The sequence below is a fragment of the Vibrio sp. 14G-20 genome (assembly GCF_026241515.1).
Classification (GTDB): Bacteria; Pseudomonadota; Gammaproteobacteria; order Enterobacterales; family Vibrionaceae; genus Vibrio.
In genome coordinates, this window is record NZ_JAPHPW010000014.1 from 57,672 (window position 1) to 115,342 (window position 57,671).

The window sequence follows — 57,671 nt, forward strand, 5'->3', positions numbered from 1 at the left end:
AGGGTCACCTAGTCGACCTGCTGGTACATTCGCCAAAGTTGCTGCACGTTGGTCATCATTTAGCGCTTTAGTCATGTCAGTTTCGATGAAACCAGGCGCTACAGTGTTGACTGTAATGCCACGAGACGCAACTTCACGTGCCATTGATTTAGTAAAACCAATTACACCTGCTTTTGCAGCTGCGTAGTTAGCTTGACCAGCGTTACCCATAGTACCTACTACAGAACCAACGTTTACGATACGACCTTGACGCTTCTTCATCATGCCACGCAATACAGCTTTAGACATGCGGAAGATAGGCGTTAGGTTAGTATCGATGATGTCATTCCATTCGTCATCTTTCATACGCATAAGTAGGTTGTCACGAGTGATACCGGCGTTGTTAACTAGAATGTCAATCGCACCGAATTCATCGTTGATGGTTTTCAGTGTAGCAGCAATTGAGTCAGTATCAGTTACATTAAGAGCAAGACCTTTACCGTTCTCACCTAGGTACTCGCTGATTGCAGCTGCGCCGCCTTCAGATGTAGCAGTACCGATAACTTTAGCACCACGCTCAACTAAAAGTTCAGCGATTGCACGACCTATGCCACGGCTTGCGCCTGTAACGAGTGCAACTTTGCCTTCTAAATTCATCATAACTTCTCTATTAAGTGGTTATTTACTTAGCTGCTTCTAGTGATGCAGTGTCATTAACTGCAGCAGCTGTCATAGTTTTTACGATTCGTTTTGTTAGACCAGTAAGAACCTGACCAGGGCCTAATTCAAGTAGCTTCTCAACGCCTTGCTCATTCATCGCTTGTACACCCTCAGTCCAACGAACTGGGCTGTATAGCTGACGAACAAGTGCGTTTTTAATTTTTGCAGGGTCTGTTTCAGCAATAACATCAACGTTATTGATAACAGGCAATGCTGGCGTGTTGAACTCTAAAGCTTCTAGAGCCACTGCTAGCTTGTCTGCTGCTGGCTTCATCAGTGCACAGTGAGACGGCACAGAAACAGGTAACGGAAGTGCACGCTTAGCGCCCGCTTCTTTACAAAGTGCACCAGCACGCTCTACTGCCGCTTTGTTACCCGCGATAACAACTTGGCCAGGAGAGTTAAAGTTAACTGGAGACACAACTTCGTCTTGCGCCGCTTCTTCACACGCTTTAGCAATCGCTTCATCGTCTAGACCGATGATTGCGTACATTGCGCCAACGCCTGCAGGAACCGCTTCTTGCATCAATTGACCACGCAATTCAACCAGCTTGATCGCTTCTTTAAAGTCGATAACGCCAGCACATACAAGTGCAGAGTACTCACCTAGGCTGTGACCTGCTAGATTTGCAGGTTGCTCTAGGCCAAGCTCTTGCCATACACGCCAAATTGCAACAGACGCTGTTAGTAGAGCCGGTTGAGTGCGAAAAGTTTCATTTAGATTTTCTACTGGACCATCTTGAACCAATGCCCATAGATCGTAACCAAGTGCTTCTGAAGCTTCAGCAAATGTCTGTTTTACAACATCATACTGTTCGCCTAGGTCAGCAAGCATACCGATAGCTTGAGAGCCTTGGCCTGGGAATACGATAGCAAACTTGCTCATTGTAATTTTCCTTTAAGCAAAGCAAAAAATTGAATAAGGCACATAAGTATGTGCCTTGTTTATTGATTATCGCTTGGGGTTAGAATTTAACTAATGCAGAACCCCAAGTGAAGCCGCCGCCAAATGCTTCAAGTAGAAGCGTTTGACCACGTTTAATTCGCCCGTCGCGAACAGCCTCATCTAGGGCCGTTGGTACAGTAGCTGCTGAAGTGTTGCCGTGCTTATCAAGAGTAATCACTACTTGATCAAGCGACATTGTCAGCTTTTTAGCCGTTGCCGAGATAATACGGTAGTTCGCTTGGTGTGGAACTAACCAATCCAGCTCTGACTTATCCATATTGTTCGCAGCTAATGTGTCTTTAACTAGCTTAGAAAGCTGAGTTACCGCCACTTTAAATACTTCGTTGCCCGCCATGTGCAGCCATTTGTCTGCATCACCACCACGCTCTGGTACTTCTAGGCTTAGAAGCTCACCGTATTTACCGTCAGAGTAAATATGAGTAGACAAAATACCTGGCTCTTCGCTTGCGCCTACAACCACCGCGCCTGCTGCATCACCAAATAGGATGATAGTAGAGCGGTCAGTCGGATCACAGGTTTTTGACAGTGCATCAGCACCAATTACCAAAACGTTCTTACACATGCCAGTCTTGATGTGTTGATCAGCAACAGACAGTGCGTAGACAAAACCAGAACACGCTGCAGCCAAATCAAACGCAGGACAGCCTTTGATGCCAAGCTTGCCTTGTACCTGACATGCCGAAGACGGGAATGTGTGGCTACTGCTGGTTGTCGCAACGATGATTAAATCAATCTCTTCTTTGTCGATACCTGCCATTTCAATGGCATTTTCAGCAGCGTAAAACGCCATATCCGCAACGGTTTCATTTTCCGCTGAAATACGACGCTCTTTAATACCAGTTCTAGCAACGATCCACTCGTCGCTAGTCTCTACCATTTTCTCTAAGTCTGCGTTAGTACGCACCTGAGATGGCAAGTAGCTGCCAGTACCTAAAATTTTGCTATACATGAAGACTAATAATGCCTCTCGAGTAAAACCGCTTCCAAACGATCGCTAATGCGGCTGGGGACTTGTCGTTTGACCTCGTGTACTGCTTCACCAATCGCGTTGACGACTGCAGACACATCAGCACTTCCATGACTTTTAATGACAATGCCGCGCAATCCTAACAAACTTGCGCCGTTATACTGGTCGGGGTTCAAGGTTTTTAATTCAGTAAATAGCTCAGAAAACAGCATTCTGGCTATCCAACCCTTTATTGTTGAAGCCATCATGCGCGTTTTTAGCTTATCAATAAAGAGCTGAGCTGTACCTTCGCACGTTTTTAAGCAGACATTGCCCACAAAACCATCACATACGACGACATCAGCAGCATCTTGAAGTAATTGATTACCTTCAATATAGCCTATGAAGTTCACAGACTGAGTATTAGACAACATTTCAGCGCATCGTTTTACAAGGTCATTGCCTTTAATTTCTTCTGCGCCGATATTCAAGATAGCGACACGTGGTGCGCGACCTAAATGTTGTTCGGCTAATGCACTGCCCATGACAGCAAACTGAAAGAGTGAATCTGCGTCACTAGAAACGTTGGCCCCTAAATCAAGCATCCATGTGCGATTTCCGGATGCAGTAGGCAAGGCTGAAACTAATGCAGGCCTATCAATACCGGGAAGAAGCTTGAGTCTGAAACGGGATAAAGCCATCAGTGCGCCAGTGTTACCACCACTCACACAAGCATCAGCCTGTGATTCTGCAACCAGATCGATAGCGGCACGCATAGAGCTACCCTGACTATTACGTAAGGCTAGTGAAGGTTTTTCAGAATTGGAAATGACTCGATCACAATGCTGGATACTCAAACGAGAATCAGGCATTCGACCTAATGAAGATAATTGAGATGTGATCGCGTTTCGATCACCTATGAGAATGACTTTTAGCTCTGGGAAATACGACAGTGCCTGCACGGCGGCAGGCACTGTTACACGAGGACCGAAGTCCCCGCCCATTGCATCAAGCGCAACGGTTAGATTTTGCAAAGGTCAACCTTACTTGTTGATAACCTTTTTGCCGCGGTAGAAACCTTCGGCAGTCACGTTGTGACGTAGGTGAGTTTCACCTGAAGTTGCGTCTACAGAAAGTGCAGCTGTAGTTAGCGCATCGTGTGAACGACGCATGCCACGCATTGAACGTGATTTCTTGCTCTTTTGTACGGCCATTGACCCTACTCCTATGTAAATTCTTAAAGAAGCAATTACTTCTTTAAGCTTTTTAAAACATCAAATGGATTCGGCTTTTTGTCTTCCTCAATTTCTTCAGGAAGTTCACCAAACACCAAGTTATTTGAGTTAACGCTACATTTCGCATCGTCGTGCATTGCTATTTGAGGCAATCCAAGGATGAACTCGTCTTCAACTAATTGAATCAGGTCTAACTCACCGTACTCGTTCAGATCTACCAAATCGTACTCTTCCGGTGCTTCCTCTTCACTTTTCTCGCTGTAAACAGGAGTATAAGTAAATTGGACATCGCACTCATGTGCGAAAACCTCATTACAACGTTGACACTCTAAATCGACTTCGACGTTAGCTTTACCAGAGATAACGACTAATCGTTGTTCATCAAGCCCAAATGACATTGAGACTTGCGCGTCACGTTTTACGCCTTCAGTTGCTTCGGTTAAACGCTTTAAAAGACTGACCTGAATGATGCCATTCATATCGAGTCGTTTTTGAGCCGTTCTTGCCGGATCAACTGTACGCGGTATTTTTTCCTTTTGCATAGGGCGCGAATCTTATCTTCCAAATCGTGTTTAGTCAAAGGAAATGGCAAAAAAAATGTACTTTCCTGCCTTTCCTATTCAGAGCATTATGAATAGCAGGACAAGTTACGTTATCCTGAGATAAATGCTTCCTTGAATTGTAAATTAAAATGAGAAATTACCAACTAGTTTTAGCCTCTACATCACCATTTAGGCAAGAGATCCTCAAAAAACTACAGTTAAGCTTCATTACAGCCAAGCCAGACTGCGATGAAACGCCGCTTCCAGAAGAGACACCGCAACAGTTGGTGATGCGCCTTGCTGAAACCAAAGCTAAGTCTTGTGCTGTCGAGCAACCTAGCTTAGTCATTGGTTCTGATCAGGTTTGTGTCATTGACGGAGAGATCATTGGTAAGCCTCATACTCGAGAAAAAGCGATCGAACAATTATCTCGTCAAAGCGGCAAGAGCATTACTTTTTATACTGGCCTTTCGGTTTGGAACAGCGAAACCAATAAAGCTGACACGCGTCTCGACACCTTTGTTGTGCATTTCCGTGATTTAACCGAACAGCAGATCATCTCTTATGTTGAGAAAGAACAGCCTTATTACTGCGCGGGCAGCTTTATGTGTGAAGGGTTAGGCATCGCGTTGTTTAAACAGATGGAAGGCAAAGATCCGAACACCTTAATCGGTCTACCACTGATCGACTTAGTCGATATGTTAGATACCCAAGGGATGAGCGTGCTTTAACTAGCGCTTACCACATTGACAGAGACTCCCTACTCCTTCCTTCGTCAGTCTCGGGAATACAGGAATAGCCACCAAACAAAAAAGGTTGACGATATTCGTCAACCTTTCTTATTTGTAGATACTTGATAACTAATTCAGAAAGCCTTCTTTCTTTTCGTATCTCGTATCTCGTATCTCGTATCTCGTATCTCGTATCTCGTATCTTTAGAAATTAAAGCTTACGCAAACCTGTGAGTGCTCTCTCTAGCCTTTTTTCCATTGGCGCCGAGATATCCATCTTCTCTTCACTACCCGGATGGGTAAACTTGATATTGGCTGCATGTAAGAACAGACGATTCAGTCCTACTTTACCCGTATAAGCATCGAAACGACGATCACCGTAGCGATCATCCCAAGCAATAGGGTGACCAGTATATTGAGCGTGCACACGAATTTGGTGTGTACGACCTGTAATTGGGCTAGCTTGAATCAACGTCGCCTCTTGGAATTTCTCCAAAACCTTAAAGCGGGTTTCAGAGGCTTTACCATTTGGGTTAACTCGTACAATGCTATTCACTTCATTTTTTAACAAAGGCGCGTTGACGACTTTACAGCTGTTCTTCCATTCGCCCATGACTAAAGCAAAGTAGTATTTTTGAACCGTTTTCTCACGGAACTGTGCTTGAAGGTGTCTTAGCGCCGAGCGCTTCTTAGCAACAAGCAAAATGCCTGACGTGTCTCTATCGATACGGTGCACTAACTCTAGAAAACGAGCATCAGGTCGAAGAGCACGCAATGCTTCGATTGCGCCAAACTTCAGCCCACTACCACCATGAACCGCAGTGCCCGACGGCTTGTTCAAAATCAGCATATGATCATCTTCATAAATGATGCACTGTTCTAATTCTGAAACCTTGTTGAGTTTAGTGCTTGGTACGTTCTCTTCTGTTTTCTCTTCGATAGTAACCGGAGGGATACGAACTAAATCGCCAGCTTTTAGTTTGTACTCAGCCTTGATGCGCTTTTTGTTTACGCGGACTTCGCCTTTACGCACGATTCTGTAAATCATGCTTTTCGGGATGTTTTTTAATTGGTTGCGTAAGAAGTTATCAATACGCTGACCAGCCATATCTTCGTCAATGTCGACGAATTGGACTTGGGTTCTAATTTCGCTCATTACACTATTGTATCACTGTCACTTTTGATAATTGATATTTTCTTAGCCCTATTCCGAACTTATTTATCCCTAATCCTTACCGATTTAGCCCAAAATGGTCATTGAAGTTCTATATTTCTTTGATTCTTCGAACAAAAAAGCACCAAGATTCCTGCAAATTAAAATATCAATTGATAAATTATTTATAGACAGTGAGTTAGAGCTATCAAAACCCAAACAAAAACTGTTTTTTTTACAGCATTCCGACAAAGCAGATTGCTGTGTTTACCGACCGCTGCTATAGTTCACAGCTGCTATTAGTGGTTTGACTATTATTTAAACAGCTAACCATTCATAAGCAAGTAAATGAGTAGATAACTCAGATTAGACAGTGCTGCAATCGGCGTAAGACACGGTCAACTGAGTTCCTTATCGCTCTACTCACGTACGCTCATGTTGAGTATTCACCGCCACATCGCGGATCATAGGCTAACTCCCTATGATGACTGACGTGCCCCAGAGCATCCCTCTCCAGCCGGGAGGCTGCACCGATAAAGCCATGGGATCTGGCACCATGAGAAACGAATAAAGCGATAAGAACAATGATGAAAATAAGAAAAGACAATGAGAATTTCTAAATGAAAAGAATGTTAATTAACGCAACTCAAAAAGAAGAGTTGCGTGTCGCTTTGGTTGATGGCCAGCGACTGTTCGATCTAGATATCGAAAGTCCAGGTCACGAGTCAAAGAAAGCGAATATCTACAAAGGACGTATTACCCGTATTGAACCAAGCCTAGAAGCGGCATTTGTTGATTACGGCGCAGAACGTCACGGTTTCCTCCCTCTTAAAGAAATTGCCCGCGAATACTTCCCTGAAGGTTATACATACCAAGGCCGCCCTAGCATTAAAGAAGTGCTAAGAGAAGGACAAGAAGTAATCGTACAAGTTGAGAAAGAAGAACGTGGTAGCAAAGGCGCTGCACTGACAACTTTCATCTCTTTGGCGGGTAGTTACTTAGTTCTTATGCCTAATAACCCTCGTGCTGGCGGTATTTCTCGTCGTATCGAAGGTGATGAACGCACTCAACTGAAAGCAGCATTAAGCACTCTTGAGCTACCTCAAGGCATGGGCTTAATCGTGCGTACAGCAGGTGTTGGCAAAAGTGCAGAAGAGCTAGAGTGGGACTTAAACGTTCTATTGAATCACTGGGGCGCTATCAAGCAAGCTTCTGATTCAAATGCAGCTCCTTTCCTTATTCACCAAGAAAGTAACGTTATCGTTCGCGCGATTCGTGACTATTTACGTCGTGATATTGGCGAGATTCTGATCGACAGCAACACTATTTTTGAACGTGCACAAGCGCACATTCAATTAATACGCCCAGATTTCATGAATCGCGTTAAGAAATACGATGGTGAAGTGCCACTATTCAGCCATTACCAGATTGAAAGCCAGATTGAATCTGCTTTCCAACGTGAAGTTCGTCTTCCATCTGGTGGCTCTATCGTAATCGACCCAACAGAAGCTCTGACTTCTATCGATATCAACTCTGCTCGTGCAACAAAGGGCGGTGATATTGAAGAGACAGCACTTAACACTAACTTAGAAGCAGCCGATGAAATTGCACGTCAATTACGTCTACGTGATCTAGGTGGTCTTGTTGTTATCGACTTTATCGATATGACTCCAGTTCGCCACCAACGCGAAGTAGAAAGCCGTCTACGTGATGCTGTTCGTTTAGATCGTGCACGTGTTCAGATTGGTCGTATTTCTCGCTTTGGTCTTCTAGAGATGTCTCGTCAACGTTTGAGCCCATCACTAGCAGAAGCAAGCCACCACATTTGTCCTCGTTGTACAGGTACTGGTGTTGTTCGTGATAACGAATCGCTAGCACTATCTGTTCTACGTCTGATCGAAGAAGAAGCACTAAAAGACAACACAGCGCAAGTTCTTGCTGTAGTGCCTGTTCCTATCGCTTCTTACCTATTGAACGAGAAACGTCGCTCAGTAAACCACATCGAGAAGAACCAAGAAGTGAAGATCACTGTTGTTCCTAACTCTGACATGGAAACGCCGCATTTTGAGGTTATCCGTGTACGTGAAGGTGAAGAGTTCGATCTACTGTCTTACCTACTGCCTAGCAAGCTAGAAGCTCTAAAAGAAGCTGAAAGCAAAGAACCAGCAGAACAGACTATTCGTCCTAAGAAGATCGAAGAGCCGGCTCTGAAAGGTTTCGCGGCTCCAGCTCAATCAGCACCGACTCCTGCTCCAGCCCCTAAAGCTGTTGAAGAGAAGAAAGTTGAACCAGCTGCTGCAACGCAAGAACCAGGTTTAATTGGTCGTTTCTTCAAAGCTATCGGTAGCTTCTTATTCGGATCTTCAACTCAAAAAGAGAAGAAAGAAGAAGAGAAGAAAGAAGAAGAGAAGCCTAAGAACAACCGCAACAACGGCAACCGTCAACGCCGTGATCGTAACGACAACCGCCGTCGTAACCAACGTGGTGAGCGCGGTGAACGTAATGAGCGCAGCGAGCGTGGTGACAATCGTAACGAAAACCGTGACAACAAACGCCGTCGTAAGCCTGTACGTGATGAGAAGCCTGAAGAGCAAAAAGAAGCAGCTCCACAGCAAACTCGTCAGCCTCGCAAGCCTAAGCAAGATCGTCGCAACAAGCCACGTGAAGAGCAGAAGCAACAAGACGACCAAGCTCCATCTAAATTAGCAGAAGAAGGCCTACAGCTAGCGGCAGAAGCACAAGCTGGTAAACCGGAAGCGCCTAAGGCTAAGCCTGAAGCGAAAGCGGCTAAGATTAAAGAGCGTCGCCAGCGTCGTAAGCTAAACAAGCAAGTTCGTGTTAAAGACCAACAAGCTCAAGCTGAAGACAACGCTTCGAAAGAACTATCTGTTTCAAAAGAACAGTCAGTAGCTCAAGAGCAGAAAGTTGCGGAACAAGTAGAAGCAACTCAAGCGAATACAGAGCAAACTGAACAGGAAGAGCCGAAACAACGTCGTAACCGTCGTTCTCCACGTCACCTACGTGCAAGTGGGCAACGTCGTCGTCGCGGTCGTGATCGTCGCCCTAACCCATTCCGCCTTCGTAAAGGTGGAGTAGCTTCTCCTGAGATGGCTATGGGTAAAGTGATGCCTCGCTTCATTCCAAAACCTCACCACAAGCAGACAAAACCTGAAGTGGCTGAAGTTCAAGTAGCAGCTAAAACTCAAACACCTGTTCAAGAACAGAATGTTACTTTAGAGACGGCACCACAAAGCAACGTAGCTATGGCTGGCGGATTTGCATGTCCAGAGCTTGCTATGGGTAAAGTTATCATTCGTCGTGAAGATGCTGTTATTGCTGAAGAAGTGGCTACTGAAGCTCCTGCAATCGTTGAAGAAGCACCAGTGGTCGTTGAGGCTGCGAAAGTTGAAGCTCCAGTGATTATAGAAGCGACGAAAGTTGAAGCGCCTGTTGTAACAAAAGCTGTGCAAGCAGAAACAACACCAGTTGTTGAAGCTGAAGCGCCTAAAGCTGAAAGTGCAAAAGTTGAAGAAGCCCCTGTTGTAAAAGCAGAAGCTCCTAAAGCGGCACCAAAGGCAGCTGTTGCTAAGAAGCAAGCCGGTTCACCAATGACTAAAGCTCCTGGTCCTCAAGAGATCAAGGAGATTGAAGTGATTGCAGCTCCGTTCCGCACTGAACGCTTTGTATCGAAAGGTGCAGGCAGTCAGGCAGCGTCGAACAAAGCTGGCGCGGCGATGACTAAGCCAAACTACTAGTGATTACTGATAGATAATCGCAAGTAAATAGAATCAAAGGCTGCTTATTAAAGCAGCCTTTTTCATATCTACTAATCGAATAAAAATTAACAGATATATTACTCAAAGTTAGGTTCAACCTTGAACTTAATCACATTTTTGGGTAGCATTCGCGCACTTATCTTTTCGACACTTCGCTATTGCCGCTCTTTTCCATCACTGTTTGGCTACGCAATACACCTGTGTCGGTAAATCCATCTTAAGCATAGCTGAGCAAACATGTTCGAATTCCCAAAATTTTCAAAGCACTCTGTAAAGAATGACGTGCTTTCAGGTCTTACAGTAGCCCTAGCTCTGGTACCTGAAGCCGTAGCATTCGCCTTTGTTGCAGGCGTTGACCCAATGGTTGGTCTTTACGCAGCATTCATCGTAGGTTTAATCACTTCTGTCTTTGGCGGCCGTCCAGGTATGATTTCTGGCGCAACTGGCGCAATGGCCGTTGTAATGGTGAGCCTAGTGGCAACTCATGGCGTTCAATACCTATTCGCAGCCGTTATGCTGGCTGGCCTTCTTCAAATTGCAGCAGGTGTATTTAAACTAGGTAAATTTATCCGTATCGTTCCACACCCAGTAATGATTGGTTTCGTGAACGGTTTAGCAATTGTTATCTTCCTAGCTCAGCTTGGTCAATTTAAAGCGCCAGACGTAACAGGTGCGTTAACTTGGTTACCAAGCGGTCAAATGACACTAATGCTGGGTCTAGTAGCCCTTACAATGGCTATCATCCACTTTCTACCTAAGCTAACAACAGCAGTACCATCTTCATTGGTTGCTATTGTTACAGTAACGGCTTTGGTTGTGGGTCTTGACCTTGAAACTCGCACTGTTGTCGACTTCCTACGTACCATGTCTGGTGACGAAGCTGCTACGCTAGCAGGCTCTCTACCAACCTTCTCTATTCCTGCTGTTCCGTTTTCTTTCGAAACACTACAAATCATCCTGCCATACGCAATTATCCTTGCAGCTATCGGCCTGATTGAGTCTCTGCTGACACTGACAGTACTAGACGAAATGACAAACACTCGTGGTCAATCTAACCGCGAATGTGTTGGTCAAGGTATGGCTAACGTAACGTGTTCTGTATTCGGTGCGATGGGTGGTTGTGCGATGATCGGTCAATCGATGATCAACGTAAACTCAGGTGGTCGTGGCCGTCTTTCAGGTATCGTAGCCGCAGTTGCACTACTGATGTTCATCCTGTTCGGTTCTGCACTGATTGAAATGATTCCTCTAGCAGCACTTGTGGGCGTAATGTTCATGGTTGTTATCGGCACATTTGAATGGGCAACCTTCAAGCTTGCGCGTCGCGTTCCTAAGCAAGACTTCTTCGTTATCGTTCTTGTTACCGTAGTAACCGTACTGACTGACCTTGCTGTAGCTGTAGGTGTTGGTGTTGTAGCTTCAGCGCTAATGTTCGCTTGGCAACATGCTAAACACATCTACGCAGATACATCAGTAAACGCTGAAGGCTCTAAAGAATACAAAGTTAACGGCCCAATCTTCTTTGGTTCAACCGCTAACTTCCTAGAGTTGTTTGACGCATACAACGATCCACAAGATGTAATCGTTGATTTCGCAAACTCACGCGTGACTGACCACTCTGCAATTGAAGCGATCGACACGATTGCTGACCGCTACGCGGCACTGGGTAAAACACTTCACCTTCGCCACTTAAGCCAAGACTGTGTTGCTATGCTGCACAAAGCTGGGAGCTTAGTTGAAGCGAACGTTGCAGAAGACCCTATCTACAAAGTAATGTCTAAGTAATATTAGACATCACTTATCGTTAGATTTAGAAAGGCCGACTTTGAATGTCGGCCTTTTTTATATCTGTCGTTTTATATCTATTGCGGAAACACGGAACATAGCTTCGGCGTTAAATAGAGCGCAATATCGCTTCGCTAGACTCTTCAATTAAATCCAACACCAACTCAAAACCATTCCCTTCGCCATAATATGGATCGGGTATCTCTTGATACTGCGACTCTCCAAAACTCAAAAACAGCGCAATCTTGTATTGTAGATGAGCCGGGCATTGGCTCATTAAGTCATCTAAATTCGCCTTATCTGCCGCGAGTATTAGATCAAACTCTTCAAAGTCATTCATCACGACTTTACGAGACGTGATACCTTTGAAGCTGTAACCACGTTTCTCACCTGCTGACTTTGAACGAGAGTCTGGTGGGTTACCTTGATGAAAGCCAATCGTCCCTGCAGAATCTACAATTACATCTAGTTCTAGTTGATTAGCTTTCTTCCTCAATACTGCTTCACCTGTTGGCGAGCGACATATATTACCCATGCAAACAACGAGTATCTTCTTCATTCGTAATCACCTGTTCTTCCGATGGTTTTTGCTATGGTTAAGTTAGGCTATGATAGGTGCAATCACAACTTAAAAGGATTTGTTATGTCGACTGAAGACAACAAAGAGCAACGCCATAAAGCAAGGCAACAGAAAGTAAAAGAACAAGTCGATGCACGTATCGCAGCCGCGCAAGAAGTGAAAGGCCTGTTGTTGGTTATCACTGGTAACGGTAAAGGTAAATCAACATCAGGGTTTGGCACCATTACTCGTGCTGTAGGTCACGGTAAGAAATGTGCGGTCGCTCAGTTTGTGAAAGGAACTTGGGATAACGGCGAAAAGAGCGTTCTCCAAAAGTTGGATGTTGAATTCCAAGTCATGGGAACCGGTTTTACATGGGAAACTCAAGACAAAACAAAAGATATTGAAGCCGCACAACGTATCTGGAAAGAATGTCAGCGTATGCTGGCTGATGTATCCATTGATGTGATTCTGTTTGATGAGCTGACTTATATGGTGAGTTACGGCTACATCGAGCTAGATGAAGTGGTAGAGGCTCTCAACAACCGCCCGAAAATGCAATCTGTGATCATTACCGGTCGTGGTGCGCATCGAACTCTGACAGAAATGGCGGACACGGTATCTGAAGTTCGTAACGTGAAGCACGCTTTCGAATCCGGTGTTAAAGCACTGCAAGGTGTCGACTGGTAATCGCGTTCAACTAGAGATCCCCGACTCGGTCATTCTTCCCTCTCGAGGATGACGACTCTTCAGTGTTACTCCCCTAAATAAAGGACGAGCACCGATCGTCATTATTCCCTAGAACGAGGGGCGAGTGTCATAGGTAATCTCTCGAAAGTATTGTAAGCATCCAAACAAAAGCGCCATCCCTACAGTAGGAATGGCGCTTCTTTTATAAGCGAGTCAGATAAAAATTAGTTAAAGAAACCTTTCAATAAACCATCAACCGCTTCTTTAGTCTTCTCGTCTTTGATCTTATCCGTTAGCTTATTCACTCCACGGTCGATCTCTTTCTGTGCTTTTTGTTTCAACACGTCATCAAAAACGAGCGCAAATTTCGGATCAGCCCACTGGCCTGTCACCTTAATAGGTATCGTCACATCTTTCAGGTCATCGATGTTCTTACCACCCTGACCTTCTAATGAACCAACAATTGACGTTCTGACTAAGAAGTCGACCGTTTCATTGATGAAGTTTGCTTTACCTTGGCCAGTAACACGTAACAGTGGCGACTGTGCCGTTAAGTCGTTCGTTGAAACCCAACCTTTGTCTACTTTCAGTGTTGCTTTCATTGCACTGAAATCAGTTTTTTGAGCCTCATCTTTGCTTTCGACTTTTTCGCCTTTGATCTTAGCGTAGTTTTCTCGAATCAGCTGAGCGACATTAATACCGTTAACCGCACCATCTTCGAAATTAATCGCAATCGTACCAACTAAGTTCTGTTTGATTCCTGTTGGTGTCAAGCTTTTACCTTTGACGTCAACATCGATATTACCAGTACCTTCTAGCATATCGTTTTCAGCGACATCAACCAGTAACGGCTGAACTTTCACACCTTTGATTTTCTTCTTAGCGGTGTAAGTCGCCGGTGTATTACGTGCATCTAATCGAGCTGTTGCAGAGATAGACCCATCGTAGAGATTCGATGTAAATGAGGTTAGCTCCGCGATACCACGATTAACAGAAAATGCTGTTTTAACATTCTGCATCTTCGCGTTGTTCGCTTTGAACTTATCAATCGTGATGTCACCTTTCACGTCTAACGTTTTCAGAGCCGAAAGATCCGGTTCTACTTCTTTCGCTGGAGTCGAGCTGCCAGCATTTGACGTTGAGCCACCAGCAGAATCTGAAGGCGCATTACTCGCAGTTTCTGTTGAGTTACCTAAACCTAAGAATTCATCTAAATCAATGTTAGGGCTGTGAAGAGAAAAACGAACTTTGGGTATTTCAGATAACGTTACGTCGGCTTTACCATCTAACGCAATAGAGTTAGCTTGCAGCTTCTCTAACACAAAGCTCAAGTGGCTCTTAGTTAGATCAAAGCTTAGGTCAGACAACATATCCACTTTCATTGGTGATTGTGGAAGCGCATCGCCTTTGAGTGTTGAATCTAACGTCAGCTTATTCAATTTGACTTTTGAAATCGCACTATCTACCGTTAGTTCACCGCCACCTTTAAGATCAAGGTCAAGGCCTGCGGCGTTACCAACTACAGCATAAGTAAGTTGGTTTACCTTATCGAACTCAAACGTGTTCAAACCAATTTTTGCAGATTCAATCGACGTCGCAGGATCATTGAACTTAGCGTTTAGGTCGATATTACGAAGTGCGTAACTTGCGAAGCCTTCAGCTAACTTGAACTCTGCGCTACCTTCCGCAGAGAACTTCTGTTGATTATTCTCACCAGAAGCCGCAAACGTCGCGGTTGTCCATGTATCAACGGCAAACTCAGAAAGATTCAAAGACACATCGTATAGCTTAGTGAATGAACCCGCTTGCTTGTCGTCCATTTCAAACAATGCGTTTGATACAGTTACGCCTGCAAGGTTGATCGTCCAACCCGATGCGTCTGTGGTAGTTTGCTCTTGAGGTGCAGGCGCGGATTCAGAACTTGTGTCTGCTGCAGGCTCAGATTCTTGAGGCGCTGACGCTTGCGTTAGTGCATCAATGTTCTTGCGACCATCTTTAAGCGTTTCTAAATAGAATTCTGCACCATCTAGAGTAATGTTGCCGATCTCTAGTTGGTTGCTAAATAGCGGAGTAACCGAAACATCAACGCCAACGGTATCAACCTTAAATAGGTTTGGTTGGGTGAACCCTTCAGGGTTACGTAATTCAGTTTGACCAAGTTCAAAGCCAATGGATGGGAAAAATTGCCAGCTGATATCACCCTCGATCACGAGCTCTAGGCCGGTGTGTTTTTGGGCTTGTTCGACAATTAATGGCTTAAATTGGTTGGGATTCACTAACAGCACTAGTGCCAGAATTGCTGCAACGACAACAAACACTGGTACAGCTATGAAAATGAGTAGTTTCTTCATCCGCATATTCCTTGCTTAGATTCCAAAAGAAAGTGGCACTATAAAAGTGCCACTGATTCGGTAAAAAATAAAGCTAAGTGAGTCACTTAGGCAAAATTTTATTCGATTAAGACTTCAACAACTTCGCAATGTGCGCTTTTAGCACATCAATCGCAATACGGTTTTTACCACCACGAGGAACGATGATGTCTGCATGTTGTTTTGAAGGCTCGATAAACTGCATGAACATTGGACGTACTGTTTCTTGGTATTGCTTAAGTACAGTGTCCATTGTACGACCACGCTCTTCTACATCACGCTTAACACGGCGTAGTAGACAGATGTCTAATGGTGTATCCATAAACACACTTGCGTGCATTAGTTTACGAAGACGCGGGTCTGTTAGAAGCAGAATACCCTCTAAAATGATCACTTTCTTTGGAGTAAGTGTAGTCGTTTCAGAAGTACGTGTGTGCTCTGTGTAGCTGTATTCAGGAACTTCTACGGCGTTGCCACTCATTAGCTGCTGTAGATGTTCACATAAAAGATCATGATCTAGTGCATTTGGGTGATCGTAGTTAGTTTTAACACGCTCTTCCATACTCAAGTGGCTTTGGTCGCTGTAATAGCAATCTTCCGTGATAACACCAATTTGATGGTCGCCTACTTTTTCGCGCAATTCATTATAAATTGTACTAGCAATCAGACTTTTTCCTGAAGCTGAAGCGCCAGCGATACCTACGATGACACATTGATTATTATCAGACATTAATTTTGCACCCGATATGGTTTGGTGGTGGGAAGAGATAAACCGCCTGATTATAGGGGCTAAAGCACATAGATTCTAGTCGCGATTTTAGCTAATTGCAGTCAAATTGATGATCTCAATACATTTACTTAAGACAATCGTTTGCTTTCAAATAACTTGCCTACAACTATTTGCACAACCCCAATGGCTATCAGCCTAAATCCAAGCGTTGTTTATCTAATCCAACATGATTAATACAACTTTTTGATTATCTTTCGCTATTCAACCAAAGAAAAGTTAATTGCCTCTGGTCTCGCCTTACCGGTCCAAAACATCTTCGCAGCCACATTCTCAGCAAGCTCTAAGTAGTGACGTGTATGTTCACTATCTGGACGACGAATCACCGTCGGGCAACCTGCATCGATGTCTTCTCGCACATCAATATGAAGAGGGATCTGTGCCAAAATATCGAGGTAAAACTCTTCTGACATGGCTTCAGCACCACCAGCACCAAAGATATGCTCTTTCTCACCACAGTGACTACAAATATGATAGCTCATGTTTTCAACTAAGCCTGCCACTGGCACGCTTACCTTATCGAACATTGCTACACCTTTACGCGCATCCGCTAATGCCAAATCTTGAGGAGTGGTCACCACTACTGCGCCCGTCACTGGGATCTGTTGCGACAACGTCAGCTGAATATCACCGGTGCCCGGTGGCATGTCGATAACAAGGTAATCCAACTCTGGCCATACAGTTTCATTAACTAGCTGCCCCAAAGCCTTCGCTGCCATAGGGCCACGCCAGATTGCCGCATCATCTTTCGACACAAGATAGCCAATAGAGTGAGTGAAAATGCCATGTGCTTCGATTGGCATCATCCATTTGTTGTTCTGTACTTCTGGTTTCGCGTCTAGTTGGCCGAGCATCATAGGTACTGATGGACCGTAGATATCCGCATCCAACAAACCCACTTTTGAACCTGACTTAGATAACGCGAGCGCAAGGTTTACTGAAGTCGTTGATTTACCCACCCCACCCTTTGCCGACGTCACAGCGATAATATTCTTAACACCCTTCAATGGCGTCGCGACAGTGGTTTCCAGCGCAGACGGCTTCACGTTTACTTCAAACTGAAAAGCGCTAACAAGCTGTTGTTCAATCTGAGAGAGGATCCACTGTTCCAATTCAACCGCAAGCTGATTAGCAGCAAAAGGTAAGGTGATAACAAATGATCCACGCGGATCAACCGATACAATATTTTGGTGTAGCGCCCACTCTGGGATGAGGATTGGTGACTCGAACTCATTCAACCATGAACAGAAATCTTGCTTAGAAGTAAAGTTACGCATTGGGGCTCCTTTTTTTATTTATGCTATCACCCACGAGATGAAGACTGAACCCCTAAAAAACTAGGGGAATCCTTTGTCTGATACCTTGGCGTATCACACGTTATAAAGTAGTATTACCTCTCAAATTTATACCTATCAAAAAAGCGAATTATTAAGTATGGCAACTGATCCAAGACAACTTTTGGTAACTTGTGCGCTTCCGTACGCTAACGGCTCTATTCACCTTGGCCATATGCTTGAGCATATCCAAGCTGATATCTGGGTTCGATACCAGCGTCTACGTGGCAACACTGTAAACTTCATCTGTGCTGACGATGCTCACGGCACGCCAATTATGCTTAAAGCTCAACAGATGGGTATCACGCCAGAAGAGATGATCGCTGCTGTTAGTGAAGAGCACCAAAAAGACTTCGCTGGCTTTGATATCAGCTTTGATAACTACCACAGCACACACAGCGAAGAGAACCGTGAACTAGCTTCTCACATCTACCTAGAACTTAAAAAGAACGGCTTCATTTCTAGCCGTACTATTTCTCAGCTTTTCGATCCTGAGAAAGAGATGTTCCTACCAGACCGTTTCGTAAAAGGTACTTGCCCTAAGTGTAAGTCAGAAGACCAGTATGGTGATAACTGTGATAACTGTGGTGAGACATACAGCCCAACTGAGCTAATTAACCCTAAATCAGCGGTTTCTGGCGCAACTCCAGTAATGAAAGACTCTGAGCACTTCTTCTTCGACCTACCTCAGTTCGAAAGCATGCTTAAAGAGTGGACTCGTTCTGGCTCTCTACAGAATGAAACTGCAAACAAAATGCAGGAATGGTTTGAGTCTGGTCTGCAACAGTGGGATATCTCACGTGATGCACCTTACTTTGGCTTTGAAATCCCAGGCGAAAAAGACAAGTTCTTCTACGTATGGCTAGACGCACCTGTTGGCTACATGGCTTCTTTCAAGAACCTATGTGACAAGCGTGACGATCTAAACTTCGATGAATACTGGAAGAAAGACAGCACAACTGAGCTTTACCACTTCATCGGTAAAGACATCGTTTACTTCCACAGCCTATTCTGGCCAGCAATGCTAGACGGCGCAGGCTTCCGTAAGCCAAACAACGTATTCGTACACGGCTATGTAACAGTGAACGGTGCGAAGATGTCTAAGTCGAAAGGCACATTCATCAAAGCAAGCACGTACCTAAACCACCTAGACCCTGAGTGTCTACGTTACTACTACGCTGCGAAACTAAACAGCCGCATCGATGACTTAGATCTTAACCTTGAAGACTTCACTCAACGTGTAAACGCTGACGTAGTAAACAAGATTGTTAACCTAGCTTCTCGTAACGCTGGCTTCATTACTAAGCGTTTTGAAGGCAAGCTAGCTGCTGAATTTGCAGAGCCTGAGCTATACAACGAATTCGTTGCTGCTGCTGAGCGTATCGGTCAGCTATACGAAACTCGTGAATTCAGCCGTGCTATCCGTGAAATCACGGCACTAGCGGATAAAGCTAACCAATACATCGACGAAAAAGCACCTTGGGTTCTTGCAAAAGAAGAAGGCAAAGAAGCTGAGCTTCAACAAGTTTCTTCTGTAGGTATTAACCTATTCCGTGTACTGATGGCTTACCTGAAACCAGTAATGCCAGAGCTTGCAGCTCGCACTGAAGCTTTCCTAAACGAAGAACTAACGTGGGAAGCGATTGCGACTCCGCTAACTGATCACGAGATCACTAAGTTCAAAGCGCTATTCAACCGTATTGATCCTAAGAAAGTGGAAGCAATGGTTGAGTCTTCTAAAGAAGATGCAGCCGCTGAAGCAGCAGCGAAAGAAAAAGCAGAAGCTGAAAAAGAGCAAGCAAGCCAAACTGAGCTAGACAAAGAGCCAATCGCAGACGAGATTGAGTTCGATACGTTTGCAGCAGTAGACATGCGTATTGCTCGTATCATCTCTTGTGAAGAAGTACCAAAAGCGAACAAACTACTGAAGTTCCAACTGGACATCGGTGGTGAGACTCGCCAAGTATTCTCTGGCATCAAATCAGCATACAAACCTGAAGAGCTAGAAGGCAAGCTAACTGTAATGGTAGCAAACCTAAAACCTCGTAAGATGAAGTTTGGTATGTCTGAAGGCATGATCCTAGCAGCGGGCCCTGGCGGCAGCGACCTATGGATCCTTGAGCCACACGAAGGTGCTCAACCTGGTATGCGTGTAATGTAATTCTGACTCCAGTCAGATAACAAGCACCCATCACTAAATCCCTAATGCATTTTTGACTTGAAAGAGTTAATCAGCATTGGGGATTTTTTATATCTACCGAAAATTAGCGTTCTCTGTTAGAGTCGCCGTCAACTATGCTATGTAGAGTAGAAATTGGTTCGTCGACAAAAATAGGCGAAACCAACACCTCTTTACTCTAAAACCCTTTTTAGGAATCCCCAGTGACTAACAACGAAATCTTGCGTCGTATTCAACACGCTCTAAACCTTAAAAATGCACAAATCATCAAAGCTATCGAACAAGCTGATGTGACCGTTGCTCATGACCAAGTGATTAACTGGCTAAAAAACGACAACGACAAGTCATGCTCTAAGATGAAAGATAAAGAGTTAGCGGTATTCCTAAATGGTTTTATCAACCTTAAGCGTGGTAAAAAAGAAGGCGAGCAACCTAAACCTGAAGTTGCACTGACTAACAACATGATCTTCATGAAGCTTCGTATCGCATTAAACATGAAAGCAGAAGATGTTTTGGACGTACTAGAAGTGGTTGGCATTAGCTTGAGCAAGTACGAAATCGGCGCTTACTTCCGCAAGCCAGAAAACAAAAACTACAAAGTGTGTGAAGACCAACTACTTTGCGATTTTCTAAACGGTGTGCAATTTACCAACCGTCCAGACTCAGAAGAGTTTGTGGGTTAAGTTGCTACTCCTAGATAAACTCCTAGTCATAGATAAATTACTACTCGTAGGTAAATGAATACCCCACTGGTAATTTTCTAGCTACGACAGATAAATAAAAAGCGGCGAGATAATTGAATTATCTCGCCGCTTTTTCGTTTTCTTTACATCACTGACTAAACAGGAGCAACAATAGTAAACCTATGGCTTAGCTGTCGTCTTCAGTGAAGTTCGTTGGCAATGTCGTTTTCATTTCATTCCAAACTTGTGCACTTGCGATACCGTAGTTACGAATCACTAATGGCAAAGTTTCGCGCTCGCCACTTTCACAGATAATGAACAACTCTTTATAAAAGTCCATCGCTAAACGTCGTGCTTCTGGGTTAGAGAAGTAGTAGCTACCGATACGGTCATACAGTTTACGCACACCGTTAAAGATCAGGCCGTAAATCTGGTTGCCTGAGTGGAATGCCAAACGTTGGAAAAGCATATAATCATAGAAGTTGAAAGTCTTCGCGATTAAGATCGTCTGACGTTTCGCTTCATCTTTTTCTGAATCTTCTTTTACCGCTTGTTTGATCTTGTCAGCGTATGGCGACGATTCTAGGAACTCATCCCAAGTTGGTGCCGCAAGTAGCGCTTCACAAGATTCAATCACGTTACTGATAGTACGCTCTGAAGCTTCTTTGTTTGCTTTGAATGCATAACGCATAAAGATCGGGCTGATATTAGTACGAGCAGCAAGCAGGTCTTCTACCATTTTGCTTGCGTTATCAACGTCCAACGTCATTAGCGTATCAAGGATATGAAGACCTGAGGTTTCCATAAACTGGTTAACTTTAGTTGGTTTGCCATGTTGGATTGTCAACCAACCATCACGAGCAAGACGTTGTAGTACTTCACGAAGCGTAGTACGTGTAACACCAATCAGCTCAGAAAGCTCACGCTCTGCGGGCAAGATAGAACCTGGAGGGAAACGGCCATTCCAAATACTTTCAATGATATACTTTTCTGCAAATCCTGCCGGGCTCTTAGCCTTAATGACCATCTACACTTCAATCCAATTTAATTATTCTACTCTAATTTACTCATCATACCACTAGTTCACACCTCGCGGAAACACCCTCAAAAATTTTACTCACCTAAAACACCAATAGAGTTAAAACTCTAAAGTTAAGCACACGTTTGCACCTTAGGTTTGTATAACAAGCGACTCTAAACCACTATTTCAACAAACCGTTAACACAATAAATTCACTTTAAAATCAATGAGATTGGTCATATTTTTAAAGCTATTAATTTGCAATATTAAGTTGTAATAATCATATATAAACCGTCGTTATTCTGTCATTTTCAATCATTTCGCTGAAATATTGATTCTAGTCGGTTTTTATCACATTTTAAGTGGTATGCTTGCGCTACTTTGATCGCGTTTCTCAACAAAAAAGAGGTATTTTTAGTACAGCAGGGCTTTTCCTGTTGACTAAATGTTATCTAAGAGTAGAGTTGCGCTCAAAAATTAGCAGTGCTTGAGTTTCTAAGGGAGTGACTTGGCAAGACCACAGAACATTACATGGAATGTAGTTTTTCTAAGTCACTGTTAGTTATATATTTTAACAAATACATAACTCGATTCTCAAATGTTGTATTGCTTGTCTATTCATAATCAACATAAAAGAGTATTAACATGCCGATGTCTCTCGGAAACGCTTTTATCAAGAACTTCCTTGGTAAAGCTCCTGATTGGTATAAACTTGCCATCATTTCCTTTTTAATCATCAACCCGTTTGTTTTCTTCCTAGTTGACCCATTTGTTGCGGGCTGGCTATTAGTGGTTGAGTTTATTTTCACGCTAGCTATGGCGCTAAAATGCTACCCTCTTCAACCTGGTGGTTTATTAGCAATTCAAGCAGTCGCCATTGGTATGACCAAACCTGAAATGGTTTATCACGAGCTACAAGCAAACCTCCCAGTATTACTCTTATTGGTGTTCATGGTTGCTGGTATCTACTTCATGAAAGAACTGCTTCTGTTCATTTTCACGAAGATACTGCTCGGCATCCAGTCAAAAATTTTACTCTCTATTGCGTTCTGTGTCGCAGCGGCCTTCTTATCTGCCTTCCTAGATGCCCTGACAGTAATCGCGGTCGTTATTAGCGTTGCGGTTGGCTTCTACTCTATCTACCACAAGGTCGCATCAGGCAAGGGCACGACGTCTGCGCACGATCATACTCATGATGAAGAGATCTCCGAGCTAACTCGTGATGACCTAGAAAACTACCGAGCTTTCCTACGTTCACTGCTAATGCACGCTGGTGTGGGTACAGCACTGGGTGGTGTAATGACCATGGTAGGTGAACCACAAAACTTAGTCATTGCTAAGCAAGCAGGTTGGGAGTTCGGTGAATTTATCATCCGTATGCTGCCAGTAACACTGCCTGTTTTCTTCTGCGGTATTTTAACTTGTGCACTTGTCGAGAAATTCAAAGTGTTTGGTTACGGTGCTGAGTTACCAATGAATGTTCGCCAAATCTTAGTTGAATTTGACAACAAAGAACGTGCAAACCGTACAAAGCAAGACGTAGCAAAGTTATGGGTTCAGAGTGCAATCGCAGTTTGGCTGATTGTTGGCCTTGCGCTTCACGTCGCTGAAGTGGGTTTGATTGGCCTTTCAGTGATCATCTTAGCAACAGCGTTTACTGGTGTAATTGAAGAGCACTCGATGGGTAAAGCCTTTGAAGAAGCTCTGCCATTTACCGCACTTCTTGCCGTCTTTTTCGCGGTTGTTGCTGTAATCATCGACCAAGCTCTATTTAAGCCAGTAATCGATGCTGTACTTCACGTTGAAGATAAAGGTGCGCAGCTCGCACTCTTCTATGTTGCCAACGGTATTCTATCGATGGTTTCAGATAACGTATTCGTAGGTACGGTTTACATCAACGAAGTGAAAACGGCACTGGTTGAAGGCATCATCACTCGTGACCAATTCGACCTACTTGCTGTAGCTATCAACACAGGTACTAACCTACCTTCTGTTGCTACGCCAAATGGCCAGGCTGCATTCCTATTCCTATTAACATCAGCACTTGCTCCGTTAATTCGACTGTCTTATGGCCGCATGGTTATCATGGCGTTGCCATACACCATCGTATTAGCACTGGTTGGCCTTGCAGGTATTGTGTTCTTCGTAGAACCGATGACAGCATGGTTCTATGATGCAGGTTGGATCATTCAGCGTACTGGTGAAGCTGTTGCTCCAGTTATCTCTGGCGGTCATTAAGCTAAACACTGTGTCGCAAACCATAAAATGTGTAACTCACTAATCAAAAATATTAGTTGATTAGGAAACTTATCCAAGATAAAAAGCTCTGAGTAATCAGGGCTTTTTTATTTTATAGACAGGATTCAATTCGTGAACTTTTTAGCAATGATCAAAGACTTCTCTAAGGGACGTTTATCTTGGCTTTTACTGCTGGCTTTTATTGTCTTTTTTGAAGCGTGCGCTCTCTTCTTCCAACACGTGATGATGCTTGGTCCTTGCGTGATGTGTATCTATGAACGCGTTGCTATGCTCGCTATCGGTGTCGCCGCAATGATTGGTGCTATTGCCCCGAATAACCCAATATCACGTTGGTTAGGCCTTGCTGGTTGGGGATTCGGCGCATACAAAGGTTTGATGCTTGCTTTGGAGCACGTCGATTACCAGTTCAATCCGTCTCCTTTTGCAACCTGCGACTTATTCGTCACCTTCCCTAGCTGGGCGCCTTTAAACCAATGGGCTCCGTGGATGTTTGAAGCTTACGGTGATTGCAGCAAAGTGGTGTGGCAGTTCTTCGACCTTTCGATGCCACAATGGCTGGTGATTATCTTCGCGGGTAACTTAGTTGCTTTCGGTTTTGTGGTGATTTCTCAATTTGTAAAGTCAAAGAATGACTAACAATTAGCTCATCATGTTCAGAAACTAAAAAGTCGACCAAAAGGTCGACTTTTTGTTACTTAAACTTTTCTCACTTAAGAAAGTTTGTTACTCACTCAACCAAAGTTCATCAATAAACCGTGATTAGCTGTTTTTACCACAGCATTGCTTGAACTTTTTACCACTTTCACATGGGCAAACATCATTGCGGCCGATATCTTTAAATGGATTCACGCTTTGGGACTTATTGCCCAACATAGCCTCATCCGCTGCCATTGCCACTTCTGAGATCATAAGATCGACTTGACCGATTAAATCGGCAAGCGATGGTGGATTGGTAAGTCCTGCAGCGATCATTTGTTGTTGAGTTTGCTCTTCATCAATCGCAAGCATCAAGGTTGTTAGGAGCGCTTGCAACATGCGTAGAGTGCCATCCGCGACGGTTACGCTCTGCCATTGCTCTTCAACTGTTGGCCAAACCATCATGAAGCCTTCAGAAAAATCGGCGAACTGCTCGTTAAAGTCACCTTCAACCAGTACGTCTCTCAGTAGATATTCATTACGCTGAATCAGGTTGTGTTGGCGGTTAATCTGTTCTGTCACCGTTGTTACCAGCTCTTTACCCGCTTCAGGCGCAACGATAGCTAGCCACTCTTCTGGATCAAGTGGCTTGGTCGCCAAATTAGAGGCAAGGATTGCACCTTCCATAAACTGCGGAGTAATGTCAGTGATTGATTCTGGTAGGCTTAATAATTGATATGTCATGAAAGCTCTAGATATTGGGCATTTTAGATATTATAACGCCATCCTCCCCAAGATGTCGCTATTAAGAGACGAAACCATCATTAAGACAGACACACCACACTCATAGTGACAATCCTGTAAGCAAACCGTACAATCACGCCTCGAATTTTTCGGTTCACTCAGTTTTGGTAAAGCAGCATGCGCGTAATACTCGGCCCTATGGAGGGCGTTCTAGACCACCTAATGCGTGAAATTCTCACAGAGATTAATGATTACGATCTCTGTGTGACAGAGTTTGTGCGCGTCGTGGATCAACTTCTTCCTCCGCATGTTTTCCACCGTATTTGCCCAGAGCTACATCAAGGCTCTCAGACCATGGCTGGTGTGCCAATCCACCTCCAGCTTCTAGGACAACACCCAAATTGGATGGCCGAGAATGCTTTTCAAGCTGCTAGCTTAGGTGCTAAAGGTATTGACCTTAATTTTGGTTGCCCAGCAAAAGCGGTAAACAAAAGTAATGGTGGGGCTTCACTGCTAAAAGAACCAGAGCTCATCTATCAAGTGGTGAACGCCTGTCGAGAAGCAGTACCTGCACACATTCCTGTATCCGCAAAGATTCGATTAGGTTGGGAGCATCCGGAAGAGTGCTTTGAAATCGTCGATGCCATCGAACAAGCCAAAGCTGACGAACTCACCGTGCATGCAAGAACCAAAGTTGGCGGCTATAAAGCCAGCGAAATCAAATGGGATTTCATCAATCAAATAAGAGAAAAAACGTCTCTGCCGTTGATTGCTAATGGGGAAATCTGGAACTATCAAGATGGTCAAGATTGCATAGAAGCAACAGGCGTCGATTCATTGATGGTCTGCCGTGGTGCTTTCAACATTCCAAACCTTGGTAACGTCGTTAAGCACAACCACCAGAAAATGCCGTGGGATAAAGTCATTGAACTTTTGCTGCGCTATTCAGAGTTTCAAATTAAAGGGGACAAAGGCATGTACTACCCCAATAGAGTGAAGCAGTGGTTTGTTTATCTAAGTAAAGGCTACCCTGAAGCAAACGAACTGTTTAAAGAAATTCGTACTTTCAAAAAGGCGCCGCCGATTGTAGAGCGCCTTCAGCGTTATCAAGAAGAACGCCGTCAACCTGTTTAAGATTAAAATACTCAACGCTTCGAACGTGTTTACTGGTGCAAATAAGCTTTGCTAGGCAGACACGTTCGCTTTCCCCTCTTTCCTTTTCCTTTTGATACAAAGCATCGATTCAATAACGTAGCTAAAATTCAAGACGGTCTTTACCCGTTGTCTTAGCCACGTACAGCTTTTCATCGGCGTACTTAAATATCTCATCGAAGTTAAGTTTACTTTGCTCAGTTTCAACAATGCAGACACCGCCAGATACTGTAAATCCATTTGGAATAATGTCGGCTGAAGTCGAACAAATCGCATTCTTCACTCGCTCTAATGTTCTCATCAAAGTTTCACGATCTTCGCCTTTCATGTAAACGACAAACTCTTCACCGCCAAACCGTGCTGCTACGTCACTGCTTCGTACACTGTTACTGATCTGACGCGACATATAACGAATCACATCATCACCCTTATCGTGGCCATAAGTGTCGTTAATTGACTTAAAATCATCGATATCAAAGACAGTTAAGGCAAACAGTTGATCGTGTTCTACACTGCGCCAGAACGCTTCTAAGCCACGACGATTCAATAACCCTGTCATAGGGTCTTTGGCTGCGAGATCTTTAAAGTAGCCACGTTCAATATTGGAATTGACGTAGAAAAAGATAGTTACTGAGAACAGATACACAATGATGGCAACAATAAGGCTGCCTTTCTCGTAGACGAAAAAATGCTCGACCTCTTTGGCAATATCCAATTCGTAATACATGGCATGATGGGATGCGACACCTTCGAGGTTAATCTCATGGTAAAAAGCCGCACTATCAATCGGCGCAGAACGAGTGGTATCGATAATATCTATCCGGCCAGCCAGATGCTCATTAGAGTTCTCAAGCAACCTACCAGCATTAATATCCACCGACAGCATCCCTTGGTGAACGCCTTTATGAAATACAGGGATGGTCATACTGATCATACGGTCAAGGGAATCAAAACGATAACCAGGGCCGGAGAGCGTAAGTTTGTCAGGATTGTTGGCGGTTTTCTGCCAATATGGACGACTCTTGATAGTCGAGAGCAACTCTTTACTCAATCCTTTAGCAAAATCTTCCGGCGAAGAAATCACATAGCCACTCGTATCAATAAAGTGTACGCCGTCGTGGTATTCATCAAGCTGAGATAAAAATGAAAGAATAGGAGCTAGAGCTATCTTTTCTGAGGCGCTCTTGTAGCTGTCACTGGTTTCGGAACACAAGGATTCTTGGCCGACCAGCATATAGTCGATATCGACAGAAGGAATGTCTGAAGTTTTACCATCCGCGAGGAGTAGCGCATCAATAGGCCAGATTTGGCAAAGCCCATCCACAACTTGTTTGTTGTGATCGAGAAAGAGAGGGTTTCCTGATTTGTAGTAGTTAGAGAAGCTGTAGTCTAAGGCTGTCACCACTTTTGTGGTTCGTTTGAACACCTCTTCAATACGTTGGAACTCGCTGCTGATGTCTTTCTTCACCAAATCAAAATGATTCTTTCCTGTTAGGCCAAGCAATATTGCGGCGATCACAGCTGGAAACCCAAAGATAAAGGTAAGGCTAAAATGCCTGTTTACTTTCATATAGTGTGCTCTTAGCGTTCAGCTATTTTCATTTACCCCATTAATATTATTGCATTAATTGTCATTTTCCTCGAGGTAAAAGAGTGTAAATTGATATGAATCGGACCTAATCCTTGAACAGCGAATTCCTTTTGAAAAACTAACCTCGCATTAAGTAAGGTTAGAAGATACAGTTTAAGTCATTATAAAATTCAACGATTTACTACATCAAAAATCTTCGCTTGTATCGCTGGAACGGTAATATCAACTGTACCATTAGCAATTGGTATGCCCTTTATTTCACTTGATAGCTCTACCAACTCTTCTAGCTCATGTCCAAGCATCCACACAGGCAAAGACAACGCCTTTTCACCTTGGGATAGGTTAAGCACGACCAGTGTTTTTTCGCCGTTCAGACTTCGGGCAAACACTAACGTCTTAGCATCACAATACATATCGAGATAGGCACCACTTTGTTTTCAGTAAGGCTGATTTCTCTCAAAATGCTCAAACGAGCCACCCATTTAAGAAAGGGGTATAAAATTTGGGATTGCGCCATCAGCGGCTAATGACCGCCCGATCAATCACAGACTGAGGCACTGTCACTCCCAACTCACGAGCAGCGTCTAGATTCACCACCAGTTTTGAACTTTGTGCTGTTTTAACGCTCAATTTTCCAGGCTTTTGTCCATTGAGAATAGCCGCTACATAATCCGCAGTTTGTACCCCAACGTCATAATAATCTAAACCCAAACCTGCAATAGCGCCTTTTCCTACATAAGATGTAGCGCCTGCGACGACTGGCGTATCAGCTTGGTTAGCCGCGTTGATAAGACCTTCCATGCCGCTTGCAACAGTATTGTCCGTTAAGGCGTAGATAACATCCGATTTCTTTGCCACTGATTCTGCTTTTGATTCCACATCATCAATGGTGAGTGCTCTTTCTGTGTAAAGAGTAAAACCAAAGTCTCGCGTCGCTTTCTTTAACAGTCCAACCAAGGCAACTGCATTTGCCTCTGCTGGGTTGTAAACAACACCGATTGAATTAGCTTCAGGGAGCAGTTCTTTGATTAATGACACATGCTGAGTGATCGGAGATAGGTCAGAAAGACCCGTGACATTTCGGCCCGGCTTTTCTAGCTGTTTGACCAGCCTAGCGCCGATAGGATCAGTTACCGCGGTAAACACGATCGGTATCGAACGGGTTGCCGAAACCAAAGCTTGAGAAGTTGGTGTCGCGATACCAACAAGTACATGTGGATTTTCACTGACGAGCTCTCTAGCAATCTTGGCTGCCTGAGCCGGGTTACCATTCGCCATTTCATAGGAAAATTCTAAGTTCTTACCGGGTTCATAACCCTTGGCTCTCAATCCTTCAAGAAGCCCTAGACGTGTCGCATTCAGATCTGGATGGTCAACAACTTGTGAAACCGACACTTTGGCAACGTTTGCCATTACATCGCCAGTCCATAGCAACATCAAGCAACTTAAAACCGCTGCCAATACCTTTCTTACAGAACTCATTATCGCTCCCTGAATCAAGCTCTACCCGTCATTACTCGCTCAAAGAGAACAACATCAAAATCACTATTGACATTATTACCAGTAACCATTGATAACTTGAAGTGATATTTAACAAAAATACAACAAGGCTCGAGTTATGTGAGAAAGGTTATATTGACTTCGGAGGAAGGTAAGAAACCAAGTGAATAAGGACAGGTAAGCTAAACGAAAAGTAAGCGAGGTAACAAAGAGAGGAGCAAATCTGAGAACGAGCTATCGATAATGTATGGCTGTTCTCAGACTAGAGGGAGAGATAAGACGACCTTTTAGAACCAACGTTCCATTGAAGATTTGTCTAGTTGACGAAATGCGCGATTCAAAATGATCGCCAACTCTTTGTAACGAGGGCGTGGTTTCATTGGTTCCAATGCAAAACCTGTTTCGCTGATCTTCTCGTGCAACTCTCGATACCAAGAAACCAATGCTGGCGGTAATTGAGTGTTCGAACGGTTACCTAACCACCACATGCCTTGAAGCGGTAAGCTGATCGCAAACAACGCCATAACCACAGCTTGCGGCATCGCATGATAATTGTTGAAGACCATTTGTGTAAGAATACTAATAGCAGCTATCGCTGGCATCACTTTCACACCAAAACGCGTGGCTTTAATGATGCGCTGTTCAGGGAAGATAGCGTTTAACTCTTTTCGAACAGGCCAGAGATCCATGTACTTTTGGCCATCTTTTAAACTGCTCGCTAAACCAACTCTATTACTCATGTGAGTCTCCCATTAAAAAAAAGTTGAAATCATCAACTAAAAACACAAAAATTTGACGAAAAATAATATTCTTTCAAATTTTTTTGTTATATTTGCACAATATCGCTATTATTTGCAGACCTCAATCTCATTGTTGCCCTTATTTACAATTTAAGCAACTTTGGGACGACTTCTGCAAGGAATGCAAAAGCCTCTTTTTCTGAAAAAGTGCGCTTTCACTTTAATACGGAAATTAACGTTTTTTTGACCAAGGTTAGTACGCAAGCCTATGTGCTTCGACTATTCTTGAGATTAATTTTCATCCTTAACTGATTTCGATCAGAAAAATAAACAGGTAGTCATTAATGTCTAAGCTAGTTTTAGTTTTAAACTGTGGTAGTTCTTCTCTTAAATTTGCTGTTGTTGATGCAGAAACAGGTGCTGAGCACCTAACTGGTCTTGCTGAATGTCTTGGTCTTCCAGAAGCTCGTATGAAATGGAAACTTGACGGCAAGCACGAAGCACAACTAGGTGCGGGCGCAGCTCACGTAGAAGCACTATCTTTCATGGTAGAAACTATTCTTGCTTCTAAGCCTGAGCTTAAAGCTAACCTTGGCGCTATCGGTCACCGTATCGTTCACGGTGGCGAGCAGTTCACTTCTTCTGCACTTATCACTGATGAAGTTCTTAAGGGTATTCAAGACGCTGCAACTTTTGCACCTCTTCACAACCCAGCTCACCTTATCGGTATCGAAGCGGCTCAACAGAACTTCCCTGGCCTACAAAACGTTGCTGTATTTGACACTGCGTTCCACCAAACAATGCCTTCTGAGTCTTACCTATACGCTCTGCCGTACAACCTGTACAAAGAGCACGGCATCCGTCGTTACGGCATGCACGGTACTTCTCACCTGTTCATTACTCGTGAAGTAGCTGGTCTACTAAACAAGCCAGTTGAAGAAGTTAACATCATCAACTGTCACCTAGGCAACGGCGCATCGGTATGTGCAATCAAGAACGGTCAATCTGTAGATACTTCTATGGGTCTTACTCCTCTTGAAGGTCTAGTAATGGGTACTCGTTGTGGTGACCTTGATCCTGCGATCATCTTCCACCTGCACGACGCTCTTGGTTACTCTGTTGAAGAAATCAACAACATGCTAACTAAAGAGTCTGGCCTAGCTGGTCTAACTGAAGTGACTTCTGACTGTCGTTTCGTTGAAGACAACTACGGTGAGAAAGAAGAAGCAACTCGTGCAATGGACGTGTTCTGTCACCGTCTAGCTAAGTACGTTGCTGGTTACACTGCAACTCTAGAAGGTCGCCTAGACGCAATCACTTTCACTGGCGGCATCGGCGAGAACTCTGGCCCAATCCGTGAAATGGTTCTTAACCGCCTAGGCATCTTCGGCATCGAAGTTGACAGCGAAGCTAACCTTAAAGCACGTTTCGGCGGCGAAGGTACTATCACTACAGCTAACAGCCGTATCCCTGCAATGGTTATCTCTACTAATGAAGAGCTAGTAATTGCTGAAGACACTGCGAAACTAGCAGGTCTTTAATTGATTTTCCTGACTAGCTTCACTCGAAGCTAGTCAGTTTTTCATATCAAGAAAATGGGGCTCAACTTCTATTCCTACCCCAATTTAAATATCGGTGGGAATAGCAGTTGAGCTTTTTTTATTTCCAATAGTTAAAGGTGTCCGTCAATGTCCCGTACTATTATGCTTATCCCTACAAGCGCTGGTGTTGGTCTTACTAGTGTTAGCATGGGTGTTCTTCGCGCTATGGAGCGTAAGGGCGTAAGTGTTTCTTTCTACAAGCCAATCGCTCAACCTCGTAGCGGTGGTAACCAACCAGATTTAACGTCTACTATCATCAGCGCAAACAGCGACATTAAGATTGGTGAGCCAATCGCAATGACTAAAGCTGAAGCTTTGATCGGTAGCGAAAAAATGGACGAGCTTCTAGAGTCTGTTGTTGAGCAATACAACAAGATCAACAAAGACGCAGAAGTAACGCTAATCGAAGGTCTAGTACCTACTCGTAAGCACCCATTTGCTAACCAAGTGAACGCGGAAATCGCTAAAACACTAGGTGCAGAGATCGTATTCGTTGCGACTCCGGGTACATACAACCCTATTCAGCTTAAAGAGCACATCGAAGTAGCATGTTCTAACTTCGGCGGCACTAAAAACAAGAACATCTCAGGCGTTATTATTAACAAACTGAATGCACCTGTTGATGAAGCTGGCCGTACTCGCCCTGACCTTTCTGAAATCTTCGATGATGCAGATAGCGCTCAACAAGCGAACCTTGAAGTAATGCAAATCTTCAACTCTAGTCCTATCCGTGTTCTTGGCTGTGTGCCATGGAGCATCGACCTAATCGCAACTCGTGCGGTTGATATGGCTAAGCACCTTAACGCTGAAATCGTTAACGAAGGTGAGATCTCAACTCGTCGTATTAAGAGCATCACTTTCTGTGCACGTTCTCTACCGCACATGATTGAGCACTTCAAACCAGGTTCACTGCTAGTAACTTCTGCAGACCGTCCTGACGTTATCGTTGCTGCGGCTCTTGCTGCGAAAAACGGTGTTGAGATTGGCGCAATCCTGCTTACTGGCGGTTACGACATTCCAGAAAGCATTGCTAACCTTTGTGCACCAGCATTCGCTTCAGGTCTACCGATCTTCAAGGCTCAAGGTAACACTTGGCAGACGTCTCTAAACCTACAGAGCTTCAACCTAGAAGTTCCTGCAGACGATAAAGAGCGTATCGAGTTCGTTAACGATCACGTTGCAAGCCACATTGATGGCCCTTGGATTGATTCTCTATCTGAAGGTACTCAAGGCATCCGTCGTCTAAGTCCACCAGCATTCCGTTACCAGCTAACTGAATTTGCTCGTAAAGCGGCTAAGCGCATCGTTCTTCCTGAAGGTGATGAGCCACGTACAGTTAAAGCTGCGGCTATCTGTGCTGAGCGCGGTATCGCAACGTGTGTACTTCTAGGTAACCCTGAAGAAATCCGTCGCGTTGCTGCACAGCAAGGTGTTGAGCTTGGCGCTGGCGTTGAGATCATCGATTCTGCATCAGTTCGCGAAAACTACGTAGCTCGTCTAGTAGAACTTCGTGGCGCTAAAGGTATGACTGAAGTTGTTGCTCGTGAGAAGCTAGAAGATTCAGTATTCCTAGGTACTATGATGCTTGAAGCTGGCGAAGTTGACGGCCTAGTATCTGGTGCTGTTCACACAACGGCGAACACAATCGTTCCTCCGTTCCAGATCATCAAGACTGCTCCTGATGCTTCTATCGTATCTTCAATCTTCTTCATGCTTCTGCCTGATCAAGTTCTTGTATACGGTGACTGTGCGATCAACCCAGATCCAACAGCTGAACAGCTTGCTGAAATCGCTATCCAATCTGCAGATTCTGCTGCGGCATTCGGTATCGACCCACGCGTTGCTATGATCTCTTACTCTACTGGTGAATCTGGTAAGGGTGCAGACGTAGATAAAGTACGTGAAGCAACGAAACTTGCTCAAGAGAAACGTCCTGATCTAGTGATCGACGGTCCTCTACAGTACGATGCTGCAATCATGGAAAATGTGGCCGCTTCTAAAGCGCCTAACTCTCCAGTTGCAGGTAAAGCGACAGTATTCGTATTCCCAGACTTAAACACGGGTAACACGACTTACAAAGCTGTACAGCGTTCAGCAGATCTAGTATCTATCGGTCCAATGCTTCAAGGTATGCGCAAGCCAGTAAATGACTTGTCTCGTGGCGCTCTTGTGGACGACATCGTTTACACAGTAGCTCTAACGGCTATCCAAGCAGACCAAGCTGCACAAGCTGAAGAAAAAGTAATTAACTAATTTTTCTTTTGTAGAAAGCAAAAACCCTAGATGTTTATCTAGGGTTTTTTTATGTCTGGAGTAAAGGAGCTACTTGGTAAGCCTAGCCTCGACCATGTGGTGATTCTAAGTCTAGCGCTGGTCCTTTGGGTACCACTTGAGTCGGATTAATACCTGTGTGGCTGTAGTAGTAGTGACGCTTGATATGATAGAAATCGGTCGTCTCTTTAATCCCCTCTATTTGGTACAACTCTTTTAAGTAACCTTGAATGTGTGGGTAGTCGGCAATTCGCTGCTTATTACACTTAAAATGCCCAACATAAACCGCATCAAATCGAACCAGAGTAGTGAACAAGCGCCAATCCGCTTCTGTAATCTCGCTGCCCGCTAAATAGCGATGTTCGCTAAGGTGCGTATCTACTTTGTCTAGGGCTTCAAACAAGGCGTCATACGCTTCTTCGTAGGCTTCTTGTGTTGTCGCAAAGCCGGTTCGGTATACGCCGTTGTTGATGTTTGGGTAGATATAATCATTCCACTCATCAATCTTCTTGGACAACTCCCACGGATAGTAATCATCGGTGTTACCTGTTAACTCATTAAATTCTGAGTTGAACATGCGGATAATTTCAGAGGACTCATTACTCACGATGGTGTTGGTTTTCTTGTCCCATAGCACTGGAACCGTTACTCGGCCTGAGTAGTCAGGTTTGGCTTGAGTATAGATTTGGTGCATACGAGTATGACCGAATAGAGGTTCAGGTAACCCCATTTGCCACCCTTCACTCATCATGTCTGGGCAGACTACCGTCACATCAATATGATCGGTTAGATCTTTAAGCTCTCGGAAGATAAGAGTTCGGTGCGCCCAAGGGCAAGCTAACGATACGTATAGATGGTAACGACCACTTTCTGGTTCAAATTGCACTCCAGCTTTGTTCTCGATCCAACTGCGAAAACCCGCATCTTCACGAACGAACTTACCACCGCTTTCTTTGGTGTCGTACCACACATCATGCCAAACACCTTCAACTAACTTACCCATATCCAAACCTCTGTCATCCAAAATTTTTTATACCAATCACAGTAAGTAAATGTTCAGAAATAGCGCAGAGAAAAGGCTTGAGAACAAGGAAGAATTTTTCTGTTAGTAGTTATTCTACAATCAAAAATTCTAACGCCGTTATCGAACGTTTTAGCAAGCTAGGATGAGCAGTTATTTACTACGATTGGTATTAGTATAAAAAAAACCAACTTTTTCAAAACTAGAAGAAGTTGGCTTAGTTGTTCGAATTATTTGAAGAAGCTTATTAAATATGGAGCTTTAGATACAAAAAAAGCGCAACTCATAAAAAAGTTGCGCTTAAGCCTGTCACAGGCTGAACCGTTTTAAATGGGTTCTAGACTTGTACGTGCAAGCAAGATACTGCGTGTACGTCATCGCCTTGAATGGTTGGCTTGGTTTGCGCGCAGGCCTCGGTTGCTTCAGGGCAACGAGTACGGAACACACAACCTGATGGTGGATTAATTGGTGATGGGAGATCACCCTCCAGCATCTGAATCGTTTTGCTGCGCTCTAAGCGTGGGTCTGGAATCGGAACTGCAGACATCAATGCTTTGGTATATGGGTGTTTAGGATCTGAGAACAAGGCATCTGATTCACCTAGCTCAACAGCATTACCTAAGTACATCACCAATACACGGTCAGAGATGTGTTTCACAACCGACAAATCGTGCGCGATGAATACCAAGGACAAACCTAACTCTTTCTGTAGTTCCATAAGAAGGTTAACTACTTGAGCTTGGATAGATACATCCAGAGCAGAAACCGGCTCATCACAGATGATCATCTTAGGCTTCAAGATAAGTGCACGCGCGATACCGATACGTTGACACTGACCACCAGAGAATTCATGTGGGTAACGGTTGATTACGTTGGGTAGTAGACCAACCTTTGCCATCATCTCTTTAACTCGATCTTTCACTTCCTGTTTAGAAAGCTCAGGATAGAAAGTTTGTAGAGGCTCAGCAATGATATCTCCAACTGACATACGTGGGTTAAGCGATGCTAGCGGGTCTTGGAAGATCATCTGAATCTCTTTACGAGTCTCACGACGCTTCACTTCCTGCATCTTAGTCAGGTCTTGACCTAACCACATAACCTCGCCTTCAGTTGCCTCAACTAAACCAATAATTGCACGCGCAAATGTTGATTTACCACAGCCAGACTCACCTACTACACCCAGAGTCTCACCTTCGTAAAGGTGAACATCCACACCATCAACCGCTTTAAGATTTGATGGTTTCGCCCAAGGCCAAGCAGACTTAGCCGCAATGCTAAAATGAACCTTAAGGTTTTTAATATCTAATAGTAATTCTTTACTCATTTTGTCCAAGTCTCCCAATCAGAAAAACAAGCACGCTGGCGATCTTTCGCAAATGGCTGCAAAATTGGTGCTTCTTGCTTACAACGGTCCATTACACGGTGACAACGGTCTTGGTAAGGACAACCGGTTGGTAGGCGAAGTAAGTTAGGTGGGTTACCTGGAATCGTCGGTAGAATTTCACCTTCGGTATCCAAACGAGGAATCGCTTTAAGCAGGCCTTCCGCATAAGGGTGGCTAGGCTCATAGAAGATTTCATCTACTGTGCCGTATTCCATGGTACGGCCAGCGTACATCACTAGAACTTTGTCACAAGAACCGGCAACTACACCCAAATCATGGGTGATCATGATGATTGCTGTATTGAACTCATCTTTAAGCTCGTTAAGCAATTCCATGATTTGCGCTTGAATGGTTACATCCAACGCCGTTGTTGGTTCATCAGCAATCAGTAGCTTTGGACGACATAACAGAGCCATTGCGATCATCACACGCTGACGCATACCGCCAGAAAATTCATGTGGATACATGGTAATACGTTTACGTGCCTCAGGGATTTTCACCGCTTCAAGCATGCGTACTGATTCTTCAAACGCTTCTGCTTTACCCATGCCTTTATGCAGCATAAGTACTTCCATCAACTGATCACTTACTTTCATGTAAGGGTTCAGTGAGGTCATTGGATCTTGGAAGATCATCGCGATCTGTTCAGCGCGAACTTTGTTCAGTGCTTTCTCAGGTAGATTGAGAATCTCATTACCTTCAAACTTTGCACTGCCTGAGATGATGCCGTTCTTAGCCAGCAGTCCCATCAGTGCAAATACCGTTTGAGATTTACCCGAACCCGACTCACCAACAATACCCAGCGTTTCGCCTTGGTTGAGTGAGAAGTTCAGGTCGTTTACTGCGGTTACCGTACCATCTTGTGTGGTAAATTCGACGCGCAGATCTTTGACATCTAATAAGCTCATTATTGCTTCCTTAATCTTTTATAGCTTTTAATTGCTATTTCGTTATCTGTCTTTTGGATCAAGCGCGTCGCGCAGACCATCACCTACGTAGTTAAAGCAGAACAGCGTAACTACCATGAAGGCCGCAGGGAATGTTAATTGCCAGATTGCAACTTCCATTGTTTGCGAACCTTCTTGAAGCAATGCGCCCCAGCTCGTCATAGGCTCTTGAACACCAAGACCAAGGAAAGATAAGAATGATTCTGTAAGGATCATGCTTGGAATAAGCAGCGTAGAGTAAACCGCTACGATACCCAGTACGTTCGGTACGATGTGACGTGTAATGATCTTCCATTTGCTTACACCACATACGTGTGCAGCTTCAATGAACTCTTTACTACGTAAACTCAACGTTTGACCACGTACAATACGCGCCATATCTAGCCAAGCAATCGCACCAATAGCAACGAAGATTAGGACTATATTACGACCAAAGAACGTTACCAGTACGATTACTAGGAACATGAATGGTACTGCGTACAAAATCTCTAGGATACGCATCATCACTCGGTCAGTACGACCGCCGATGAAGCCTGAAGCTGCACCGTAAAGCGTACCAATCAGTACCGCTACGAAGGCACCCATCACACCAACCATCAATGAGATGCGGCCACCAACAAGAGTACGAACGTACAAATCACGACCTAAGCTATCAGTACCAAACCAGTGATCCGCATTCGGACCAACGTGCATTGCGTACCAATCAGTATCGTCATAAGTGTACTGAGCCAGCATTGGTAAGAAGATAACTGCCAGTACCATAAGCGTAAGAATGAACAGGCTCACCATTGCAGCTTTGTTTCGCATGAAACGAATGCGCGCATCCTGCCACAAACTACGACCTTCAATCTCTAAGCTCTCAGAGAACTTTTCGATCGCTTCTAAATTTTCTTTTTTCTTCAACATAACCAGTCCCTGTTAGTAGCGAATTTTCGGGTCAATCAGCGCTAGCAAAATATCAACGATTGCGTTGAACAAGATGAATAGGAAACCAATCAAGATGGTTACACCCATTACTAGCGAGTAGTCACGGTTAAACGCGGCGTTAACAAACAGCTTACCGATACCTGGTAGGCCGAAGATGGTTTCAACAACAACTGAACCTGTGATGATACCTACGAACGCAGGTCCCATGTAAGAAACAACAGGCAACATTGCTGGCTTAAGTGCATGTTTTAGAATGATATAACGATAGCTTAAACCTTTTGCTCGAGCAGTTCGGATAAAGTTACTGTTTAGCGTTTCAATCATGCTACCGCGAGTAATACGAGCAAAGGTTGCTACGTAAAGAAGAGACATCGCGATAACAGGCAGCACGATGTACATAAATGTACCGCCATGCCAACCACCTGCTGGGAATATGTTCCAGTGCAGGGAGAAAAGGTATATAAGCGCCGGTGCCAACACGAAGGATGGCATCACCACCCCGAGCATGGCGGTCGACATTATGGTGTAGTCGACCCAGGTATTGTGCTTCAAGGCAGCAATCGTCCCGACGGTGACCCCCATCAATAGTGTGAAGATAAAGGCAACAAAACCTACCTTCGCAGATACTGGAAGTGCAACCGCGATCAGCTCATTTACTGTGTAATCTTGGTATTTAAAAGAGGGACCGAAGTCACCTTGTAAGATATTTGTCAAATACGTGGTGTATTGTTCAAATACTGGTTTATCTAAGCCGTATTTAGCTTCGATGTTAGCCATAACTTCTGGCGGTAATGGACGCTCGCTTGAAAACGGGTTACCCGGTGCGAAACGCATGAGAAAGAAAGATATAGTGATCAACACCAACATGGTTGGAATCGCTTCAAATATCCTTTTCATAATGAATTTAAGCATAAACTCACTCTTTCAGTCTGTGACAATTAAAATTAGAAAGACGCTACATGCGCGCCCTGCGCATGTAGTGTCTGTATCGTTATAGTTATATTAACTTTTTAGAATCGAAGCTTATTATTGAGCTTTGATGTATAGGTCTTTCGAGAAGATCTTGTCTTCCGCGTTATTGATTGGGAAACCACCAACATGCGGGTTAAGTAGACGAGATTTCACGTATTGGTAGATAGGAGCGATTGGCATATCGTTTGCCATTAGCGCCTCAGCTTCTAGGTAAAGTGCTTTGCGCTCTTCTTCTGAAGTTGAGTTAAGTGCTTTATCGATGATTTTATCGTAAGCCGCGCTGTCGTAGTGAACACCACCTGTAGTGTTGTTACTCTTCATTAGCGTTAGGAACGAAGACGCTTCGTTGTAGTCACCACACCAACCAGCACGTGCTACTTCGAAGTCACCAGAATCTTTAGAAGATAGGTACGTTTTCCACTCTTGGTTCTCAAGTGTTACAGAAAGACCCAGTGTTTTCTTCCACATAGAACCTAGCGCTACAGCAATCTTCTTGTGGTTCTCTGAAGTGTTGTAAAGTAGGTTGAATTTAAGTGGGTTATCTTTACCGTAACCTGCTTCTTCAAGAAGACGTTCTGCTTCTGCGTTACGCTCTTTTTGAGACATTTTACCGTAAGCTGGTAGCTCAGGATCGAAGCCAGCTGTGATTTCAGGCGTTAGGAAGTACGCAGGTTTTTGACCTTGCGCTAGGATAGCACCTGTTACGATATCACGGTCAATTGCGTAAGAGATTGCCTGACGAACACGAACATCATCAAATGGTGCTTTCTTCGTGTTGAAGATGTAGTAGTAAGTACATAGGTTACCCGCTACAGATACATCTTCCGCGTACTCTTTTTGAAGACGCTTGAAGTGCTCAGTTGGAAGTTCGTTTGTAAAATCGATTTCGCCAGATAGGAAGCGGTTCATTTCCGCTACTTGGTTTTCGATTGGTAGGAAGGTTACTTTATTTAGAACCGTCTTATCGTTATCCCAGTATTGGTCGTTACGCTTTAGAACTAAACGCTCGTTCACAACCCATTTATCAACAGAGAATGCACCGTTACCAACGAAGTGGTCAGGCTTAGTCCATTGATCGCCGAATTCTTCAACAGTCGCCTTGTGTACTGGTTTCATTGTTGTGTGGCCCATCATCATTACGAAGTATGGTACCGCTGTTTCTAATTCAACAACAAGCGTGTTTGCATCTACAGCTTTAACGCCTAGCTCACTCTTGTCTTTCTTACCCGCTACGATGTCCTTCGCATTCGCCATCTTGGTATATTCCATGTACCAAGCATATGGAGAAGCAGTTGCAGGATCAACTGCACGTTTCCAGCTGTAAACGAAATCTTCAGCTGTTACAGGATCGCCGTTAGACCATTTTGCGTCTTTACGTAGGTGGAAAGTGAATGTTTTGTTGTCTGTCGTTTCCCAGCTTTCAGCAACACCAGGGATAGTATTACCTTCGCCGTCTTGGTTCACTAGACCTTCTAGAAGATCACGAATTACGTGAGATTCTGGTACACCTTGAGATTTGTGTGGGTCGATAGTTGCAACTTCAGTACCGTTACCGCGAACAAGTTCCTGAACTTTTGCTAGTTCTGTGCCTGCTGGAACTTCAGCAGCGATAGAAAGAGTAGAAGTGGCAGCCACTGCCAAACCAGCACCTAGAAGAAGGGCCTGAGTGATTTTATTCTTGTACATTTAATAAACTCCAAGTTTTTCGTTTTGCATCCATGACTTCTTTGTTAGGTTCACTGAACGGCAGTGATTTAGGTTTATTTAGCTCAAATTATAAGCATAAAAACCTAAAACCTTACAAAGATTGAGGCACACACTATCAACCATTGAAGTAATTTGCCACAAACAAGTCGCAAAAAATCGGATAATTCTCCGAATTACTTAAGGTAATAGTGTAAATCTCTAATAAAAACCTAATGAATAGTGAGTTACACATAGGGATTAATTAAAAAACAGCCTTTAGTGTTGATGTATCTGTATTGATACTTTTTTTTAGCATCTTATGCTAGAACACTGTTAGCAAATTAACATTAATGCCACATTAAATCCAATTGCACATCACATATCCCCTAAATAGACTCCACTATTTGTGAGGGTTATCACTTTATACAAAACAGTATAAAGCACTGCACCAAAACAGATTTAGAAATGCACCAAGACAGACAAAATCACGCACTGAATTTATATGCAACATGAATGACCAACCATTTATTAATACGCTAATTATTTATAAATGACTTTGTAGCATGCACAAAAAAACCGATTTCAATAGTCGGCTTTTAATATTTGTTCTGAAGATAAGTAACCTTGGGTGGTTATTTTTCCCAACGCTCTGCAGCTTTCGCATCTGAATCTCGAGAGTCAACCCAACGAGTTTCTTCAGTGGTACGTTCCTTCTTCCAAAACGGCGCTTTGGTTTTCAGGAAGTCCATCACAAACTCACACGCTTCAAAGGCTGCACCGCGGTGTTCACTGGATACACCAACGTAAACAATCTGGTCACCGATATCTAGGTCACCAACACGATGGATAACTCGCATCTTTTGGATTGGCCAGCGTGCTTCAGCTTGATCACAGATCTCGCTCAGTGATTTCTCTGTCATGCCCGGATAGTGCTCCAGAGACAAACCAATCACATTGTCGCCAAGGTTCATGTCGCGAACTTTACCAATGAACGTCACAATCGCTCCGGCAGCTGTACCTTGAGCCAAGTAGTCGTATTCGTCGCCTACAGAGAAGTCCTCTGCTGTCACTAATACTCTTGGATCCATGCTTAGCCTCCAGTCACTGGTGGGAAGAAAGCGACTTCATCGCCGTCTTTCACTTCAGTCGTCAAAGGTACGATTGATTGGTTAAGCGCAGCCAGAAGCTTGCCCTCTTCCAATGCGATATCCCATTTGCCTTCTTGTGTTACAAGGTGGCTGCGAATCGCTTCGATAGTGCTGAATTGCGCGTCGACTTCTAGGCTATCAACACCGACAAGTTCACGAGTTTGAGCAAAGAAAAGTACAGTAATCATGATTCCACCTTAAAGTGTCCTGATTTACCACCCGTCTTCTCTAACAGACGTACGTTCTCGATAACAATGTCTTTCTGAACAGCTTTACACATATCGTAAATCGTCAGTGCAGCAACAGAAGCAGCCGTTAGCGCCTCCATTTCTACGCCCGTCTTACCAGCAAGCTTACAAACAGATTCAATGCGGACCTTATTTTCAGACTCGATCGCTTCAAGCTGCACTTCTACTTTAGTTAATAGTAGAGGGTGACACAGTGGAATCAGATCCCACGTCTTCTTCGCCGCTTGAATACCCGCAATACGTGCCGTTGCGAAAACATCACCTTTATGGTGGCTGCCAGAAACAATCAGCTCTAGCGTTTCAGCAGACATTTGTACAAAAGCTTCCGCTCTCGCTTCACGTACTGTCTCAGCTTTAGCCGATACATCGACCATGTTTGCTTCGCCAGACGCGTTAATGTGTGTAAATTGGCTCATACTCAAACCGCCTTATACAGAAAGGTGTGGCATGAAGTTACAAGGGCGGTGACTAGCATCCATCTGTTGCTTGATGATCTTAGTCCAACCTGTACGACAAGCACCTGTAGAGCCTGGTATCGCAAAGATTACTGTGTGGTTAGCAAAGCCCGCAATTGCACGAGATTGAATCGTAGAAGTACCGATCTCTTCGTAAGACACTTGACGGAATAGCTCACCAAAGCCTTCTACTTCTTTGTCGAATAGTGGCTTAAGCGCTTCAGGCGTGCTGTCACGAGAAGTGAAGCCCGTACCGCCCGTGATCATGATCGCTTGTACGCTTTCATCAGCGATCCACTTAGATACGATCGCACGGATCTTGTACATGTCGTCGATAACGATTTGCTTCTCAACCACGTTGTGACCCGCTTCTTTAGCATGCTCAGCTAGGTAACCACCTGACGTGTCATTTTCTTCTGTACGTGTATCTGAAACCGTTAGTACTGCAATGTTTGCTGCTTGGAATTTGCTTTCTGCGTGACCCATTTGTTCACCTATATAAATTTTTCAATTATGAGGGCGTGTTGACCTTTCGTGATTAAATTTTGTTCGAGATAAAAGCGTTTTAATCGCGGCGAGGGGGAAGTAGCCTAGTCATTCTAAGCAAATCTCCCTCAACAAAGAGTAAAACGCTTTTAGCCGAACCCTTCGGGCAGCGTTTGCTGGTCATTTCTACTACGTTATCGGCTTCTCATGTAGGCTAGCTACACATCAAAGCCTCTGCCTTGTATAAATACCCAGCAACTCGCTGCAAAAATCAGCTCGAAAGAGCAACACGCCCTAGACTGATTCGCCCAGCCTAAAGAAGCTGAGCGATAAAATGCTTTAGAGTATATAGCGGGTTAACCGCCGATTGACGCCAAGTTTGGAGTCATGCCGCTGTTGCCATCATGTAAGAAGTGGCTAACGGACTTGGTTTGAAGCTGAGCCTGAATTCGATCAATGAGCTCTTGCTCTTGTTGATCTTCTTGAATCAGATCTCTCAGTTCAACACCGTGGTCGCCAAACAGACATAGGTGAAGTTTACCGGTCGCAGAAACACGCAGGCGGTTACAACTCTCACAAAAGTCTTTCTCGTAAGGCATGATCAAACCAATTTCACCTTTGTAGTCTGGGTGGACAAACACTTGTGCAGGCCCATCATTCACGGCTTTGACTTTCAGTAGCCAACCGTTAGCAATAAGTTGGTTGCGAATTGCAACGCCCGATACATGGTGTTTATCAAACAACTCGTCCATCTCGCCGGTTTTCATCAGCTCGATAAAACGTAATTGAATAGGTTTGTCTTTGATCCAATTAAGGAAGGCTGGTAATTCCTGACTGTTGAGGTCTTTCATCAATACAACGTTGACTTTGACTTGTTCATAGCCAACCTCAAACGCTTTATCAATACCTCGCATAACCTCAGTAAACTTATTCTCACCAGTGATCTGATGGAACATACGTGAATCTAAGCTATCCACGCTCACGTTTATATGGGTTAAACCGGCATCACGCCACTGCCCTACTTGTTTCTCCATGCGGTAGCCGTTCGTTGTCGTGGCTACTTTTTCGATGCCAGGAGTAGAAGCAACGGTATGTATGATTTCAGGAAAGTCTTTACGCAGACTCGGCTCTCCGCCTGTAATGCGGATCTTTGAGGTACCACAATCTGCAAACGCTTTTACAACGCGTTTGATCTCGGGAACACTTAAAAAAGACGAGTTTTTTTGCCCTGACGGTTTGTAACCATCCGGCAAGCAGTAAGTACATTTAAAGTTACAGACGTCTGTAACCGACAAGCGCAAGTAATAAAACTTGCGATGGAATCTATCTTCGAATTGTTGCGCCACGGAACACCTTTCCAAACACGGGAGGCATAATCATTTCCAATTAAGCCCTTGTGACAACATGTCACTGGCTCTTGATGCGTATCGGTACAGCAAATACCACTGTGCGACTTAGCATGCGAGAGCTCGGAGTTATGGCAACCGCACGTTATATTCATACGTGCAGTAGCTGAGTAATAAAATACTTAATATTTGTACGTGAATCTAGCTCTGATGGTAAAAAACGGGTCACATCGGCAAAAAAAACGTATCAAACGCTCAAAATAACTCTTGTTGAGTATATAGCGAGAAGCATTTAACCTAAATTATAGTTGGTAATAATCTAACAAGAACAAAAAATGAATATTTACTCTTCAAAGAAAGTCGTAGCAATCGGTGGAGGCCATGGCTTAGGTCGTATGCTTGCTGCACTAAAAGACTTTGGTAACAATGCAACTGGCATTGTTGCAACAACGGATAATGGCGGTTCAACCGGACGAATCCGAGACTGCCAAGGTGGTATCGCTTGGGGAGATACTCGCAACTGTATCAACCAATTGATCACTGAACCTTCAATCAGCTCGATGATGTTTGAATACCGCTTTCGCGGCCAAGGCGAACTCGATGGTCATAACCTAGGTAACCTTATGCTCACTGCATTAGACAACCTTTCGGTTCGTCCATTGGAAGCCATTAACCTAATTCGAAATATGCTTAAGGTCGACGTTAACATCGTGCCGATGACAGAGCATCCTTCCGACCTCACGGCCCTATCCATGGACGGCCGCTGGGTAACTGGCGAAACCAACGTTGATGACATGACAGAAAAACTGCGCATGATGGACTTATCGCCAGAAGTGCCAGCAACCAAAGAAGCCGTAGCTGCGGTGGAAGAAGCAGACTGTATTGTGCTTGGTCCAGGCAGCTTTCTAACCAGTGTGATGCCTCCGCTGCTGCTGCCAGAAATTGGTAAAGCCATCGCAGGAAACACCAAGGCAAAAGTTATCTTCATTGAAAACCTGTCTCCAGAACACGGTCCAGCAGGTAAAATGACGCTTCAAGAGCAATTGGAGTGGTGTGAACGTACCTGTAAAGCACGTAAGATAGACGTTGTACTGGGCAATGAACCACACCCAGAACTTGAAGGGCAATGGAATTGTGTGACCACGGATCTTGCATCAGCAAACCGAGATTGGCGACACGACCGAGTGAAGCTTCAACAAGCAATCGAAGCTCAGTTGGCTTAGTTCATTAGTTCAAGCGTCAGAAAACGAAAAAGGAGCATTATGCTCCTTTTTTAGTCTCTGTATCTCTACCTGTATATTTAGCGATTAACCGCTTTAGAGATCCGTCATCAACTGTTGATATTCAGTATAAGTCGATAGCAGTAGTTCCTGCATATCTTGAAAATCAATATCTGTCACGGGCAATGCTTGCTTCACTTTTGCGTCTAAGCTAATAGCAAAATTACACAGAGAATCGGCACCAAAACTCGCAGCACTGCTCTTTAACGCATGGCTGATATCGGCCAAATACTTAGACGTATCAGTATCTTTGTTTAGCTCTAGGTGCTCGTAGTATCCCTTCAATTCACCTAAAAAGATTTCCAATAACACTGGGACATTCTCTTGCCCAATCTCACCGGCAAGCTCATCAACTTTTTGCTGATTTAATACTTTCATCATCGTTCTTTCTTATTGTTTGGTGATTACTGCTTCGCATTCCACGTTTGCAATTTACGGTATATCGTTGATGGACTGACATCCAAGAAACCAGCCGCGCGAGGGATGTTGCCATCACACGCTTTTATGGCCTGTTCGATTGCCGTTTTCTCAGTGATCCACAATGGGAAAATATCTTTTACTGTGATGTCTTCACTCTGCTTCTCTTTCAGTCGCAGACTGTTTTCAATCGGTTGATTCAATGGTGGCGGAAGCATGTTCAGAGTAATCTCTTTACCATTATTCAATACCACTACATTTCGCAATACGTTTTGTAGCTGACGAACGTTACCCGGCCACTCATATTGGTTAAAGCGATCCAGCACTTCTTGAGCAAAACGCACAAACGCCTTGCCTTCTTCAACCGACATATAGCCCAATAATGAGTAAGCAATCTCGATGACATCTTCACCACGTTCACGCAATGGCGGCAAGTGCAGAGGAATCACGTACAGACGGTAGTATAAATCTTCTCTAAAGCGACCTTCCTGTACTTCTTTCCAAGGGTCACGGTTGGTCGCACAGACAAAACGAACATCGACACTCTTCATCTTCGAAGAGCCGACTTTTTGAAAAGTACCGGTTTGAATAAAACGCAGAAGCTTAGTTTGCAGTTCAAGATCCATTTCACACAGCTCATCAAGGAACAGTGTGCCTCCATCAGCTAGCTCAGCAGCACCTTGACGGTCTGTTGCCGCGCCCGTAAACGCCCCTTTTACGTGGCCAAACAGCTCACTTTCAATCAAGTCTTTAGGAATTGCCGCACAATTGATTGCAATGAAAGGCTTATCGCCACGCTTACTCGCCGCGTGAATCGCTTCTGCGCACACCTCTTTACCCGTACCACTTTCACCGGTAATGAAAATACTCGCTTTACTCGATGCCGCAGAATCGATAGTTCGGTAAACCTGCTGCATGGTTTGGCTACTGCCAATGAAGCCTTGGTAATTCTGGTTTCCCGGATGTTCAGAGCTATTCTTAAGCTTGGTCGCTTTGCGGATCGCGTTGTTCACCGTAATACGAAGTCGGTCGGCTTCACACGGTTTGATCAGGAAGTCTTGAGAACCATGACGCATCGCTTCTACGGCAGTATCGATAGAGCCGTGCGCTGTCATGAAGATAACGGGCACTTCAGGGTATTTTTGTTTTACAGCGAAAAGCACGTCCATACCCGTCATATCAGGTAGACGTAGATCTAATAAAATGAGGTCAGGGATTCGATGATTCAAACTCTCAATTGCATCGCGGCCAGTGCCGACAATGTTGATATCAATTTCGAGCGGTGTAAGATACGAGCGATATAACGCTGCGACTGAAGCCGTATCCTCCACCATCAACAAATACTTTGATTTGTTATCTAACGTTTTTGATTGCATATCCTAGCCATTTATAATTTGCATTTCTTATTATAGTCGCATTCCGCTTTGCATTATGCAAATTAGCCACAGTATTTGTGGAACATTTCTTTCTCTGCTTTAAACAATCAATGTGTTATCTATATGGCACGAACGATGCAGGTATCTACATGACCTTCGGGTCACCTAGCCAACTGACGTTGTTAGTGGACCGAGTGTTCACAAACGTAAGCCAGTAGAACATTTACTACTGGCTGTTTTTTTGTCTAAAACACTCTCAATTTTTGTATTGAGGGATTCAATTTTTTGAGTAAAAAGGGAGATTAGCTGTTGGTAATAAACTGCTTTCTTAGCTGCTCAATTTCATCACGCTTCTGTGCTGCCAATTCAAATTCCAGGTTCTGAGCATGCTGATACATCGCAGCCTCTAACTTGCTGATCTCTTTATCAAGCTGTTGCGGTGTAAGTACGGCATAACTTTCAGAAGGCTCTGCCACCTTAGATAGAGGAACTTGCTTCGATTGGCGCTGCTGCTTCGACTTGGTTAGATCACCCAGTTCCATAATATCTTTGATATTGCGTTTCAACGCTTGCGGCGTGATGCCTTGCTCTTCGTTGTAGGCTTGTTGTTTCTCGCGACGACGATCGGTTTCATCAATCGCTTTTCTCATCGACTTAGTAATCGAATCACCATAAAGGATTGCTCGACCTTCCAAGTTACGCGCAGCACGACCAATGGTTTGGATCAGAGAACGCTCAGAACGCAAGAAGCCTTCTTTGTCTGCATCAAGAATCGCCACCAGCGACACTTCAGGCATATCCAAACCTTCACGAAGTAAGTTAATACCCACTAACACGTCGAACTCGCCCAAACGTAGGTCTCGGATGATCTCTACACGCTCAACCGTATCGATATCCGAGTGCAAGTAACGCACTTTAACGCCGTGCTCACTTAGGTATTCGGTTAAGTCTTCTGCCATTCGTTTAGTTAGCGTCGTGACAAGCACGCGCTCTTCTTTCACTGAACGTATTCTGATTTCAGACAATAAGTCATCAACCTGAGTCGCAACCGGACGTACTTCGATGATTGGGTCCAACAGACCAGTAGGACGCACCACTTGATCAGCAATCTCGCCATCTGATTTTTCAATCTCATAATTACCCGGCGTTGCCGACACAAAAATCGTTTGTGGGGCTATAGACTCAAACTCTTCAAACTTCATCGGACGGTTATCCAATGCAGAAGGCAAACGGAAACCAAACTCAACTAGAGTTTCCTTACGAGAGCGGTCACCTTTATACATAGCGCCTATTTGCGGCACGGTCACGTGTGACTCATCGATAATCAACAGACCATCATCAGGCAGGTAATCAAATAATGTCGGAGGCGCTTCCCCTTCCGCACGGCCACTTAAGTATCGTGAGTAGTTTTCGATACCGGAACAAAAGCCAAGCTCCGTCATCATCTCAATATCAAACTGAGTTCTCTGAGAAATGCGCTGCTCTTCCAAAAGCTTGTTGTTGTCTTTTAAATATTGAGCCCTATCGCGCAACTCATCCTTGATGTTCTCAATCGCCTCAAGGATCTTCTCTCTTGGGGTTACATAGTGAGTTTTTGGATAAACTGTAAAACGCGGTAAGTCTCTTTGTTTCACCGCACCAGTCAGAGGATCAAAAATACTAATGCAGTCCACTTCGTCATCGAACATTTCAATTCGAACCGCATCTTGGTCAGATTCAGCGGGAAAGATATCGATCACTTCACCACGAACTCGGAACTGACCACGTTCAAAGGCGACATCGTTTCTTGAATATTGCAGCTCAGCCAATCGGCGCAAAATATCACGCTGATCCATCACCTCGCCACGACTCAAATGAAGCATCATCTTCAAATAAGACTTAGGATCACCAAGACCGTAGATAGCCGACACAGAAGCCACAATGATGGCGTCTTTTCGTTCTAATAAGGCTTTGGTTGCCGAAAGCCTCATTTGTTCGATATGAGCGTTCACAGACGCATCTTTCTCGATGAATGTGTCCGTGGTTGGAACGTAGGCTTCAGGTTGGTAGTAATCGTAGTAAGAAACAAAATACTCAACGGCATTGTTTGGAAAGAAAGATTTCATCTCACCATAAAGTTGAGCCGCCAATGTCTTGTTAGGCGCTAACAGGATCGCAGGTCTTTGAGATTGGGAAATGACGTTGGCAAGGGTAAATGTTTTACCAGAGCCCGTAACCCCTAATAGAGTTTGATGTGCCAAACCAGAATCTAGTCCATCTAGTAATTTGGTTATCGCCGTCGGCTGGTCACCGGACGGGCTATAGTCCGATACCAAGTCAAAGAGTTTGCTCATAGGTCGCCATTTCCATACTGTTTTTTTAATCAGGTCATTGTCACTCTAGGTGGAGTGTCGTTGCAACTATTATCTAGAGAAATGCATCTTAAGATCAGATATCAGTTATAGCTTTTATTTTTAGAACTTGGTATTATCCGTGCCCCTGCAAGATCTCTTCAGCTAAATTGCTCGAATTTTAATCCACTACTTTTCCCCAAAAAACCTAAAAATACCGCTTGTTTTACTGTTCGTTTTATAATCTACAAAAGTTATACAATTGCGACGTTTTTCTATAAATCTTTTAAATACATTACGTTAGATAAGATTTTTACATTTTTCGATTTATCCCAATTATTGTTGTTAAAGTTTCACACACACACTTATCCACAATTTTGGTGGATAACTAAAGCAAAGCTAAATCCAATAAGGCGTTCAAGAAAGTAAAGTTTTTTATCTTACTTTTTTCTGATATTTTTTATTGACAGAAATCCGGACAATTATTAGAATTCGCGTCGCTAACAAGCAATTCCCCTTTAGTTCAGTTGGTAGAACGGCGGACTGTTAATCCGTATGTCGCAAGTTCAAGTCTTGCAAGGGGAGCCAAATTCTAGAAGAAAGCTCAATCGAAAGATTGGGCTTTTTTCGTATATAAATGCGACTAACTTGTTCCAAGTTAATGTCACACCCGAATCGTCGGACCGTCCCATCCGCCCGCGTTCAAGTCTCGACAAGGGTGCAAAATTTAAAGAAGCCGCATCACTCGATGCGGCTTTTTGCGTTTTAGTCGAAACAAAAGCTCTACAGGCACAGCTTTGATTAACTCACATCCATAAAAAAACGCCTCACAAGGAGGCGTTTGGGCTTAGTGACTAAACTGAGCGTTATTCTAGATGAGGCGTCGTTTTAGCGGTTATGCTTCTGCTGTAACAACATTAGTCTGAGTCTCTTTAGCGGCTTGATCTTGATCAAACCCTTCATGCAGGTGGTAGTAGCGCTTATAAACAAGAGCACTTACCGTCATTAGAATCGCTGGTAAACCTACCATCATAAACTGCAGTCCCATGATAGTGCTGTCAGACTGTTCCACGTTTGGTACATAACCCACCACAGACAAGCCCATACCAACAATAAAACCACCAGCCGCGCCTGCAAACTTAACAAGCATCGTTTGAACAGAGAAGATAACACTCTCACTGCGACGACCTGTTTTGTGTTCACCGTAATCAACAACATCGGCAAGCATTACAGTTTGCAGTGCGTTAGCGATACCCACACCAAACTTGATAGCAGCACCTGCGATACCGATTAGAATCGCGTTACCTGGAGCGATAAAGCCCATGATAAGTAGAGTGATACAAGACAGCACTGGGAAGCCACAAGCGATAACCCATAGGTGCTTGCGTGGTAACACTGATGCAATACGAGGGAACAAGAATACACCTGCAACTTCAGCGATACCTGCCACCATCATATAAACGGGGAACAAGTCAGCGTTGCCTAAAGCGTAAGAGAAATAGTAAATCGCAAAACCACCCACCAGCAAGTTTGCTATTTGGAACGACAATACGGTACCAATAAGTGCTTTTAGTTGGTCATTCTTACCAATGATAACCATTACATCTTTAAAGCTGAAACGCTCAGCTGGTTTAGCATTTGCTGGTGCAGATTTTTCTTTTACGTTGCGAGCAATCAAGAATGCACTCATCACGAACAGAACAGCAATCAACATAGCAACGTTGAAGAAACCTTGTCCTTGGTCGCCATCACCCAGTTTACCGACAATGTGTAGCCCGTAAGTACCCGTAATAAACCACGCCAAGCTAGCAAACAATCGTGGCCAAACAACCAGCTTTTCACGTTCTTGACGAGAGCTCGATAGTGCAGGAATCAAAGACCAGTATGGAATGTCCATAATAGTGTAGGTAAGGCCCCACAGAATATAAGCAGCCGCTGCATAAATGTATAACGTAGTGCCTTCAAACATATGCGTACTAAAAAGGCCAACAAGCACTACAGCATTTAACAGAGTTCCAATCACTATCCAAGGACGGAATTTACCAAACTTAGAGCGTGTGTTATCAACGATAACGCCCATCATTGGGTCGGTCACCGCGTCGACAATGCGCGCGGCCAAAAATATAGTACCCACAAATGCCGCTGACAGCCCAGCAACATCGGTGAAGTAAAACATTAAGAAGATGTAGATTGGAGCACAGGCAAAGTCTTTACCTAAAGCCCCAAGTCCATACGATAATTTGGTTTGTAGAGTAATTTGATCAGACATAGTATTTCCTTCAGGCGCGTAACTTCATCTCCTAACAGACGTTGAAACGCTTACCTTTTATTTATAATAATTTATCCACTCAAGTTCTGTTTTAGAGCCACTCTGTGGTCGCTTCTTAAAACACTCAAGTATCAAGTCCGACGCTAATGTAACCATTCCAACGCACAGATACTGTGATCAACAACCACTCAATGGAAACGTTTTCAGTCAAATATCTAAAGTGAGAGATCGAACAATAAAACACTCGAATTGATAGAGAATATCGCTAATTAAAGTGCTCAAAACAGTTCGTAGTGTGAAGTAACGCATGAGAACGATTACATAAATACAGCATCACGCTGGGAATACCTACAGATCTCAAATCTATAGGGGCACATCAAATTGATTAGATAGTTCATGACGGCTTATTAAAGGCAATAAAAAACCGCGTAATTTCACCTACGCGGTTCATCAAATATAACGCCTATGCTAAAACTTACTCGATACGTTCAAACTTAATCAGCATCGCTGTTTCTGCATCGAGTATTGGCATCGTCAACCCCACCTCGGCACACCAAGCACCTGATAATTCACAGCCAGACTCTGTCCATGGCGGTTGATAATTCACAATATCATCGTAATTTGAAGGTTTATCAATCACAGAGACCTTGTATAGGCTTTGTGGATCTAGCCCAGGTATACGCAAATGACCACTCAACGAATTGGTTGGCATCGCCAGCTGTGCAATCATCACCACCGCTTCTGACACATCTTCGGAAACGACCGCATGGATTTGATGGGCACTATCGTCCGTTGGAACTCGCCAAGTTCTCCCGCTATGCAGTAACGGACGCAGCATCTTGTGTAGCTTAATATAGTGTTCAAAGCCCTGTTTCTCTTCTTGAACTTCTTTCACAGGGTCTAATTCAATCCCCATATGACCAAACAGTGCTGTTAGGCCACGAAACTCAATACTATGACGACGACGAGTGCTGTGGCAGTGACTCGCACCAATATGACTTCCCATTACCTCAGGAGGGAAAAAGTAACTCATCCCGCGCTGAATCGTTTGTCTCTCCAGAGCGTCATTGTTATCAGACGCCCAAAAACGTTGCGTACGCTTAAGAACCTCAAAATCGATACGACCACCACCAGCCGCACAAGATTCAATATCAACCATAGAGTGCTTCTCTCGAACTTTATCGACCAACTCATAATAACGAGCGGTTTGTTGATGGGCCGCAGCCCTGCCTAGATGCGCAGGTTGTACAACTTCTCGGTTCATATCCCACTTAATGTAAGCAATGTTGTACTGACTTAAGAAGTGATCAAGGCGCTCAAACAAAAAGTCGAATGCTTGTTGATTCTGAAGATCGATAACATATTGATTGCGACCCGTTGGTTGGTCATAGCCGTCAACCGCAAGCAACCAGTCTGGATGGGCTCGGTATAAGTCAGAATCCTTATTGATCATCTCAGGTTCGAACCACAATCCAAACTCCATACCCAACTGATTAACGTGTTCAACTATCGGCTCTAAACCATTTGGGTACTTTTCTTCATCTAAGAACCAATCCCCAAGCGCAGCCTTGTCTCCGCAGCGCTCTTTGAACCAACCATCGTCAATGATAAAACGCTCTACTCCCATATCCGCGGCTTGGCTAGCCATCGACATAATATAATCAGGATCATGGTCAAAATAGATGCCTTCCCATGTATTAAGATGGATAGGTCGAGGCTTTTGTACGAAAGACTCCGGCAAGATCGAACCACGCACATGGGAGTGGAACTGATGGCTCATTCCATTTAAGCCTTCCGAACTGAAACTGGCATACAGCCAAGGTGTCGTTAAGCTTTCACCTTCATCCAATGCAATCTCGCCCGGTAGATAAATAACTTCCGCTTGCACGTAGCGACGACCGTCTGCTTTTACATCAGCGCGCAATCTGTGGTTACCACTCCAAGCGAAGTGAATGCCCCACACATCACCTGCCATTTCATTGAAGTTAGCGGTACCAACAACCATCGCTGGATAATGTTCATGAGACGTTCGTCCGCGACGATTTTCTTGTTGATAGCCCCCTTGCTGTAAGGGTTGGCGCACCGTTTGGAACTCATGTACCCAGCGGCCGTAGTACGTCATCAACTCATTAGCTCTTGCTGGTAATGGTAAAGTATTGGCGAGACGGTTCACCTGATAAAGGCCGGCTTTAACGTTGGTTAAGGTGTGACGAGATTTCACAACATCATGTTTATCGAGGCATAACTCGGTTGTTAAACGTAAGCCTGCACGCAGATCTTCACTCTCAATGATTAGGCTAGATGGTGTTTGTTGAATATCCGTAATAGAGAAAACAGGCGCCCAGTCCAACCCATCTCGGTGTCCTTCTAATGCCGGACTGCTGAAAACACCGCGCCCGAGTTCAGGGCTCAGCGACATAGCAACATCATTATCAAGGCGACCGTAAGGAACAGGCCTTTGAAGAGAAACACGAAAGTTCGCTAGATCGCCACGAACTGGAACTCCCCAATGCAGAATTTCGGCGAAATCACCAAGTTCAACGATCAGTTGCGAGTCTTTACCCGTAATTTCTACTAGGGATTTATTCGTCATTTTATTTAACCTTAACGCGTTTAATTACCCCGTATCATAATTATTGAGCTGAGAGTTTCTGTGATCAACCCCAAAATCATGAAAACGTTTCCATTAAATATTTTGAGATTAATAGATTCAAACAATACCCCCTAATTCAAAGATTTATGCCAACCACCATCTCAACGCATATACTCCTGATCCCAAGGAATAGGGATATTCCACATTAAATAAAGCGCGATAACGTTAAAATAAATAGGAGCTTAACAACAATTAAACCCATAAAATTCATTACGTTATAATGAATCTATCATTTGAAAATTGGCTCAAACACATTTCCTCTTGAACTCACCACACCACACTCGTATTCTTAACCTTTAGAGTACAACTATGAAGTGTCTCCCTGGGTCCTAACTTTTACATTCCAGCTTGACGGTATAGAACGCAATGCTTGTAGCCTAGCTTCGACATTGAATTTGATATTTGCTTCCTTGTCTCACATGCCCAGTTATCATTGACTGGGCTGCTTTTCCCCTCAAAAACAACCCTAATCCCTTGCTAGCTCTAGCCTTAAATCACTATTACCGATGTTCGAACACAACGAGCAACTTCAACTTTAGCGCACGATCACCCCCCCTCAACACCCCTGAAATAGAAAACGATTCCATTAAAAACCCACAAAACCCTCTATAAAACTGCCACTACAAGCTCAATAACTCGATCAAAATCACACAAAATAATCACAAACCCATCAATAGCGTAAAAATGCCAACCTCATCATGAAAACGTTTCCATTGTTTGCTTACACTCTCGCTCGAGTTAGGACTCAAACATAAAAATATCCATAAATAAAAAATAATGGAGACACTTCATGAAACAAAAAATGCTAGTTAAAGCATTAGGATTCACTCTGGCCCTCACCCCATTAATCAGCTTCGCTGCAGTGGAAAACGTAACCTATTTTGGTTATGCGAAATGGGGCAACATCTACACCGACAATGACCAACATAACGATGGCAAAGGAGAACGCAACGACGTTATTCGAGCAGGTCAAGGTTACGGTAACTACCGTTTAGGTAATGAACTGAACTGGTGGGAAGCGGGTGTGAAAGCAGATGTATGGCGTGACAATGACGCTTATTTTGATACCACGATTTATCTAGGCAGCGGTGATAGCTGGGGAGACGTCAGTACGATCCAACTTTGGTCAGCAGGCCATGGCCTTATAGATGGACAACCTAACGCGAAAGTATGGGCCGGAGAACGTTTTTATCGGCGCCATGAAGTCCACATGATTGATGTTAAGTACTGGGATACATCCAGTACGGGTTTAGGTATTGAAGATTGGGATCTAGGGTTTGCGGATGCACATTTGGCCTGGATGGCGCCAAACTCGTCAAGTGACGATGGGCGTAGTCTTCACAATATTGATGCTCGCTTAAGCGGTATTGAATTGAGTGACACAGCGGATCTTACTCTTGGTTTGAACTACGTAACCACGCAAAACTCGAGCTACGACGATAAAGACATTACTACTTCTGGCGCAATGCTCTCTGCTCTTTACCGTCAAGCTTGGAACTACGGCTCAAACACCTTGGCCTTCCAATATGGTACTGATGCCTTAGCTGGCGGATTAATGAGTGCTGAAGGTGGTTCAGACAAAAAGTACAGCACTGGCGTCGAACATGATGGCTACAGCTGGCGTCTATTTAACCATGGTGACTTAAATATCAGTGAAGATGTTCAAGTCATGTACTCCATCGCTTATCAAGATAACAACCTAGATAACAACGATGGTGAGAAATGGTTCAGTGTCGGTGCTCGTCCTCAATATGCTTGGACAGATTATATGTCGACAGCACTTGAAGTCGGTTACGAAACGGTAGAAGCACAAAACGGCTCAGGCACAAATGATATGTACAAAGTGACTGTCGCTCAAATGTTCCAAGCTGGCAAAGGCGTATGGGCTCGCCCATCTATCCGTATCTTTGCAACTTACTCTGAATCCAGTAACGAATGGGATCGTGGTAACGAGGCTTATGGAACGGCAACAAGCATCAACGCCGAGACTGTTGACGAGATTACCTTTGGTTTCAACGTAGAAACTTGGTGGTAAACCACAACACCCGAGCGTCTGTTCAATCAACGAATTGACGCTCAACACTGGAATAGCAATTTAACGGGGAAAGCCGATGTTTTCCCCTTTACTAAGGTAGCAATCAGATGAAATTAAAATCATTGGTGATCATTGTCGCGGCACTCACCGTTAGCGCATGCAGCGGAATACCTGAAAAGGAACTTAAGACTGATTTCAATGACAGTGCATGCTGTTCTCAGCTAAGTGCGCTGCCAATGACGCAATTGTCTGTTCCATTCCACCAACAAGTGATTATGGACGGTCATTTACCGACCCTTTCCTCTTCATTGTTAAATGACAATACACAAGCGGATAGCCAACGCTTTCCGACCATCGCGTACCAAATCAGTGACACGACAGAATCGCTGTCCTTACTCATTCGTTCATACATTAAAAATGATGCGCTTTTCGCTCCGTCTATTTATATCTTCGATAAACAATGGCGACTGCTTGGTCAGTACAGCACTAACGATTTCACTTACTACCCGACAGCGATGCAAGGGTTAGAAAGAATTGAAGCATCAATTGCACTCGAACCTCAACGAGACAACGCGCAATTTATTGTGGTCAGCGCCGATAGCACTATGTTAGATAGCGCCATCAATCGAATTCACCCTGAAGATCTGTATTCAGAATCTCAGCAGATTATTGGCAATAAGCAACTACCGCTGACTGCGACGTTGAGCAGCGTAGGTGTCATTGATGTTACGGCGAGAAAATC

Annotated in this window: 47 protein-coding genes, 1 tRNA gene and 1 riboswitch (2 of these 49 cut by a window edge); of the genes, 15 read left to right on the forward strand and 33 right to left on the reverse strand. The window is 44.1% G+C overall.

The features are described 5' to 3' along the window. From fabG to yceD, 6 genes are all read right to left on the reverse strand, one after another. Positions 1–636: the 5' portion of a 3-oxoacyl-ACP reductase FabG gene (fabG, locus tag OQJ75_RS13905; RefSeq protein ID WP_170962450.1), read on the reverse strand. It extends 99 nt beyond the left edge of the window; 636 of the gene's 735 nt are visible here — the first part of the coding sequence; it begins with the start codon at positions 634–636; its stop codon lies off the left edge, out of view. A gap of 25 nt (positions 637–661) precedes the next feature. Then, a complete protein-coding gene (gene fabD / locus OQJ75_RS13910) occupies positions 662–1,585 on the reverse strand; it encodes an ACP S-malonyltransferase (protein WP_265973285.1) in 924 nt (307 codons plus the stop codon). 79 nt (positions 1,586–1,664) lie between these two features. Then, positions 1,665–2,615: a beta-ketoacyl-ACP synthase III gene (locus OQJ75_RS13915; protein ID WP_017054985.1), complete on the reverse strand. Its 951-nt coding sequence runs from the start codon at positions 2,613–2,615 to the stop codon at positions 1,665–1,667. Between the two features lie 5 nt (positions 2,616–2,620). Continuing rightward, the gene (plsX, locus tag OQJ75_RS13920) at positions 2,621–3,646 is read right to left on the reverse strand and encodes a phosphate acyltransferase PlsX (protein ID WP_017062152.1); all 1,026 of its coding nucleotides are present in this window, start codon (positions 3,644–3,646) and stop codon (positions 2,621–2,623) included. A gap of 9 nt (positions 3,647–3,655) precedes the next feature. Next, complete coding sequence (gene rpmF, locus OQJ75_RS13925) at positions 3,656–3,826, reverse strand: 50S ribosomal protein L32 (RefSeq protein ID WP_004737376.1); 171 nt, start codon at positions 3,824–3,826, stop codon at positions 3,656–3,658. Between the two features lie 35 nt (positions 3,827–3,861). Then, a complete protein-coding gene (gene yceD, locus OQJ75_RS13930) occupies positions 3,862–4,389 on the reverse strand; it encodes a 23S rRNA accumulation protein YceD (RefSeq protein WP_050711771.1) in 528 nt (175 codons plus the stop codon). A 149-nt stretch (positions 4,390–4,538) separates the two neighbouring features. On the opposite strand from yceD, the gene OQJ75_RS13935 reads away from it, so the two are divergent. After that, positions 4,539–5,120 carry a Maf family protein gene (locus tag OQJ75_RS13935; protein ID WP_248389799.1) on the forward strand — a complete coding sequence of 194 codons (582 nt, stop codon included), beginning with the start codon at positions 4,539–4,541 and terminating at the stop codon, positions 5,118–5,120. Between the two features lie 211 nt (positions 5,121–5,331). Here OQJ75_RS13935 and rluC read toward each other — a convergent pair whose 3' ends face one another. Next, positions 5,332–6,276 (reverse strand): 23S rRNA pseudouridine(955/2504/2580) synthase RluC, encoded by a 945-nt coding sequence (rluC, locus tag OQJ75_RS13940; protein WP_248372176.1) that lies wholly within the window; start codon positions 6,274–6,276, stop codon positions 5,332–5,334. A 617-nt stretch (positions 6,277–6,893) separates the two neighbouring features. Here rluC and rne point away from each other — a divergent pair. Beyond that, complete coding sequence (gene rne / locus OQJ75_RS13945; protein WP_265973268.1) at positions 6,894–10,028, forward strand: ribonuclease E; 3,135 nt, start codon at positions 6,894–6,896, stop codon at positions 10,026–10,028. 258 nt (positions 10,029–10,286) lie between these two features. Then, entirely contained in the window at positions 10,287–11,834 is a 1,548-nt protein-coding gene (locus OQJ75_RS13950) for a SulP family inorganic anion transporter (protein WP_265973267.1), read from the forward strand. Between the two features lie 109 nt (positions 11,835–11,943). Here OQJ75_RS13950 and OQJ75_RS13955 read toward each other — a convergent pair whose 3' ends face one another. Beyond that, positions 11,944–12,393 carry a low molecular weight protein-tyrosine-phosphatase gene (locus OQJ75_RS13955; protein WP_265973266.1) on the reverse strand — a complete coding sequence of 150 codons (450 nt, stop codon included), beginning with the start codon at positions 12,391–12,393 and terminating at the stop codon, positions 11,944–11,946. Between the two features lie 84 nt (positions 12,394–12,477). Between OQJ75_RS13955 and cobO the strand changes: the two genes are divergently transcribed. Continuing rightward, complete coding sequence (gene cobO, locus OQJ75_RS13960) at positions 12,478–13,083, forward strand: cob(I)yrinic acid a,c-diamide adenosyltransferase (protein WP_265973265.1); 606 nt, start codon at positions 12,478–12,480, stop codon at positions 13,081–13,083. A 224-nt stretch (positions 13,084–13,307) separates the two neighbouring features. On the opposite strand, the gene OQJ75_RS13965 is transcribed toward cobO, so the two are convergent. The 3 genes from OQJ75_RS13965 to apbC all read right to left on the reverse strand — a co-directional run bounded on the left by OQJ75_RS13965 (position 13,308) and on the right by apbC (position 17,516). Beyond that, positions 13,308–15,434 carry an AsmA family protein gene (locus OQJ75_RS13965; protein WP_265973263.1) on the reverse strand — a complete coding sequence of 709 codons (2,127 nt, stop codon included), beginning with the start codon at positions 15,432–15,434 and terminating at the stop codon, positions 13,308–13,310. 106 nt (positions 15,435–15,540) lie between these two features. Next, on the reverse strand, positions 15,541–16,182 hold the full coding sequence (udk, locus tag OQJ75_RS13970; protein ID WP_004734002.1) for a uridine kinase: 642 nt from the start codon (positions 16,180–16,182) through the stop codon (positions 15,541–15,543). A gap of 257 nt (positions 16,183–16,439) precedes the next feature. Next, positions 16,440–17,516, reverse strand: a complete 1,077-nt coding sequence (gene apbC / locus OQJ75_RS13975; protein ID WP_265973258.1) for an iron-sulfur cluster carrier protein ApbC — start codon at positions 17,514–17,516, stop codon at positions 16,440–16,442. Positions 17,517–17,673: 157 nt separating this feature from the next. Between apbC and metG the strand changes: the two genes are divergently transcribed. Both metG and OQJ75_RS13985 read left to right on the forward strand, forming a co-directional pair. Next, entirely contained in the window at positions 17,674–19,734 is a 2,061-nt protein-coding gene (gene metG, locus OQJ75_RS13980; protein WP_265973257.1) for a methionine--tRNA ligase, read from the forward strand. A gap of 221 nt (positions 19,735–19,955) precedes the next feature. Continuing rightward, entirely contained in the window at positions 19,956–20,435 is a 480-nt protein-coding gene (locus tag OQJ75_RS13985) for a DUF1456 family protein (protein ID WP_265973256.1), read from the forward strand. A 187-nt stretch (positions 20,436–20,622) separates the two neighbouring features. On the opposite strand, the gene fadR is transcribed toward OQJ75_RS13985, so the two are convergent. Continuing rightward, a complete protein-coding gene (fadR, locus tag OQJ75_RS13990; protein ID WP_017062161.1) occupies positions 20,623–21,462 on the reverse strand; it encodes a fatty acid metabolism transcriptional regulator FadR in 840 nt (279 codons plus the stop codon). A 638-nt stretch (positions 21,463–22,100) separates the two neighbouring features. Between fadR and nhaB the strand changes: the two genes are divergently transcribed. Then, positions 22,101–23,693: a Na(+)/H(+) antiporter NhaB gene (gene nhaB, locus OQJ75_RS13995; RefSeq protein ID WP_248389782.1), complete on the forward strand. Its 1,593-nt coding sequence runs from the start codon at positions 22,101–22,103 to the stop codon at positions 23,691–23,693. A 147-nt stretch (positions 23,694–23,840) separates the two neighbouring features. Then, positions 23,841–24,350 carry a disulfide bond formation protein DsbB gene (gene dsbB, locus OQJ75_RS14000; protein WP_248374885.1) on the forward strand — a complete coding sequence of 170 codons (510 nt, stop codon included), beginning with the start codon at positions 23,841–23,843 and terminating at the stop codon, positions 24,348–24,350. A 123-nt stretch (positions 24,351–24,473) separates the two neighbouring features. On the opposite strand, the gene OQJ75_RS14005 is transcribed toward dsbB, so the two are convergent. Beyond that, positions 24,474–25,094 (reverse strand): YecA family protein, encoded by a 621-nt coding sequence (locus OQJ75_RS14005; protein ID WP_265973251.1) that lies wholly within the window; start codon positions 25,092–25,094, stop codon positions 24,474–24,476. A gap of 177 nt (positions 25,095–25,271) precedes the next feature. Here OQJ75_RS14005 and dusC point away from each other — a divergent pair, with 177 nt between their 5' ends. Next, complete coding sequence (gene dusC / locus OQJ75_RS14010; protein WP_017069187.1) at positions 25,272–26,228, forward strand: tRNA dihydrouridine(16) synthase DusC; 957 nt, start codon at positions 25,272–25,274, stop codon at positions 26,226–26,228. Positions 26,229–26,349: 121 nt separating this feature from the next. On the opposite strand, the gene OQJ75_RS14015 is transcribed toward dusC, so the two are convergent. The 4 genes from OQJ75_RS14015 to yfbV form a co-directional block, all read right to left on the reverse strand. Further along, entirely contained in the window at positions 26,350–27,816 is a 1,467-nt protein-coding gene (locus OQJ75_RS14015; protein ID WP_265973248.1) for a GGDEF domain-containing protein, read from the reverse strand. A gap of 191 nt (positions 27,817–28,007) precedes the next feature. Beyond that, positions 28,008–28,250, reverse strand: a complete 243-nt coding sequence (locus tag OQJ75_RS14020) for an alpha-glucosidase C-terminal domain-containing protein (protein WP_265973246.1) — start codon at positions 28,248–28,250, stop codon at positions 28,008–28,010. Positions 28,251–28,353: 103 nt separating this feature from the next. Beyond that, complete coding sequence (locus OQJ75_RS14025; RefSeq protein ID WP_265973244.1) at positions 28,354–29,319, reverse strand: ABC transporter substrate binding protein; 966 nt, start codon at positions 29,317–29,319, stop codon at positions 28,354–28,356. A 305-nt stretch (positions 29,320–29,624) separates the two neighbouring features. Further along, positions 29,625–30,077 (reverse strand): terminus macrodomain insulation protein YfbV, encoded by a 453-nt coding sequence (gene yfbV, locus OQJ75_RS14030; protein WP_017084030.1) that lies wholly within the window; start codon positions 30,075–30,077, stop codon positions 29,625–29,627. A gap of 344 nt (positions 30,078–30,421) precedes the next feature. On the opposite strand from yfbV, the gene OQJ75_RS14035 reads away from it, so the two are divergent. Next, the gene (locus tag OQJ75_RS14035) at positions 30,422–31,618 is read left to right on the forward strand and encodes an acetate kinase (RefSeq protein ID WP_004734016.1); all 1,197 of its coding nucleotides are present in this window, start codon (positions 30,422–30,424) and stop codon (positions 31,616–31,618) included. A 147-nt stretch (positions 31,619–31,765) separates the two neighbouring features. After that, the gene (gene pta / locus OQJ75_RS14040) at positions 31,766–33,931 is read left to right on the forward strand and encodes a phosphate acetyltransferase (RefSeq protein ID WP_265973241.1); all 2,166 of its coding nucleotides are present in this window, start codon (positions 31,766–31,768) and stop codon (positions 33,929–33,931) included. A gap of 82 nt (positions 33,932–34,013) precedes the next feature. Here the strand turns inward: pta and OQJ75_RS14045 are convergent, their stop codons facing one another. The 11 genes from OQJ75_RS14045 to moaA form a co-directional block, all read right to left on the reverse strand. After that, the gene (locus tag OQJ75_RS14045; protein WP_265973239.1) at positions 34,014–34,952 is read right to left on the reverse strand and encodes a glutathione S-transferase family protein; all 939 of its coding nucleotides are present in this window, start codon (positions 34,950–34,952) and stop codon (positions 34,014–34,016) included. Between the two features lie 355 nt (positions 34,953–35,307). Then, positions 35,308–36,294 carry a murein tripeptide/oligopeptide ABC transporter ATP binding protein OppF gene (gene oppF, locus OQJ75_RS14050; protein ID WP_004734019.1) on the reverse strand — a complete coding sequence of 329 codons (987 nt, stop codon included), beginning with the start codon at positions 36,292–36,294 and terminating at the stop codon, positions 35,308–35,310. Next, on the reverse strand, positions 36,291–37,262 hold the full coding sequence (locus tag OQJ75_RS14055) for an ABC transporter ATP-binding protein (protein ID WP_004734020.1): 972 nt from the start codon (positions 37,260–37,262) through the stop codon (positions 36,291–36,293). The genes oppF and OQJ75_RS14055 overlap by 4 nt, the downstream gene beginning before the upstream one ends. 42 nt (positions 37,263–37,304) lie before the next feature. Beyond that, complete coding sequence (gene oppC / locus OQJ75_RS14060) at positions 37,305–38,207, reverse strand: oligopeptide ABC transporter permease OppC (RefSeq protein ID WP_017062173.1); 903 nt, start codon at positions 38,205–38,207, stop codon at positions 37,305–37,307. Between the two features lie 12 nt (positions 38,208–38,219). Beyond that, positions 38,220–39,140 carry an oligopeptide ABC transporter permease OppB gene (gene oppB, locus OQJ75_RS14065; protein WP_017062174.1) on the reverse strand — a complete coding sequence of 307 codons (921 nt, stop codon included), beginning with the start codon at positions 39,138–39,140 and terminating at the stop codon, positions 38,220–38,222. A gap of 114 nt (positions 39,141–39,254) precedes the next feature. Continuing rightward, the gene (locus tag OQJ75_RS14070; RefSeq protein ID WP_265973238.1) at positions 39,255–40,886 is read right to left on the reverse strand and encodes an ABC transporter substrate-binding protein; all 1,632 of its coding nucleotides are present in this window, start codon (positions 40,884–40,886) and stop codon (positions 39,255–39,257) included. Positions 40,887–41,518: 632 nt separating this feature from the next. Beyond that, positions 41,519–41,974, reverse strand: a complete 456-nt coding sequence (gene moaE, locus OQJ75_RS14075; protein WP_265973237.1) for a molybdopterin synthase catalytic subunit MoaE — start codon at positions 41,972–41,974, stop codon at positions 41,519–41,521. Positions 41,975–41,976: 2 nt separating this feature from the next. Then, positions 41,977–42,222, reverse strand: a complete 246-nt coding sequence (gene moaD, locus OQJ75_RS14080; RefSeq protein ID WP_019823606.1) for a molybdopterin synthase sulfur carrier subunit — start codon at positions 42,220–42,222, stop codon at positions 41,977–41,979. Further along, entirely contained in the window at positions 42,219–42,698 is a 480-nt protein-coding gene (gene moaC / locus OQJ75_RS14085) for a cyclic pyranopterin monophosphate synthase MoaC (RefSeq protein ID WP_004734026.1), read from the reverse strand. Before moaC ends, moaD begins: the two co-directional genes overlap by 4 nt. A gap of 12 nt (positions 42,699–42,710) precedes the next feature. Further along, positions 42,711–43,223, reverse strand: coding sequence for a molybdenum cofactor biosynthesis protein B (moaB, locus tag OQJ75_RS14090; protein WP_265973233.1), 513 nt, complete (start codon positions 43,221–43,223; stop codon positions 42,711–42,713). 356 nt (positions 43,224–43,579) lie between these two features. Then, the gene (moaA, locus tag OQJ75_RS14095; protein ID WP_017632500.1) at positions 43,580–44,569 is read right to left on the reverse strand and encodes a GTP 3',8-cyclase MoaA; all 990 of its coding nucleotides are present in this window, start codon (positions 44,567–44,569) and stop codon (positions 43,580–43,582) included. Beyond that, a riboswitch (molybdenum cofactor riboswitch) is annotated at positions 44,558–44,710 on the reverse strand. It overlaps the preceding gene by 12 nt. A gap of 194 nt (positions 44,711–44,904) precedes the next feature. Here moaA and OQJ75_RS14100 point away from each other — a divergent pair. Continuing rightward, positions 44,905–45,792: a YvcK family protein gene (locus OQJ75_RS14100; protein ID WP_017632499.1), complete on the forward strand. Its 888-nt coding sequence runs from the start codon at positions 44,905–44,907 to the stop codon at positions 45,790–45,792. Between the two features lie 93 nt (positions 45,793–45,885). Here the strand turns inward: OQJ75_RS14100 and luxU are convergent, their stop codons facing one another. From luxU to uvrB, 3 genes are all read right to left on the reverse strand, one after another. After that, a complete protein-coding gene (gene luxU, locus OQJ75_RS14105; protein ID WP_017632949.1) occupies positions 45,886–46,230 on the reverse strand; it encodes a quorum-sensing phosphorelay protein LuxU in 345 nt (114 codons plus the stop codon). A gap of 23 nt (positions 46,231–46,253) precedes the next feature. Then, complete coding sequence (gene luxO, locus OQJ75_RS14110; protein WP_017632950.1) at positions 46,254–47,642, reverse strand: quorum-sensing sigma-54 dependent transcriptional regulator LuxO; 1,389 nt, start codon at positions 47,640–47,642, stop codon at positions 46,254–46,256. 302 nt (positions 47,643–47,944) lie between these two features. Then, complete coding sequence (uvrB, locus tag OQJ75_RS14115; protein WP_017062180.1) at positions 47,945–49,975, reverse strand: excinuclease ABC subunit UvrB; 2,031 nt, start codon at positions 49,973–49,975, stop codon at positions 47,945–47,947. Between the two features lie 509 nt (positions 49,976–50,484). Between uvrB and OQJ75_RS14120 the strand changes: the two genes are divergently transcribed. Next, a tRNA-Asn gene (locus tag OQJ75_RS14120) sits at positions 50,485–50,560 on the forward strand. A 307-nt stretch (positions 50,561–50,867) separates the two neighbouring features. Here the strand turns inward: OQJ75_RS14120 and melB are convergent. Both melB and OQJ75_RS14130 read right to left on the reverse strand, forming a co-directional pair. Beyond that, the gene (gene melB, locus OQJ75_RS14125) at positions 50,868–52,241 is read right to left on the reverse strand and encodes a melibiose:sodium transporter MelB (protein ID WP_265973227.1); all 1,374 of its coding nucleotides are present in this window, start codon (positions 52,239–52,241) and stop codon (positions 50,868–50,870) included. 475 nt (positions 52,242–52,716) lie between these two features. Continuing rightward, the gene (locus OQJ75_RS14130; RefSeq protein WP_265973226.1) at positions 52,717–54,834 is read right to left on the reverse strand and encodes an alpha-galactosidase; all 2,118 of its coding nucleotides are present in this window, start codon (positions 54,832–54,834) and stop codon (positions 52,717–52,719) included. 850 nt (positions 54,835–55,684) lie between these two features. Here OQJ75_RS14130 and OQJ75_RS14135 point away from each other — a divergent pair. Then, a complete protein-coding gene (locus OQJ75_RS14135) occupies positions 55,685–56,929 on the forward strand; it encodes a carbohydrate porin (protein WP_265973224.1) in 1,245 nt (414 codons plus the stop codon). A gap of 107 nt (positions 56,930–57,036) precedes the next feature. Further along, positions 57,037–57,671: the 5' portion of a MalM family protein gene (locus OQJ75_RS14140; RefSeq protein ID WP_265973223.1), read on the forward strand. It continues 268 nt past the right edge of the window; the window shows 635 of its 903 coding nt (coding positions 1–635); it begins with the start codon at positions 57,037–57,039; its stop codon lies off the right edge, out of view.

Bases quoted from the DNA above. Each gene is read 5' to 3' on its own strand.
- fadR (WP_017062161.1), bottom strand. From the start codon at position 21,462: ATGGTCATTAAGGCTAAGAGCCCGGCAGGATTTGCAGAAAAGTATATC.
- OQJ75_RS14005 (WP_265973251.1), bottom strand. From the start codon at position 25,094: ATGACATATCAATTATTAAGCCTACCAGAATCAATCACTGACATTACT.
- yfbV (WP_017084030.1), bottom strand. From the start codon at position 30,077: ATGAGTAATAGAGTTGGTTTAGCGAGCAGTTTAAAAGATGGCCAAAAG.
- luxO (WP_017632950.1), bottom strand. From the start codon at position 47,642: ATGCAATCAAAAACGTTAGATAACAAATCAAAGTATTTGTTGATGGTG.
- OQJ75_RS14100 (WP_017632499.1), top strand. From the start codon at position 44,905: ATGAATATTTACTCTTCAAAGAAAGTCGTAGCAATCGGTGGAGGCCAT.
- rluC (WP_248372176.1), bottom strand. From the start codon at position 6,276: ATGAGCGAAATTAGAACCCAAGTCCAATTCGTCGACATTGACGAAGAT.
- OQJ75_RS14070 (WP_265973238.1), bottom strand. From the start codon at position 40,886: ATGTACAAGAATAAAATCACTCAGGCCCTTCTTCTAGGTGCTGGTTTG.
- OQJ75_RS13935 (WP_248389799.1), top strand. From the start codon at position 4,539: ATGAGAAATTACCAACTAGTTTTAGCCTCTACATCACCATTTAGGCAA.
- OQJ75_RS14035 (WP_004734016.1), top strand. From the start codon at position 30,422: ATGTCTAAGCTAGTTTTAGTTTTAAACTGTGGTAGTTCTTCTCTTAAA.
- OQJ75_RS14045 (WP_265973239.1), bottom strand. From the start codon at position 34,952: ATGGGTAAGTTAGTTGAAGGTGTTTGGCATGATGTGTGGTACGACACC.
- luxU (WP_017632949.1), bottom strand. From the start codon at position 46,230: ATGATGAAAGTATTAAATCAGCAAAAAGTTGATGAGCTTGCCGGTGAG.
- OQJ75_RS13965 (WP_265973263.1), bottom strand. From the start codon at position 15,434: ATGAAGAAACTACTCATTTTCATAGCTGTACCAGTGTTTGTTGTCGTT.
- dsbB (WP_248374885.1), top strand. From the start codon at position 23,841: ATGATCAAAGACTTCTCTAAGGGACGTTTATCTTGGCTTTTACTGCTG.
- metG (WP_265973257.1), top strand. From the start codon at position 17,674: ATGGCAACTGATCCAAGACAACTTTTGGTAACTTGTGCGCTTCCGTAC.
- nhaB (WP_248389782.1), top strand. From the start codon at position 22,101: ATGCCGATGTCTCTCGGAAACGCTTTTATCAAGAACTTCCTTGGTAAA.
- cobO (WP_265973265.1), top strand. From the start codon at position 12,478: ATGTCGACTGAAGACAACAAAGAGCAACGCCATAAAGCAAGGCAACAG.
- oppC (WP_017062173.1), bottom strand. From the start codon at position 38,207: ATGTTGAAGAAAAAAGAAAATTTAGAAGCGATCGAAAAGTTCTCTGAG.
- apbC (WP_265973258.1), bottom strand. From the start codon at position 17,516: ATGCGTAACTTTACTTCTAAGCAAGATTTCTGTTCATGGTTGAATGAG.
- rpmF (WP_004737376.1), bottom strand. From the start codon at position 3,826: ATGGCCGTACAAAAGAGCAAGAAATCACGTTCAATGCGTGGCATGCGT.
- OQJ75_RS14130 (WP_265973226.1), bottom strand. From the start codon at position 54,834: ATGACGAATAAATCCCTAGTAGAAATTACGGGTAAAGACTCGCAACTG.
- moaD (WP_019823606.1), bottom strand. From the start codon at position 42,222: ATGATTACTGTACTTTTCTTTGCTCAAACTCGTGAACTTGTCGGTGTT.
- pta (WP_265973241.1), top strand. From the start codon at position 31,766: ATGTCCCGTACTATTATGCTTATCCCTACAAGCGCTGGTGTTGGTCTT.
- moaB (WP_265973233.1), bottom strand. From the start codon at position 43,223: ATGGGTCACGCAGAAAGCAAATTCCAAGCAGCAAACATTGCAGTACTA.
- moaE (WP_265973237.1), bottom strand. From the start codon at position 41,974: ATGGATCCAAGAGTATTAGTGACAGCAGAGGACTTCTCTGTAGGCGAC.
- rne (WP_265973268.1), top strand. From the start codon at position 6,894: ATGAAAAGAATGTTAATTAACGCAACTCAAAAAGAAGAGTTGCGTGTC.
- OQJ75_RS13955 (WP_265973266.1), bottom strand. From the start codon at position 12,393: ATGAAGAAGATACTCGTTGTTTGCATGGGTAATATATGTCGCTCGCCA.
- dusC (WP_017069187.1), top strand. From the start codon at position 25,272: ATGCGCGTAATACTCGGCCCTATGGAGGGCGTTCTAGACCACCTAATG.
- OQJ75_RS14135 (WP_265973224.1), top strand. From the start codon at position 55,685: ATGAAACAAAAAATGCTAGTTAAAGCATTAGGATTCACTCTGGCCCTC.
- OQJ75_RS14015 (WP_265973248.1), bottom strand. From the start codon at position 27,816: ATGAAAGTAAACAGGCATTTTAGCCTTACCTTTATCTTTGGGTTTCCA.
- udk (WP_004734002.1), bottom strand. From the start codon at position 16,182: ATGTCTGATAATAATCAATGTGTCATCGTAGGTATCGCTGGCGCTTCA.
- OQJ75_RS14020 (WP_265973246.1), bottom strand. From the start codon at position 28,250: ATGTATTGTGATGCTAAGACGTTAGTGTTTGCCCGAAGTCTGAACGGC.
- oppB (WP_017062174.1), bottom strand. From the start codon at position 39,140: ATGCTTAAATTCATTATGAAAAGGATATTTGAAGCGATTCCAACCATG.
- OQJ75_RS14055 (WP_004734020.1), bottom strand. From the start codon at position 37,262: ATGAGCTTATTAGATGTCAAAGATCTGCGCGTCGAATTTACCACACAA.
- melB (WP_265973227.1), bottom strand. From the start codon at position 52,241: ATGTCTGATCAAATTACTCTACAAACCAAATTATCGTATGGACTTGGG.
- fabD (WP_265973285.1), bottom strand. From the start codon at position 1,585: ATGAGCAAGTTTGCTATCGTATTCCCAGGCCAAGGCTCTCAAGCTATC.
- uvrB (WP_017062180.1), bottom strand. From the start codon at position 49,975: ATGAGCAAACTCTTTGACTTGGTATCGGACTATAGCCCGTCCGGTGAC.
- yceD (WP_050711771.1), bottom strand. From the start codon at position 4,389: ATGCAAAAGGAAAAAATACCGCGTACAGTTGATCCGGCAAGAACGGCT.
- OQJ75_RS13915 (WP_017054985.1), bottom strand. From the start codon at position 2,615: ATGTATAGCAAAATTTTAGGTACTGGCAGCTACTTGCCATCTCAGGTG.
- oppF (WP_004734019.1), bottom strand. From the start codon at position 36,294: ATGAGTAAAGAATTACTATTAGATATTAAAAACCTTAAGGTTCATTTT.
- OQJ75_RS14025 (WP_265973244.1), bottom strand. From the start codon at position 29,319: ATGAGTTCTGTAAGAAAGGTATTGGCAGCGGTTTTAAGTTGCTTGATG.
- OQJ75_RS13950 (WP_265973267.1), top strand. From the start codon at position 10,287: ATGTTCGAATTCCCAAAATTTTCAAAGCACTCTGTAAAGAATGACGTG.
- moaC (WP_004734026.1), bottom strand. From the start codon at position 42,698: ATGAGCCAATTTACACACATTAACGCGTCTGGCGAAGCAAACATGGTC.